A 50,926-nucleotide genomic window follows, 5' to 3' on the forward strand; every position below is an offset into this window, starting at 1 on the left:
AAGCGGCTGGACCAGCCGATACCGGAGACGAACACGGTGTTCTTCGGGTCCGCGCCGACCATCGGCAGGGTGCGCTGGACTGCCTTGAGGATCGCATAGTCGCCGCAGCCGGGGCACCAGCGCACTTCCTGATCGGTTTCCCAGTCCTTGAGTGTGGTCTGGATCGGGGTCATGTCATTCATGATCGGGGCTCCATGCTCAGGGCCGTTCGATTTCAGGGGCGGGAAGCTGGGTCGCGTTGACGAAGACCTCGCCGCCCTCGTTGCCGGGTACGCCGTCGAAGAATTTGGCGATGGCGGCCTCGATCTCGGCGATGGCGAAAGGTTGGCCACTGGTCTTGGCGAGCGGCACGGCGTCGATCAGGAACTGGTCGCGCAGCACGGTCTTGAACTGGCCGGTGTTCATCTCGGGCACGAGCACATGTGCGAAGCCGCCGAGCAGGTCGCCGAGGTTCGCCGGCAGCGGCCAGACGTGACGGACGTGGACGTGGCTGACCTCGAGCCCCTTGCGGCGGGCGCGGCGGACGGCCTGGTGGATCGGCCCGAAGGTAGAGCCCCAGCCCACTACCGCCAGCTTGCCGGAGGTTTCACCCAGTGCCACTTCCTGTGCCGGAATGGCGCGGGCGATCCCGTCGATCTTGGCCTTGCGCGCGTCGGTCTGGGCTTGGTGGACGTCGGGCGCGTAGTCGATATTGCCGGTGTCGATGGCCTTCTCGATGCCGCCGATGCGGTGCATCAGCCCGGGCGTACCCGGCTTGATCCATGGGCGGACGCCGCGCTCGTCGCGCCGGTAGGGCAGGACCTTGCCGTCCGGGTTGTTGCTCTCCTCGAGGAAACTTACCGGGAACGGCGTGAACGCAGCCGGGTCGGGCACTTTCCAGGGCTCGGAGGCATTGGCGATGTAGCCGTCCGTCAGCAGGATCACCGGCGTCATGTACTCCACCGCGAGGCGGCAGGCCTCGATCGCGCATGCGAAGGCGTCGGCGGGCGACCGCGCCGCGATCACCGGCAGCGGCGCGTCGCCGTTGCGGCCGTAGACCGCCTGGTAGAGGTCCGACTGCTCGGTCTTGGTGGGCAGCCCCGTCGAAGGACCGCCGCGCTGCGAATTGACGATGACCAGCGGCAGCTCGGTCATGATCGCCAGCCCCATCGCCTCGCCCTTGAGCGCGATGCCCGGGCCGGACGAGGAGGTGACGCCCAGTTGCCCGGCATATGACGCGCCGATCGCGGCGCAGATCGCGGCGATCTCGTCCTCGGCCTGGAAGGTGGTGACGCCGAACTCCTTCATCTTGACGAGATTGTGCAGGATCGCCGAGGCCGGGGTGATCGGATAGCCGCCGAAGAACATCTCCAGCCCCGCCAGCTGCGCCCCCGCGACGAGGCCGAGACTGACGGCCTCCGCGCCGGTGATCGTGCGGTAGAGGCCGGGCTCAGAGGCCACCGGCTCGACGTGGAGCTTCCTCAGCGGACCCGCCAGCTCGGCCGTCTCGCCATAGGCGTGGCCGGCGTTGAGCGCAGCGATGTTGGCCTGCGCCAGCACCGGGTTCTTCGCGAACTTGGCGTTGAGCCAGTCCACCAGCGGCTGGCGGTCGCGGTCGAACATCCAGAGAGCCAGGCCCAGCGTCCACATGTTCTTGCAGCGCAGCGCCTCCTTCATGCCGAGGGCGAAGGGCTTGACCGATTCCATCGTCAGTTCGGAGATATCGAAGGCCAGCACGTCCCACTTCGCGAGGCTCCCGTCGTCGATCGGACTGGCCTCGTACTTCGCCTTTTCGAGGTTGCGCTTGGTGAATTCGCCGGTGTCGACGATGACGAGGCCGCCCGGTTTCAGCGCCTGGACGTTGGTCTTGAGCGCCGCCGGGTTCATCGCCACCAGCACGTCGGGAGCGTCGCCCGCAGTGGTGATCTCGCTCGACCCGAAGTTGATCTGGAACGCCGAGACCCCGAACAGCGTCCCCTGCGGCGCGCGGATCTCGGCAGGGAAGTCGGGGAAAGTGGCAAGGTCGTTGCCGGCCAGCGCGGTGGAGAGGGTGAACTGGCCGCCGGTCAGCTGCATGCCGTCGCCCGAGTCCCCGGCGAAGCGGACCACCACGGTTTCGGGCCCGGCTTCCGACCAGGTTTCGCGGATCTCGTGCTTGGCAGTCGAAGTCGCCATGGCCAGTCCTCTCTCCGGTCTGTGCCGGAATTCCCTTGCCCGCAGAAGGTGCGCAGTTCAGTTCGTGACTACAAATTAGTTTTCCCTTGGGCGAACAAACATTGCATTTGCCGAGCCTCACTGTGGACCGCAAAACTTGCTAGTCAAGCGCGCGAGCATGGGCCATTCTGAGCGCCATGGTCCGCACATTCGGCAACCCAACCGACTCTCGTGCGCGCCTTCACCATTCAATCTGGAAATGTCTTTCGCAATGACCGATCCCTCGTCCCTGCCCTACCGTCCCTGCGTGGGTGTCATGCTCGTCAACTCGGACGGCAAGGTCTTCGTCGGCAAGCGAATCGACACGCGCGAGGGCGACTGGTGGCAGATGCCCCAAGGCGGCGTGGACAAGGGCGAGGACCTCAAGGCCGCTGCCTTCCGTGAACTATGGGAGGAAACCGGCGTTACGGAGGACAAGGTGAAGCTGCTCTCGCAGACGCGCGAGGAACTGCTCTACGACCTGCCAGAGGAGCTTGTCGGCAAGCTGTGGAAGGGCAAGTACCGCGGCCAGCGCCAGACCTGGTTCCTCGCCCGCTTCGAAGGCGACGACGACGGTGTGGACCTCAACGCGCACCAGCCACCGGAATTCTGCGACTGGAAGTGGGTCGAGGCGGAACTGCTGCCCGACCTCATCGTGCCGTTCAAGAAACGCGTCTATCGCGCGGTGCTGGAAGAATTCCGCGCACTGATCTGACAGCCTGATCGCCCCGGATCAGGTCCGGGACGCGTTTATCTCAGTTCTCCGAAACCACCGGCTTGGGAGCGGCGGCATCCGCCGTGACCATGCGCGGGGCCGGGCCCTTGGCGATGGCGGCGGCGAGCTTTTCCGTTTCATTGCAGGATTTCCCGCAGAGCGTCTGCAGCCGCGCGAGGTTGCGGTTGGCCTTCTCGGTCGCGCCCTTTTCGGCGAGCGCCATGCCCTCGCCCGCGATCGCAGTGACGTTGCGCGGATCGCTGTTCAGCGCGATGCGATAGTAATGCAGCGCCTTGCCCTGCATGCCCTGACGGCGCGTGGCTTCGGCCAGCGAGAGCAGGACGGCGACGCTGCTGGGCTCCACCGTCAGCGCCGATTCGTAAGCGTCGATCGCACCGTCGACATTGCCGCCCGCCAGCGCGGCACGGCCTTCCGCGAGCAGCGACACCGCACGCGGGTCGAGCGGCTCGGGCGACTGGCTGTGCGTGACGCTGGATGAAACGGCGGCGAGAAGGGTGAGAGCAACAGCAGCGGGCGTATAGCGCATCAGCAGGTCCTTGGCCGAGGTCTTCGTCCTCATCATGGGACGGGACGCTATCACAGGCGGATGAAGCGTGCGACGAAAAAGCCGTCGGTGCCGTCATGATACGGTGACAATCTGAGGCCCGGCCCGCGCGGAGTGCCGGCCGGCAGCACCGGAACCTCACCGCGCCAGCCGGGATGGCGGTCGAGGAAGTCCTGTGCCTGCTCGGCCCCTTCGAGGTCGAGCAGGGAGCACGTTACGAAGATCAGCCGCCCGCCGGGGCGCACCAATTCTGCGCCGATATCGAGCAGGCGCGACTGGATCGCCATGTAGCGCTCCAGCTGCTTTTCAGTTAGCCGCCAGCGCGCCTCGGGGTTGCGCCGCCAGGTTCCGGTCCCCGAACAAGGCGCATCGACCAGCACCGCGTCCGCTTTGCCGACATGGGGGGCGAGCGCCTCCATCTCGCGGTTGGCGTCAAGCAGCAGAGTCTCGATCATGGTCGCCCCTGCCCGCTCCGCGCGGGGGGCGAGGCGCGCCAGGCGAGCGCGGTCGGCATCGCTGGCGATCAGCGTGCCGGAGTTTTCCATCGCCGCCGCCAGGGCGAGGGTCTTGCCCCCTGCCCCGGCGCAGAGGTCGATCACGATCTCGCCGGGCCGCGCGGCTAAGGCATCACAGGTCAGCTGCGAGCCGGTGTCCTGCACCTCGATTCCGCCCTCAAGATAGGCGGCCGACTGTTCGATCCGGGTCTCGGGGGGATAGCGCCAGCCGTTCGCCGCCACCGTCCGCTCACCGCCCTCGGGCAGTTCGAGCGCGCCGGCCTTCAGCGTGTTGACGCGGATGTCGAGTGGTGCCCGGCCAAGCAACGCCTCGCCCTCCGGTTCCCCGATATCGCTTTCGGCCAGCCGCTGCATCAGCCATGCCGGTGCCACGCCAGGATTGGCGACGGGCTCATTCGGCCTGATCGGTGCCGGTGCGTGGTTCGAGCCGTCGAACAGCGCGGCCAGTTGCGGATCGTGCGCCGCAACCAGCAGCGTTGCCGCCCGGCCGCTCTCGGGCACTTCGCCGCAGGCGCGGATTGCGCGGTAGGCGAGTTCGCGCACCGCGCGCCGGTCGCCGCTGCCGGCGAAGCGGCGGCTGCGAAACCAGTCGGCGATCAGGCGATCGGCAGGCGCACCATTCGAGCGCGCCGCCTCGATCACGAGATCGAGCACTTCGATCGCAGCCTGTACGCGGGCGGGGGGGGTCATCGCCCGTCCCTCGCCTCAGCCCCGCGTCGGGTAGTTCGGCGCCTCGCGAGTGATCGTCACGTCGTGGACGTGGCTCTCGCGCAGGCCTGCATTGGTGATGCGGATGAACTTCGAGTTGCGGCGCATATCGTCGATGGTGGCCGAGCCGGTGTAGCCCATCGCCGCCTTGATGCCGCCGACGAGCTGATGGATCACGTCCTTGGCCGGGCCCTTGTAGGCGACCTGGCCTTCGATGCCCTCGGGCACCAGCTTCATCTGGTCCTTGATGTCGCCCTGGAAGTAGCGGTCGGCCGAACCCCTGCCCATCGCGCCGACCGAGCCCATGCCGCGGTACGACTTGTAGGCGCGTCCCTGGTACAGGAACGTCTCGCCCGGTGCTTCTTCGGTGCCGGCCAGCATCGAGCCGACCATGATGGTCGAGGCACCGGCGGCCAGCGCCTTGGCGGCGTCACCGGAGGTGCGCAGGCCGCCGTCGGCGATGACGGGCACGCCCGCCTTGTCCGCTTCCTCGGCGGCTTCCATGACCGCGGTGAGCTGCGGTACGCCGACGCCTGCGACGATGCGCGTGGTGCAGATCGAGCCGGGGCCGATGCCCACCTTGACGCAGTCCGCGCCCGCGTCGATCAGCGCCTTGGCGGCCTCGGCGGTGGCGATGTTGCCCGCGATGACCTGCGCCGAGTTCGACAGGCGCTTCACCCGTTCGACCGCGAGCGCGACGTCGCGATTGTGGCCGTGCGCGGTGTCGATGACGACCACGTCGCACTCGGCGGCGAGCAGCGCCTCGGTCCGCGCGAAGCCCTTGTCGCCCACGGTGGTGGCGGCGGCGACGCGCAGGCGGCCGGCGCCGTCCTTGGTGGCGTCGGGGTAGGTGACGGCCTTCTCGATGTCCTTGACGGTGATCAGGCCGACGCAGTGGAAGCCTTCATCCACCACCAGCAACTTCTCGATCCGGCGCTGATGGAGCAAGCGGCGCGCCTCTTCCTTCCCGACGCCGATGCCCACGGTGGCGAGGTTCTCGTGCGTCATCAGTTCGCGGACGGGCTGCATGGGATTGTCGGCGAAACGCACGTCGCGGTTGGTGAGGATGCCGACGAGGCGGCCCGAAGCTTCGACCACGGGGATGCCGCTGATGCGGTTTGCGGTCATCAGCGCCTGCGCCTCGCCCAGCGTGGCATTGGGGTCGATGGTGATGGGATTCACCACCATGCCGCTCTCGAAGCGTTTCACCTGACGGACGGCGGCGACCTGTTCCTCGATCGTGAGGTTGCGGTGGAGCACGCCGATGCCGCCCATCTGCGCCATCGCGATCGCCATGTCGGCCTCGGTCACGGTGTCCATGGCGGAGGAGATGACGGGGATATTGAGCCCGATCGTGCGGGTCAGCATGGTGCGCGTATCGGCCTGGGTGGGGACGATGTCGGACTTGGCGGGACGCAGCAGTACGTCGTCGAAAGTGAGTCCGAGCTGGATATCCATGTGCGCCACCAATGCCTTTGCGGGGGGAGAATCGTGGCGGCCCATGTAATCAAAGGGGGCGGCAAGGGCTAGAGCCTGATCGCCATCAATTTTATCGCGGCCGTTTGGGGGACACTCCTCGCTCCAAAGCGGAAGGCGTCATGCGCTGGTGCGGCGGGACGCGGGGCATAAGGCCAAGCGCTGCTGCCGCCGCACGAACGACGTTATTTTGCGGAGGGCAATTTCCCCGCTGCGCCGCCCAACGGCACTTTCCGGGTATCGCCGAACCAGCGGCCGAGCGCGGTCAGCATCTTCACATCGTCCACCGCGCCTTCGAGCTTGAGCGGGTGCGAGAGGTCGTCGCTGGGGCGGTGGTAGTCGCCGTCGAAAAAGGCGCGCATGCGGTCGATGTCGCCGTAGGAGGTGGTGACCATGACGGCGGGAATGTCGTGCTGGAGCAGCGCCCAGCCGTCCTGCCGCTTGACGAATTCGTTGGCCTCGTCGTTTTGGCGTAGCTTGTAACCCTCGGCCTTGGCGACTCGGGCAATGTCCTTGTCGAGGTCGGTCATGCCGCGTCCGACGATGGCGAAGGGCGTCTTGCCCGGCGCGATGGCGATAGAATCGATGTTGAAAGCGGCGACGATCTTTTCGAGTGGCAGCGGCGGATTTTCGGCGAAGGCATGGGCGCCGAGCAGCCCCACTTCCTCCGCCGTGGTGGCGAGAAAGTAGATGTCACGGTCCATCTGCGGGGTCCGCGCGAGCCGGCGTGCCACTTCGGTCAGCGCCGCGACGCCGCTGGCGTTGTCTATCGCGCCGTTGCAGATCAGGTCCTCGGCCGGCGCCTCGCCGCATTCTCCGAAATGGTCCCAATGGGCGACGTAAAGCACCGCACCCGCCAGCCTGCTCCGGCCCGGCAGCTTGCCGATGAGGTTGTGCGTGCGGATCGTGGTCTCGTTGGTGGTCGCCTCCAGGGTGGCCGTGACGTCGAGCATGATCGGCACGAAGTCGGGCGCCAGGGCGGCCTCCTCGAGCGAGGCGAGCGTGTGCGCAGTGCCTTTGAGCAGCGTCGTCATGGTAGCACGGTCGACGAAGGCCTCGAGATCGCCCCCGAGCGAATCCTCGGACAGGGCGTACCCCGAACGCTGGCGCCGCGCCGCAACGGCATCGAGCCCACGCTCGCCGTCGAGCACGGTCAACACCGCCGATGCTCCCAGCGCGAGCAGAGCGTTCTGCCGCTTGCTGTCGGGCGTTTCGCCATCGAGCACGACGGCGATGCGGCCCGCCAGTTCGGTGCGCGAAAAGTCCTGGCTGCGCGCCTGCCCCACGAACAGGAGCGGCGCATTGCGCACGAGGCTGCGCTTGCCCGAGGTCAGGACCAGCACGTCTTTCGGCGAGATGACGGTGCGAAAGCCGCGGCGCAGGAACTGCGCGGTGCCCGTCGCCGGCTCGCGGGCGACGAGCGTGACCGGGGCGAACCACTCGTTGCCCGGATCGTTGGTGCCCGAGACCATGCCGATGTCGAACCACTGCTTGGCGAGATAGCGGAGCGTCTTGGCCTCGCCTTCGGTCCCGGGTTCTCGGCCGTCGAACGAATCGCTGGCAAGCGTCTCGATGTGCGAGCGGAGCCGTGCTTCGAGCTCGCGGTCGGCCCGGCTGGGACCGGCGGCCAGAACCGGCGAAGACGTGGCAAAGGCCAGCGCGAACGCAACGAGTGCGCGAAACGCAGCCGTCCTAACCGTCAAAGTCCCTGTGCCCAAATTGCCCGCCTTCATCGTCCCTCACCTATACGACACAATTTCCCGGGCGCTTGGAAAATCTAAGCCGCGATGGGCCTTTCGTTTCATTTTGCACGCAGCCCCCCGTCACGTGGCGCGCGAGTGCAACACTGTAACGCCGAGAAGGATGCGGGGAACGTCGGCGCGTCTTGCGAATTGATCAGCGCACGGCGACAAGGCATTGGTTTGCGCCCCCAGGGAAGGACTACTCGGCGATGCGGCTCAACAGGTTCGATCCCTCCAACATCCGCGTGACGAGCGGCGGCGGCGGCGGTTTTCCAGGTGGAGGCGGCGGCAAGCTGGGCTGCGGTTCGCTGGTGATCGTGCTGATCGGCGCACTGGTATTCGGCGTCGATCCCGGACAGATGCTCGGCACGCTGGAAGGCGTCCAGCAGCAGACCTCCGCCCCCTCGGCGCTGACCGGTCCGCAGGACACCACGGCGACGTGCGAGAAAAATGCCTATTCACTCGAATCCTGCAATGCGCTGGATTCGCTCAACCGCACCTGGCAGCCGCTGTTCAAGCAGGCGAACGTATCGTTCGAGCAGCCCACCCTCAACTTCTACGTCGGCGGCACCCGCAGCGGCTGCGGCGCGGCGCAAAGCGCCATGGGGCCGTTCTACTGCCCAGCCGACCAGGGTATATACATCGACACGAGCTTCTACGACCAGCTCGACAGGCAACTCGGCGCCAAGGGTGATTTCGCGCGCTACTACGTGATCGCTCATGAATACGGCCATCATGTCCAGCACATGCTCGGCCTCAACGCGCAGGTTCGCAAGGAGCAGCAGCGAAGTCCCTCGCAGGCCAACGCGCTGCAGGTGAAGATGGAGCTTCAGGCGGACTGCTATGCCGGGGTCTGGGCGGGCAAGAACCGTGACTTGATCGAGCCGGGCGACATGGAGGAGGGCCTCACCGCCGCCAGCGCCATCGGCGACGACACGCTCATGAAGAACGCCGGACAGGACGTGAATCCCGAAAGCTTTACCCACGGCTCCAGTGCCGAACGCATGAAATGGCTGAAACGCGGACTCGATACCGGGAACGAGGAGGCCTGTGACACGTTCACTGCGGCATAGTGACATTATTGAGGCAGCGGCTCGATTTGGCGGTCGCCGCGCCGGAGCGGACAGGAGTGACGGGGATGCGTAAATACTGGGTCAGTGCGGTCATGATAACGGCCATGGTGGCAACACCGGCGATGGCCGGGCAGGAGGAGAAGGCGATCACCAATCGCGATCCGAACGCCATGGACGTAGCCAAGACCCCTATCGACGACCTCAACGTCGGCCGTGACCGCGAAATTCCCTCGCTGCTCATCGCGGCCACAGGCGAGCCCTACACGCTGAAGGGCCTCGGCAAGTGCCGCCAACTGGCCGGCGCCATCCAGGAACTGGACGAAGTGCTCGGCCCCGACATCGACCTGCCTGCCAGCGAGCGTGAGCGCATCAGCGCGGGGCGCGTCGGCAAGTGGGTGGTCGCCTCGTTCATTCCCTTCCGCGGCCTGATCCGAGAAGTCTCCGGCGCCAACGCGCAGGACCGCAAGGTCAACGCGGCAATTCAGGCCGGGCTGACCCGCCGCGGGTTCCTGAAGGGCGTCGGCGCGTCGAAGGGATGCCGCTACCCCGCCTCGCCCGCCCCCGCCAGCGTCGTCCAGGCGCACCTCGAGAAGATGGATTCGGGCAAGAAGGACAAGGACGGCAACGCGCTCGCGTTCAAGTCCGAGCCAGAGGTGAAGCAGCCTTCGCCCAAGAACTGATCTCCACCACAACGGTAAACACAGGGCTGCGGGTCGAAAGACCGGCGGCCCTTTTTGCGTCCAACCGATTTTTCAGGCACTTGCGTCGACGCGATACAGAACATAATAGGAACTTATGTCCGGTTCCACTGTAATGGAGCGGCTGGCGATTCTCGCCGATGCCGCCAAGTACGACGCTTCCTGCGCCTCTTCCGGTACGTCGAAGCGCGACAGCCGCGACGGCAAGGGGCTGGGCTCCACCGAGGGCATGGGCATCTGCCACGCCTACGCACCGGACGGGCGGTGCATCTCTCTCCTGAAGTTGCTGCTGACCAACCACTGCATCTTCGACTGCCACTACTGCATTAACCGCAAGAGCTCGAATGTGGTTCGCGCGCGCTTCACACCGCAGGAGGTGGTGGACCTCACGCTGTCCTTCTACCGGCGCAACTATATCGAGGGGCTGTTCCTCTCCTCCGGCATCATCAAGTCCTCCAATCACACGATGGAGCAATTGATAGAAGTCGCGCGGATCCTGCGCGAGGAGCACAGCTTCCGCGGTTACATCCACCTCAAGACCATCCCCGAAGCCGATCCCGAACTCGTCGCTCAGGCGGGCCTGTGGGCAGACCGCGTCTCGATCAACGTCGAACTGCCCACGGATGCCGGCCTCGCCCGCCTCGCGCCCGACAAGAATGGCGCGACGATCGAAGGCGCGATGGGCAACCTCTCCGATTCGATCGTCGAGGCGAAGGACGCGCAGAAGCATTTCCGCAACGCCCCGCGTTTCGCGCCCGCCGGACAATCGACCCAGATGATCGTCGGCGCCGACGGGGCGAGCGACGCGCAGATCGTCGGCAAGGCCAGCACACTCTACGACAGGTTTTCGCTGCGCCGCGTCTACTACTCTGCGTTCAGCCCGATCCCGGAGGCCAGCGCGGTGCTGCCGCTCAAGCGCCCGCCGCTGATGCGCGAACATCGCCTGTACCAGTCCGACTGGCTGATGCGCTTCTATGGGTTTGCCCCGCATGAAGTACAGCAGGCGGCGGATGCTGACGGGATGCTGCCGCTCGACATCGACCCAAAGCTGGCGTGGGCGCTCAAGTTCCGCGACCGTTTTCCAGTGGACGTCAACCGCGCCCCGCGAGAAGACCTGCTGCGCGTCCCCGGCCTCGGCACCAAGGCGATCGCGGCGCTGCTCACCGCGCGCCGGTATCGCACGATCCGCCTGGAGGACGTGGCGCGCCTGACGACTTCGGTGAAGAAGCTGCGCCCCTTCATCGTCACCGCCGACTGGCGCCCCACTCTGCTCACCGACCGCGCCGACCTGCGCGCGCGGCTGGCCCCACCCGCCCGGCAGATGGAACTGTTCGGATGATTGCCGTCGACCTTTCAGAGCCCGACGACTTCGAGGCATGGCGGTCCGAGGCACGGCGGCTGGTCGCACAAGGGGCCGCGCCCGACGCGGTGGCCTGGACGGACGGTGACGGTTCGGCCGATCTCTTCGCCGTACCTGCCGCTGTGTCCCGGAGCGAGCCGCGCGAAGTCCGCGCCAGCCGCGCCTTCATGGACCTTGCCCGCAGCGCCATCCTGCATGCCGATGCGGGACGGCTGGCGCTGCTCTACCGCGTGTTATGGCGGCTGCAGGACCAGCCCCGCTTGCTGGACGACGCCGCCGACCGCGATGTGGCCGCGCTGGAGCGGCTGGCGAAGCAAGTTCGCCGCGACATCCACAAGATGCGCGCCTTCGTGCGCTTCCGCTCGGTTACGGACGAGGACGGCGAACGCTTCGTCGCCTGGTTCGAGCCCGAGCACCGGATCGAGCGGTACAACGCCGACTTCTTCGTCAATCGCTTCGCCAGCCAGCGCTGGTCGATCCTGACGCCGCGCCTCTCGCTGCATTGGGACGGCATGGCGCTGTTGGAAGGACCGGCCGCAGCGCGCGGCGATGCGCCGTCAGAAGATGCGACCGAGGAACTCTGGCTCGAGTACTATCGTTCGACCTTCAATCCGGCGCGGCTCAAGGTGGGCATGATGGTCAAGGAGATGCCGCGCCGGTACTGGAAGAACCTGCCCGAGGCGCGCCAGATCCCCGATCTGATCGCCGGGGCCCACAAGCGGGAGGCCGCGATGATCGCCACCGGCGCCAGCCTGTTCGAGGATGCACCGCCCACCAGCCTCAAAGCCATCGCTGAGGGCATCGCGCAGTGCCGCCGCTGCGCCATCGGCTGCAACGGCACCAATGCCGTGATGGGCGAAGGCTCGCGCCACGCCGGCCTGATGATCGTGGGCGAACAGCCGGGCGACACCGAGGAGCGAGAGGCCCGCCCCTTCGTCGGCCCGGCGGGCCAGCTCCTCGATCGCGCGTTGGGCGAGGCCGGGGTCGACCGCGAGGCGGCCTACGTCACCAACGCCGTCAAGCACTTCAAATTCGTGCCGCGCGGCAAGCGCCGCCTCCACCAGACACCCACGGCGGGGGAGATCGACATCTGCCGCTGGTGGCTCGACGGCGAACGCGCGCTGGTGAAGCCAAAGGTCATCCTCGCCCTCGGCGCCAGCGGCGCGCGCGGCCTGCTCGGCCGCACTCCGTCGATCAACAAGGAGCGCGGTCATGCGCTGGCGCAGGCCGACGGCACCACGGTCTGGCTGACCGCGCACCCGAGCTACCTCTTGCGCCTCGACGGCGAGGCCCGCGAGCGCGAACACGCGCGGTTCGCGGACGATCTGGCCGGGCTGGCGCGGATGCTCAGCAACACCTGACAAAAGCCGGCATCCCGGCGAAAACTGGGATCGCTGGGCACCCTTGAGGCGCGCCCCTTCCGACAGCCTACCGCCAGCAGCCGCTCGGTCGAAAACTCGCGCCGCATTGCCGGCGGCCCCCGCCTTCGATGGGACGACGGCCTGCGGGAACCACCGCGCCCTTCCACCGCTTGTGAGAGCGGAAGGAACGCCCATGCCCGCACGCGCCTACTGGAAAGGCCAGATTCGTCTGGCTCTCGTCTCGATCCCCATCGAGGTTTACCCGGCGACCCGCTCGGGCGCGGCGATCGCATTCCACCAGATTCACGAGCCCAGCGGCAAGCGTATCCGATATGAGAAGGTGGCGCCCGGCGTCGGCCCGGTGGACCGCGACGATATCATCAAGGGCTTCGAAGTCTCCAAGGGCAGCTATGTCCTGCTCGACGAGGAGGAGATCGAGGCCGTCAAGATCGACAGCCGCAAGACCCTCGAACTCGTCCAGTTCGTCGATTCCGACGAGATCGACGTGCTCTATTACGAGAAGCCCTACTTCGTCGTCCCCGCCGACGATCTTGCGGAAGAGGCGTACATCGTCCTGCGCGAGGCGCTGCGCGCCAGCCGTAAGGTCGGGCTCGGCCAGCTGGCGGTGCGCGGGCGTGAACAGCTGGTGTCGATCAAACCTTGCGGCCGGGGGCTGGTCATGGAAGTGCTGCGCTACGCCGACGAGGTCCACAAGGCGCAAGGCTATTTCCGCGACATCGAGGACGCCAAGCCTGACGCCGACCTGCTCGACCTCGCCACCACGCTGATCGACAAGAAGACCGCGCCGTTCAAGCCCGCCGAATTCCACGACCGTTACGTCGACGCACTCCACCGCCTGATCGACAAGAAGGTCAAGTCCAAGACCAACAAGCGCATCCTCGAGGACGTGGAGGAGCCTGCCTCGGGCAAGAGCAACGTCATCGACCTGATGGCCGCTCTCAAGAAGTCCGTCGGCGAAGGCGGGGCCAAGACCGCGGCGCGCAAGGCGCCTGCGAGCAAGGCTGCGGACAAGGAGCCCGCCAAGAAGCCCGCCGTGAAGAAGCCGGCCACCCGCACCCGCAAGAGCGCCTGACCCATGGAGCTGAACGCCGGCGTCCCCATCCACAGCATCGACACTGAAGTGCTGTTGCGTATCGGCGTGGCCGCTCTGCTCGGCCCGCTGCTGGGGCTCGACCGCGAAATGCGCGGCCATGTAGCGGGGCTGCGCACGCGTGGACTGATCTGCGTATCGGCGGCGGCGATGGCAGTCTCGGTGATCGCGCTCTATCTTCAGTTCGGCCAGGGCGGTGAGAGCAGGATGATTGGCATCGCCTGCGGGGCGGGGCAGTGGCCGCTCGTGGCGATCTGCGCACTCGTCAGCGTGGTGATGCTGACCCTCCTCCACTTCGTCGAGGGCGACTGGAGCGGTGACCGGACTATCGGCCGCCACGCGGCCATGCGGGAGCGCAGCGAATGAGCAAGGCCGCCGACCCCGGCGAGGACGTGCTCGCCGAATACAATCGCAAGCGCGACTTCAAGAAGACCGCCGAGCCTTCGGGCAAGCGCGCTACAGGCAAGGGCGGCAACAGCTTCGTGGTACAGAAGCACGCCGCGCGGCGGCTGCACTGGGACTTCCGGCTTGAGGTCAATGGCGTGCTCAAGTCCTGGGCAGTCACCAAGGGTCCCAGTGCCGACCCAGCCGACAGGCGCCTCGCGGTGCGCACCGAGGACCACCCGCTGACTTACGGCGGGTTCGAGGGACTGATCCCCCAGGGGGAATACGGCGGCGGCACCGTGATGCTCTGGGACCGGGGAACATGGGCGCCGATCCCAGGCAAAAGTACCAAGGACATTGAGGACGGCCACCTGCACTTCACTCTCGACGGCGAGCGGATGAAGGGCGAATGGCTCCTCGTGCGCATGAAGGGTCGCCCCGGCGAGAAGCGCGAGAACTGGCTGCTGCGCAAGGTCAGCGATGCGCACGATACCGACGGCGATACGCTCGTGGAACAGGGCCTCACCAGCGTCCTCACCGGACGCACCATGGCCGAGATCGAGATCGACAAGGCCGGCACCCAGTCGCTGAAGGGCAAGAAGGGCGACGCCTTCACCATGGCGATGCAGGCGGCCTCCTCGCATAACGAGGCGAAGTCGAAGGCCCCACCGCGCCGCAAGTCTACGGGCAAGCCGCCGAAGTTCCGCCCCCTCCAACTCGCCACGCTGGTCGATGCGGTTCCCACCGGCAACCTGTGGATGCACGAGATCAAGTTCGACGGTTACCGCGCCCTCATCGCGGCGGCCGGTGAGCAGGTGCAGGTCTATACTCGCAGCGGCCTCGACTGGACCGAAAAGTTCGGGCCCCTTGCCGCGCACATGGCCGCGCTCGCCCTGCCGCCCTGCCTGATCGACGGCGAGGTGATCTCGCGCAACGCCGAGGGCAACCCGGACTTCTCCAGCCTGCAAGCCGTCCTCAAACGCGGCCATGGCAGCCAGACGCAGGACGACAAGCTCGAATTCCACGCCTTCGACTTGCTCGAAATCGATGGCGAGGACATTGCCCCCCTGCCCCAGGTCGAGCGCAAGGAGCGGCTCGAAGCGCTGCTCGCCGACGCACAGCCGCCGATCTTCGTCGCCGACCACGTAATCGGGGCGGGCGAGAACCTCTACAAGGCGATGTGCGGCGCCGGGCAGGAAGGCATCATCGCCAAGCGCGTGGACGCAGCCTATTCGGGGAAACGCAGCCGCAACTGGGTCAAGGTCAAATGCACGCGGCGGCAGGAATTCGTCATCGTCGGCTGGTCGAAATCCAATGCCAAGGGCCGTCCGTTCTCCTCGCTGCTGCTGGGCCAATACGAAGGCGATACGCTGGTCTATCGCGGTAAGGTCGGCACCGGCTTCGACGGCGACAGTCTCGCCGACATGGCAGTTCGCCTTGAAAGACTAGCGCGCAAAACAGCCCCGCTGGAGGTCGAGCGAGTTGAGGCGCGGGGGGCCAGCTGGGTCACGCCCAAGCTTGTCGCCGAGATCGCCTTTGCGGAACTGACAGCCGAAGGCCGCGTGCGCCACGGGAGCTTCCTTGGGCTAAGGTCGGACAAGGAGGCCAAATCCGTGACGCCCGAAAAACCGCAGGCCACGCCGGTCGCCGCGATCGACGTCAAGGTCACCAATCGCGATCGCGAAATCTTCGAAGGTGGCCAGACCAAAGGCGACCTTGCCGACTATTACGCCGCCATCGCGCCGCTCATGCTGCCCTTTGCCGCAAACCGGCCGATCAGCCTGGTGCGCTGTCCTCAGGGACGCGCCAAGAAATGCTTCTTCCAGAAGCACGACAGCGGCTCGTTCGGCCCGCATGTGTCGCATGTGCCGATCACCGAGAAGGATGGCGGCGCGGAGGATTACCTCTACCTTGCCGATGCCGACGGGCTGGTCGCCTGCGTGCAGATGGGCACGATCGAGTTCCACGGCTGGGCCGCCAAGGTGGAGGACGTCGAGCAGCCCGACCGCATGATCTTCGACCTCGACCCCGACGAGGGGCTCGATTTCAAGGAATGCGTTAGCGCCGCTCAGGACATTCGCGCGCACCTGTCTGACATCGGCCTCGTCAGCTTCGCGATGCTATCCGGCGGCAAGGGGGTGCATGTCGTGGTCCCCTTGAAGCGCGGACACGACTGGGACACGCACAAGGACTTCTCACGCCGTTTCGCAGAGGCCCTCAGCATGGCCGAGCCCGACCGATTCGTCGCCACCATGAGCAAGGCCAAGCGCAAGGGCCACATCTTCATCGACTGGCTGCGCAACCAGCGCGGCGCCACCGCCGTCCTCCCCTACTCCGCCCGCGCTCGCGCCGGGGCGCCGGTGGCGGTGCCGATCGCGTGGGATGAACTGGGCGCCGCGAAGGACGCCCATCCGTTCTCCATCGGCGACGCGGATACGCTCATAGAACGCGCAAGGGGCCTGCGGGGCTGGGGATTCGCGGACCAAGGGCTGCCGGAATTCTGACAGAGGCTGGGTCGAACCCTCAAATCGTTACTGTTTTCAATTGACGGTATCTGGTTCCATTCGGGAAGCTTGAGCCGGGCACTTCCCCGCAGTCGCGCGAACGTCTATCTGCGCTGGCGACCAAAGCGAACCCATCATCCAGTGACAGCAGAACCCTCCAGTGCCGGACTTGAAGCAGCTTTTCTCGAGAACCGGGAAAAGCTGGTCCGATTCCTGCGCGCCCGCGGCGCCGGGGATGCGGCGGAGGACCTCGTGCAGGAGGTCTGGCTCAAGATCACCGCCAGCAGCCCGGGCCCGGTCGCCTCACCGCTGTCCTACCTGTTTCGCACCGCCGACCGGTTGATGATCGACCGTTTCCGCTCAGTCAGGCAGGCGGGCTTGCGCGACCGGGACTGGACGCAGGTCCATGCCGGCGATCCGCCCGGTATCTCGGCGGAGCCCTCGCCGGAGCGCCGCATCGCCGCCGCACAGGAGGCCGCGAGCATATTGGCCCTGCTCGACGGGCTGGGCGCGCGCGTGGCCGCGATCTTCCGCCGCCACCGCATTGAAGGAGCACCGCAGAAGACCGTCGCAGCGGAGATGGGCCTCAGCCTCAGCACCGTGGAGGCCGAACTTCGCGTCGCTTACAGGGCACTCGCCGAATGGAAGGAACGCGAGAAATGAGGCTCGCTATAAGGCTGGGGACGAACGACTCCGTCATCGCCGCAGAAGGAGCGCGCAATGGCGAGTGACGGTGCAATTCGGGAACAGGCCCTCGGCTGGGCGGTGCGTGCGGGCGACCCCACATTCGCCGACTGGGAGGCGTTCATGCTCTGGCTGGAAGCCGACCCCGCCCATTCTCGCGCCTACGACGAAGTGACCGCCGCCGTGGGCGAGGTGGCCGACCTCGTTGCCGTGGCGGGCCCGGCCAACGACGATGTGGTAGATGGCCGCCGACCCACCCGCCGCCTCTGGCTCGGCGGCGCGATCACTGCATCGCTCGCCCTCGTCGGCGCGCTGTGGCTGTTCCAGGGCCAGAGCCGCGACCTTTACACGGTACAGACCGCACTTGGCGAAACGCGCTCGATCACGCTCGATCCGGGCACGCGCGTCGACGTGGCCGGCGGCACTAAGCTGGTGCTCGACCGCAAGGACGTCCGCTTCGCCAAGCTCGACGAGGGACAGGCGCTGTTTACCGTGCGGCATGATGCCGCCCACCCCTTCGAGGTTGCCGTGGGTGACGAGAAGCTGGTCGACATCGGCACCGTCTTCGACGTTCGCCACGATGCTCGCGGTGCGCTCAGCGTCGCAGTCTCCGAAGGCGCGGTACAGTTCGATCCCGGCGGCGCCGACGTGCGCGTCTCGCCCGGCGAAGTGCTGCGGCGCGAGGCCGGCGGCTCGGATTTCACCCTGTCCAGGGTCGCGGCCGACCAGGTCGGCGAATGGCGCAAGGGACGGCTGACGTTCGAAGCGGCCTCGCTCGATGATGTGGCCGCGCAGCTCAAGCGCGCGACTGGGATTGACTATGCCGCCGCGCCCGGCGGCGCGGGAACCGTCTCCGGCTCGATCCTGGTCGCGCCGCTGCGCAAGGACCCTGCCGCCATCGGACCGCTGCTCGGGTTGTCGGTTCGCGCCCAAGGCAGTCTCTGGGTGATCGGCTCGCACTGAGGCATGCGCCGGGGCTCCCTGATCGCGGTGGCCGTGATGGCCCTGCCCCTGGCGCTGCCGGGAACCGCGCTCGCACGGGAGAGCGCGGTTTCGACGCGTGCGGGCATGGCAGGCGATGTCGCGATCGAACTGGCTCGCCAGACCGGGTCGAGCATCGTCGTCGCCGACGCCAGGGTGGCAAGCCGCGTAATCCCCGCCCTGCGCGGCCGGATGGAGCCCGCCGAGGCCGTCCGCCGCCTGGCACAATCGGCCGGTGGACGCGCTATCGCGGTGGCGCCCGGAGCTTGGCGCATCGAGGCCGCCCCGAGCCGCGCCTACACGCCCCAGCCCTCTGCCTCGCGCCCCGCCTCCGCCACGCCGCCTCCGCAGGAACCGGCCGAGCCGATCGTGGTCATCGCTTCCAAGCGTAACCTGCGCATCGGGCAGCTGCCGGGCCAGGTCTCGATCCTCGACGGAGCCTCGCTGGAGGCGGGCGGTATCGGCGGGACCGAGAAAATCACCCAGCGCATCGCCACTGTCACCTCGACGCACCTGGGATCAGGCCGCAACAAGCTGTTTATCCGCGGCATCGCCGACAGCAGTTTCACCGGGCCGACACAGGCGACGGTGGGCCAGTACCTCGGCGACCTGCGCCTGACCTACAATGCTCCCGACCCCGACCTGCGCCTGTCCGACATGGCCCGCGTCGAGGTGCTGGAGGGGCCGCAGGGGACCCTATACGGCGCCGGGTCGCTGGGCGGCATCATCCGGCTCGTACCCAACCCGCCGGTGCTCGGCGAGAACAGCGGCTCGATCATGCTGGGCGGCTCGCTGACGCAGGACGGCTCGCCCGGCGGCGACGCGGCGGCGACGATCAACCTGCCGGTGACGCCGGCCATCGCCTTGCGCGCCAATATCGATGCGGCGAGCCTCGGCGGATATATCGACAAGCCCCTGCTCAAGCGCGACGACGTAAACCGCACCCGCATCCTCGGCGGCCGGGTGAGCCTGCGTGCCGAGATCGCGCCGGACTGGACGGTGGACCTCATCGCGCTGGGCCAGTCCACAGACGCGCGCGACAGCCAGTACGCAACGCGCGACGGGGAACCTCCGCTCAGCAGCGACGCGAGCGTGCGCGAGGGCTCAAAGGCGGACTACGCGATGGGGCAGCTGGTGATCTCCGGCCGCATCGGCGAGATGCAGGTCCGCTCGACCACCGGCGCGGTGCGCCAGCATCTCGAGGAGCGCTACGACGCCAGCCTCGACGCCGACAACCCGCGCCTGTTCGCGCAAGAGAACCGCACTCGCATGATCGCGCACGAAACGCGCCTGTGGCAGCCCGAGCGCGGCGGTTTCGGGTGGCTGATCGGTGCCAGCTACACGCACAATTCCACAGTGCTCTCGCGCGGGTTCGAAACCGAGTTCACCACCGCCAGTGCCACCGGTGTGCGCAACACTATCGACGAGTTCACGCTCTATGCCGAGGGCAGCCTGCGCATCCGCCCAGGCCTCACCGCGACAGCGGGCGGGCGGCTGACCTATTCGCAGCTCGGTGGTTCGGCCGAGGACGTCTCCGCCGCCGTCGCCTTCGCGCGCGCCGCAGTGACCGCCGACCGCTCTTCCACCACATTCCTGCCCTCGATCGCGCTCAATGCCGAGCTGCTGGAAAAAACCGCGCTCTACATGCGCTACCAGGAAGGCTTCCGGCCCGGCGGCTTCGCGATCGAGAGCGATTTCGTCCGCCGCTTCCAGGGCGACCGCACCGGCACATGGGAGTTCGGCGTGCGGCATGGACGTCCGGGCGCGGGCACGTTCGATCTTGCCGCCAGCGTCTCCTACACCCGCTGGCGAGACATCCAGGCAGACTTCATCGACAATTCGGGCCTGCCCAGCACCGCCAACATCGGCGACGGCCGCGTCTGGTCGGCCAGTCTGACCGGCGGCATCCAGCTCGCCACCGGCCTGCGCGTCGAGGCGGGCGCGACCTGGAACCAGAGCAAGGTCGACAAGCCGCCCGCCGAACTGATCGCGCTGGTCGCGCGCGCGATCCCGGTGACGCAGCTCGCGAGCACCAACCTGCTCGACGCCACGCTGGCGCGGTCGATGCAGGTGCCCAACATCGCGCAGTTCTCAGGCCGCATCGGCCTCGGCTGGAACCACCCACTGACCGAGGAGCTGCACCTCACCGCGAATGGCTGGGCCAGCTACGTCGGCAAGTCGCGGCTCGGGATCGGGCCCGAACTCGGCCAATCGCAGGGCGACTACTTCGACAGCGGTGCGGACCTACGCGTGGGCACGCTGCGCTACGGGGTGACGCTGTCGATGGACAACGTCACCAACTCGCGCGGAAACCGCTTCTCGCTGGGCACACCCTTCGGCACCGGCCGCGACCAGGTGACCCCGCTAAGGCCGCGCACCGTAAGGCTGGGGCTGGACGCGCGGTTCTAAGCCCGCCAACCGCCCGTCGTCCCAGCGAAGGCTGGGACCGCTGGGTGCTCTTGCGGCGATAGCCCGGCGCCAGCCAACCGCCAGCAAACGCCCAGCCTGACAAATCGGCCGGCCCTGCCGGCAGTCCGTGCCTTCGCAGGGACGAAGACTTCGGTTCGGTTCCCACTCCGCAAAATTTTTTCAAGGCTGTCCCCGCAGGTCTCCGTCTCAGGGTCATTACCGACCTGAAGGGACGACGATGCCTCGCTACCTGTCTGCCAAGACCCTTTCCAAGACCCTGCTGACCACCACCGCTCTGTTCGCGATCACCGCCGCCGCCCATGCCGAGGACGTGACCACCAAGCGGACCACCCCGCTCAAGACCTCGACCGTCAAGAACGGCGCGGCCGATGCCATCAACGTCACCAAGGACGGCGGCGTCACCCTGACCACCGGCACCGCGATCACGCAGGACAGCAACCACGCCGTCGCCAATGCCGGCGCTCTGACCGTCACCAACGCCAACGGCGCGGTCGGCATCGACGCCCTCGCGGGCACCAGCGGCGACATCGTCAACACCGGCACGATCACCATCGACGAGCCCTACACCGCCACCGACACCGACAAGGACGGCGATCTCGACGGCCCCCTCGCGCTGGGCTCGAACCGCTTCGGCATCCGCACCCAGGGCGACCACGTCGGCAAGATTACCCAGGGCGGCACCATCACCGTCGAGGGCAACGATTCGGCCGGCATCGCGCTCGGCGGCAAGCTCACCGGCGCCTTCACCCACGACGGCACCACCACCGTGGTGGGCGACCGCACCGTGGGCGTCTCGGCTCAGCAGATCGACGGCAACGTGCGGCTCGCCGGCTCGGTCGGCGCGCAGGGACTGGACGCCATCGGCGCGCGCTTCGCAGGTGACGTCAATGGCACGATGGTCGTGCAGGGCAACATCGCCGCGACCGGCTACCGTTACGCGACCGCCCCGGCGGACCCCTCCAAGGTCGATGCAGACGACTTGCTGCAAGGCGGCTCCGCTCTCATCATCGAGGGTAACGTGACCGGCGGCATCGTCCTTGCCGTCGCACCCAAGGCCGATGCCGCCAAACCGGACTCGGACGCCGACGGCATCGAGGACGCCAAGGAAGGCAACGCCAAGGTCGTCTCCTACGGCTCCGCCGCCGCCATGCAGATCGGCGCGGTCGACCACGCCGTGACCATCGGTCCCGTCACCAGCACCGCCAGCAAGTTTGGCCTGATCATCGACGGGTCGGTCGAGGGCCAGGGCGTCTATAAGGGCGTAGGCGCCAGCGGCCTCGTCATCGGCGGACGCGGCGGCGCCGTGAACATCGCCAACGGCATCGGCGTGTCAGGCAACGTCAGCGCGGCCTCGATCGATGCCAGCGCGACTGCACTGCGCATCGGCGCGGGCGCAACGACGCCGCTCCTGCAGAACACCGGCACGATCGCCGCAGGCACCGGCACCGCGGCACCGGCGGGCGCAGTGGCCACCGCCGTGCGCATCGATGCGGGCGGCAACCTCTTCACGCTCAAGAACAGCGGTACGATCAAGGCGTCCGCCGGCGAGAAGGGATCGGCCATCGCCATCGTCGACGCCAGCGGCACGCTGGACCTCGTCGAGAACGCCGGGACCATTTCCGCCACCGGCACCAAGGCCGGCGAAGGCCGTAATATCGCCATCGACCTCTCCAACGCGATCGGCGGCGCGACGATCCGCCAGACCGCCGTCGCCTCGGGCGTGACCGCGCCCTCCATCGTCGGCGACGTGCGGCTGGGCGCGGGCAACGACGTGCTCGACCTTGCCGATGGCACGCTGGCGGGCAACGTCAGCTTCGGCGGCGGCGCCAACACGCTCACCCTTTCGGGTGACGCGGCGCAGACCGGCGCGGTGAGCTTCGGCGCGGGCAACGACACGATGTCGCTCGCCGGGACCAGCGTCTATGCTGGCGCGGTCGACTTCGGGGGCGGCGTGGATGCGCTGAACCTGGCCGGCAGCGCGCGCTTCAGCGGCTCGCTCGCCAATGCCGGAAACCTCGCGGTCAAGGTCGCAGGCGGCACACTCGACATCAACAAACCTGCCTCGATCGCCTCGCTCGACGTGGGCGCCACCGGCGTGGTCCTCGTCACGCTGGACAAGACGGCGGGCGCAGGCTCGTCCTACAACGTCGCGGGCAACGCCAGCTTCGCCGAAGGCGCCAAGCTCTCGATCCGCCTCGCCGATGTCTCTACCGCGGAGGGCAGCTACCAGGTGCTCACCGCCGGCAACCTGACCGGCCGCGACAAGCTGGCGACTTCGACCGACCTCGTGCCCTTCATGTTCAAGGCCGAGCTCGACAAGGAGGCCGCCGCCAACACCATCGTCGTCGACGTCTCGCGCCGCACGGTGAAGGAACTGGGCCTCAACCGCTCGGGCGCGGCGGCCTACGACGCGGTGTTCCAGATGCTGGGCAAGGACGAGAAGGTGGAGGACGTGTTCCTGGGCATCACGAATGGCGACGCTTTCCGCGCAGCCGTGGGCCAGTTGCTGCCCGACCATGCGGGCGGCGCTTTCGAGGGCATCAGCCTGGGCACCCGCGCCCTTGCCCGCCAGATGCAGGACCCGCAAGGACCGATCGCCCGCAGCGGCCGCTTCACCACCACGCTCAACATGGCGGTCTGGGGCAGCGACCGGAAGACCGGTGAGAGCGCGGCCTACAAGCTCAACGGCTACGCCTGGTCGGCGACCGGCGAGTACGAGACCAAGCTGGGCCGCTTCGGCGGAACCTTCGCGTACCTGTGGAACAACCACAAGAACGGCGACGTCTCCAAGGTCGATTCGACCGCCTTCGAACTCGCCGCGCACTGGCGGGCCAAGTTCGGTCCGCTCACCGCCTTCGCGCGCGGATCGTACGGCAAGGCCGATTTCGACGGCGAGCGCAAGTTCGCGGGCGTGATCGGCACCGAACCGGTGAGCCGCACCATGGACGCCAAGTGGAACGGCACCTTCACGACGGCAGCGGGCGGCTTCGCCTATGAAGGCGGATCGCAGTTCTTCTTCTTCCGGCCCGGCGTCACTGCCGACTACGTGCGCCTGAAGGAGGATGGCTACACCGAAACCGGCGGCGAGAAGCTGAACCTCATCGTCGATGCGCGCACCAGCGACGAACTGGCGGTGAACCCCAGCATGACCGTCGGCGTCGATTTCCTCGGCATGCGCTCGGAGGACCAGAACTGGTTCCGCGTCGAAACCGAGGGTGGCTGGCGCGAGATCGTCAAGGGCGGCCTGGGCGCGACCACCGCGCACTTCGACGGCGGCCAGGACTTCACCCTCACCGCCGACGACGCCTCGAGCGGCTGGTTCGCGCGCCTGCGTGCGATCGGTGGGTCGTCGGGCTTCACGATGGGCGGGGAAGTCTCCGCTGAGGACCGTTACGGGCGGGTCGACCTGGCCCTGCGCGGATCGGTCTCCATCGGCTGGTAAGGGCGGTGCGCGGATTGACCCTCTCCGCCATCGTTCTGGGCACCGGGCTGCTACTCTGCTGCACCCCCCGCATGCAGCCCGGTGTCCTCAAGCCATCCGCATCCCCGAGCGAGGAGATACGCATCTCGCGCAGGGCCTGCTTCGGCTTCTGTCCAGTCTACACCCTCGCGGTAACGCCGGCCGGAAGGGTCGATTTCGAGGGCGAGCGGCACACCGCCGTCCTCGGACCGCGCTCACACTCGGTAGGGCGCGGGGTATACGAGAACGTGCGCCGAGCGCTCGCCCCGGTGCGCCCGGCAACGGGCAGCGAGCGAGAGGTCCCCTGCCCGGCGGCGACGACCGACATGCCGCGCCTCACCGTCGAATGGATCAGGGCGGACGGCACCCGCACCGCGCTGACCCAGCGTATGGGCTGCCGCGATCCCGATGTCGCCAGGATCGAGCGCACCGTCGAGGAGCAACTTCGCCGGCTCGAAGTGGACGAGTGGGCCGCGCAGAAGACCTGGCCCGGAGACCCCCGGGGCTAGGTGGACCCGGCGCGGCGTCCGGCTGTGCTAAAGTCTCGCCGCCAGCGGATGCTGCGGCGAGAGACCGTCGCCGAAGGTCATCGGCCCGCCCCGGTCGTCCGCCTGGCGCTCGGTGCGGTCGAACAGGTTCAGCACGTAAGTGAGGCCCGCCAGCCGCCATTCGCCTCCGCGCCGCTCGGCGGTGAAGAGGTAGCGGCCCCAGAACACGTCGTCGATCCCCGGCGCCGGATCGTCGGTGCGGCACACGATCACGCAGCCCACGTCCACCCTGGCCCGGTCGCCCGAGAGCGTTATCGACGGCATTCCGAACATGTGCAGGCGGCGCGCGTAGCCCTCTCCCAGCTCGGCCACGAACTTTCGGTACGCGGCGAAGTCGCCCTTGAACATGCCGAAGTCGAAGGTCGCCTCAGGCCAGAACACGCCGTCCAGCCGGCCCCAGTCGAGCCAGTCGATGAGGTTGGCGTATTCGGCGACCAGTTCGCCCAGCCGCGCCTTGGCAACGAGCGCCTCGATCGCCGCGTCAGACATGCTCGGCCACGTTCCAGTCGGCAAGGGTCGAGACGGTGTCATCGAGGCGCACCAGCGTCTTGCCGGTGGTTTCGCCCGACATGAGGCGGATGAAGGCGTCCGGCGTGGCCTCGAGCCCGGTCGCGACGTTCTCGGTGGCGATGAGCTCGCCCGAGCGCACCCAGCCGGTCAGCGCGTCCTCCGCCTCGTGCACCATGTCCGCCGCCTCGTAGGCGAGGAAGCCGCGCATGGTGATGCGGTTGACCAGCACCTGCCACATGTTGCGCAACGCATAGGGCTCGGTCTGGTGGTTGTAGTTGGCGATCATGCCGCAGACCGGGATGCGCCCGAACGCCTTCATGCGCGGCAGCACCGTGTCGAGCGTGACGCCGCCGACATTGTCGAAATAGAGGTCGATGCCGTCCGGGAAGGCCCGCGCGATCTCGGCGTCGAGGTCGTCGCACTCGCGGTAGTTGATCGCGCTGTGCATGCCGAGGTCCTCGGTGATGTGGCGCGCCTTGTCGTCCGAGCCGACGGAGCCAACCACCCGGCACCCCGAAAGCCGCGCGATCTGCCCGCCGACCGAGCCTACTGCGCCCGCCGCCGCGCTCATCAGCACTTCGTCGCCGCCCCGCATCTCGCCGTAGCGCTTGAGGCCGACGTAGGCGGTGATGCCCGACCAGCCGCAGGCGCCCATGTACGCGGTTAGTGGTAGGTCGTCCGCCACGCGCACGTTCTCGAACCCCACGCTGCCGGGCGAGATCACCGAATGCGTTTCCCAGCCGATGAAGGCGCGGCCGTAGTCGCCCTCGCGGAAGTCCGGGTTGCGCGATTTCACGACGCGGCCCAGCACCATGGTCGGGATCAGCCCGCCAATCTGCACCGGCGGCATGTAGCTCTTCACGTCATCGAGCATACCGCGCACCGCCGGGTCGATGGCGAAGACGCGGTTTTCAAGCAGGACCTGCCCCTCCCCGATGTCGAGCAGTTCGGCTTCCTCGATGCGGAAGTTATCGCGCGACGGCACGCCCGTGGGACGCGATTCCAGTACGATGCGGCGGTTTATCATTGTGCTCTCCCGGTATCCTGTGTGCGTGTCGTATGCGATCAGTCGGCGAAGCCCCGTTCGTTGAGGGCGTCGAACTTGCGCACGCCGGAGGTGTCGATGCGCTCCGCCCAGGCGCCCAGCACGGCGAGCACCGATGGCTGGCCCAGATGAGCCGCCAGCGCAGCCTCGTCGCGCCAGCGCTCGTAGGCGAGCACGGTGCCCTCCTCGCGGCTGTCGAGGGCGAAGTGATAGTTGAGGCAGCCGTCCTCCTTCAGCGTCGGCTCGACCAGCGCACCCAACGTGGCGGCGAGGTCCTCGACCAGATCGGGGGCGGTTTTCAGGTGTCCGGCCAGTACGATCATGTCGCTCACCACGCCGGCGCGTCGCCGGCGGGCACGGCCGGGCCGGCCAGCCAGTCGCCGGTGATGCCGATCCTGATCTCGGAACCCTTGGGCACTTCGGTGCCGGCATCGGGGGTCACGAACATGATGCGGTTCGGCGCCCAGACCGAACCGATGATCTCCTCCTCGTCGGCCGCCAGCGTCACCCCCGCCGCCGCGCACATTTCGAGAGCGCGCTCGCGGGTCTGGCCGCGCACTTCGGGTACGTAGGCCTTGGCGGGATCCTCGTGGACCTTGAGTACGCGGGCCTTCTCACGCTCCGCTTCCTCGGCCGCCAGGCCCTCGTCGAAGGCGGGGCCGTGGTAGTCGATCTCCCAGTCGAAGGACATCATGTTCTCGAGGATGTCCGGCAGGAACGGCGTCATCCGCAGATGCGACCAGTGCGACATGTAGCGCTCCATCGCCTCGTAGCTGTCGATGTCGCAGCAGTTGGCGAAGTCGAAGTCGCCCGAATGGAAACGGGTATGGACGACCTTGCCGTGGCTGTAGTCGCGCACCTCGCGGTTAAGGTGCGAGAGCTTCTTCACCTCCTCGATGAAAAGGTCGATCTTGGCGGGGTCCGCATCCGCCTTGAACTTCAGCATCACGACGTGCCGGATCATCAGTCTCTCCCGTGGCGGCGCCTTGTTCCCGGTCGTCGATTCGGTCGGGGTGGGCGCTGATTGTGGCGGGAGACTACCCCAGCGATTTCCGGCCGGTGCCTGTCAGATTAAACAGGCCCCGAAAGACGCAGCGTTGCGCGGGCGCCATAATGCATGTCAAATCGTTGCTGGCCCCGTCGCTTGTGTTGACGCCGCCCGGCCCGGGTGGGACCGCAACCTCAAGCGCACCGGCATCGAGCCACCGAGCGGGCGCGCGATGAAGAGAGGATCAAAGAGGTGGCCCGACAGTTCGCGCCGCGCTTCGCGGTCTATGTTGCGTTGGTATTCATGCTGCTCGGCGTGATGCAGTTGGCTGCGAGCCTGCTGTTCTACCAGTCGATCGACCGGCAGACGCTGAGCGAGGACCACGCGCGCCGTGTCGCCGAGTTGCTGGTGGTGAGCGACCGCATCCACGCGCTCGACCCGCAGTTGACCGCGCCGACCATGAGCACGCGCCACCTCGCGGCCGCCGTCGCCGCCGCGCCCAGCGTTGCCAAGGCAGACGACAGCGGCACGCTCGACGACATCGCACGGCGCATCGTCGAGTGGGAGCCTTCGCTCGCCGGGCGGTCGCTGCGGCTGGCGGTGCGGCAGGTCCACCACAACAAGCGCGACCTCATCGGCTCGATCCGGCTGACCGACGGCCATTGGCTGAACTTCCGTTCGCGCGACATGAACGCGGCATGGCCTGTCGCCCTGCGCGCCACGGTCCTGACTTTAGCGACCACGCTGGCCTGCCTCGCGATCGGCCTCGCCGCGCTCCACATCCTGACCCGGCCGCTGCGGCGTATGAGCGACGCCGCCGACGCCATCGGCCAGGGCCGGCAGGTCATCGTGCGCGAGACCGGCTCGCCGGACCTGCGCAAACTGGCCCACTCGATGAACGTCATGCAGGAGCGCATCGCCAGGCTGCTGCAGGACCAGGCCAAGTCGTTCGAGGCGATCAGCCACGACCTGCGCACGCCGCTCTCGCGCCAGAAGGTCGCCGCCGAACTGATCGACGATGCGGAACTGGGCGGGGTCATCCTTGCCAGCGTGGACGAGATGGAGGCGCTACTCGCCTCGCTCCAGCGCTTCCTGCGCGCCCAGCACCTCGCCGCGGAGCCCGAGACGCTGGAACTGGGCCAGACCGTGCGCGAAGTGCTCTCCCCCTATGGCGACCTCGCGCGGATCTGCGTCGAGGAACCGGCGGTGGTGGGTACTTTCCGTGAGCCGCTCGCGCTGGCGCTGCAGGCGCTGGTGGAGAACGCCATCCAGTTCGGCGCCGAGGCCCGCATCGCCATCCGCCGGGTCGACGGGCGCTGGTGCATCGAGGTTGCGGACTCCGGGCCGGGCATCCCGTCCTGCTATTTCGACGCGATCCTCGACCCGTTCTTCCGTCTCGACGCCGCCCGCGCGCGCGACACCAAGGGCTTCGGCCTCGGCATCCCGACCGCGCACCGGCTGATGATGCGCTTCGACGGCAAGCTGTCCTTCGCGGCTTCTCCGGACGGCGGGCTTATCGCTCGCCTGCAGGTTCCCGAACCGCAGGACGGACATGGCCCATGGGACCAGGCGCTCGGGTAGGCACCGGCGGACCGTCACCCGCCGTGGAAACGCGGGCGCCCGCCGCAGCGGCCGGAACATCAGCGGGACGGCGGTCGTTTCCGTGGCAGACGCCTGGCGCACTGCGCATGGGGCATAAGCTGCGAGGATAGCCCGATGATTTCGCCATACCGCCGCGCCTTGCCGCTCGTAGGCGCGCTCGCGCTGCTCGCCGGATGCGGCGGCGGCGACACCGATCCGTCCTCGCAAGCCTCGGGCACGGCCCCGGCGGACAGCGAAATCGCCGCGAGCGAGGCCGCTTCCGGCGCCCCGCTGGCGGCCGCCGACGACGCGCCGCTGGCGACGCCCGCACCCGCCTCACCCGCGGCGCCGATCTCCTGCTCGGCCGACGTCGGCGAAGCGGCCGCAGCCAGGCTGGCGGAACAATGCCGCGCCGTCTCCCCGGCCACGCGGCCCCCATGCAACGCCGCGAACTCCTGCGCGATGATCCGCAACGAGATCGCGCGCGGCTGCGCTATCCTCGGCGAGGACGCGGCCAAGACCCCGCAATGCAAGATCGAGCCGATCAGCCGGGAGGCCGCCGCCGACCTGGTCTCGCGCTTCTACGCGGCGATCAATGCACGCGACTATGCCGCCGCGTGGTCGCTGTGGGGACCGTACGGCAACCCGGAGCAGACGCTGGACGAGTTCGCAAAGGGGTACGCCAACACACGCCGCACCCACGTGGAGATCGGCAAGGTCTCCGGTGTCGAGGGCGGCGCGGGATCGCTCTACGTGACGGTGCCGGTGACGATCGATGCCGAACTGGACAACGGACGCCGCCAGCGCTTCACCGGCAGCTACGATCTGCGTCAGATCAACCGAGGCATGGGCATCTCGCAGGGATGGCACATCATGTCCGCCAAGCTCAAGCCCGCCTGATTCACCCTGGCACGGGCGCCCCGCGCGGGCGCCCGACCGAACCCCAGTCGACGGTGCGCGTCGCGTACATCACCCCCGCCAGCGCCACAAACAGCAGCACCGATCCGATCAGCAGCGACCACGCCTCGAGGTTGAGCAGCACGAACAGCAGCGCGTAGAGCCCGACCAGCAACACCCCGATGAACCGCGCCCGCTTCCAGCTTTTCAGCACGGCGGCGCTGTACGCGGTCAGCAATCCGATCACGGCCGCACTCGCCAGCAGGTAAGCGAGCGTGAAACCGACGACCTCGGCGAAAGCCAGCAGCAGCGCGAAGAACAGCACGAGGCCAGCGCCCGTCAGCAGGTATTCCACCGGAGCCACCCGGGCGCCGCCGACCACGTCGAACAGCAGGAAGGCGAGGAAGGTGAAGCCGATGAACAGGAACCCGTATTTCACGGAGCGGTCGACCTTGGAATAGAGGTTCACCGGCTCGATCAGGTCGACGGTGAGGGCGTGACCGGGCTGGCCGACCACTTCGTCGGCGCCGCCGGCCGAGACGTTGCCCGACGAGGCCGCGCGGATGACGGGCGTTTCAGTGGCATAGTTCGCTCCGGTCGCTGAACTGGGCGCGCCCACGTCTTCCATCGCCACCGGAGGCTGGCCGAGCGCCAGCTTGTCGACCGTATAGCGTGCGAAGAAGCCCTTGTCCGAGACTTGCGGCTTGTCCGGCAGGAACGAACCCGAGAAGCTCGGGTTGGCCCAGCTGGAAGTGACTTCCCAGCGCGTCTGACCGCCGCGCGGCACCAGGCTGATCCCGCCGCTGCCGCGCACGTCGAGTGCATAGGCGATGCGCAGCGTGCCCTGCCCGTCCCACGGCAGGAACGCGAAGAAGCCCTGCCCGCCCGACGCCGCCGGTCCCTTCCCCGGCTGCACTTCCAGCGGTTTTCCGCCCGCGAGAATCGAGCCGCCCGCAGTCAGCCCGCGCGCATCCGAGGTGCCGACGCGCACTTCCGCGCGGTCCCACATCAGCCGCTCGCGCGTGACGCCGAAGCGCTCGAGGTCGGCGGGCAGTGCGAAGGTCGCAGCGCCCTTGACCTGCGCGGTGAACAGGACCGAGCGGTAGATCGACTTGCGGCGCTCCTGCGGGTCGATCCGCGTAGTGACGCGGTTTTCGACCGGCGAGATATAGAACAGCTTCTCCACCTCGACCACGCGGCTGACCTGCTTGCCGTCGACCGTCTCGTTCTGTGTCTGGGTAGTGCGGAAGGGCACGACCACGACCGGGCCGGACAGCACCTGTGCCCCGCCCCAGCCAGCGTTGATCGCCGCCTGAGCGGTCTGCGACTGGTCCTGCCGGTCGTAGACGAGCGCGTAGACGAGCAGCAGCGGCGCGATCAGCACCAAGGCGATCAGGCCCACGAACAGCAGCTTGATGCCGGGCGAACGCTCGCGCCGTGGCGTGTCGTCGTGCTCCATGGGCCTTCCTTCTCGTTGGGCCCGAACATGCACGAGCCTCCCGCGATCCGCCACACCCATTCCAACGGCTCGCGACAAATACGAAAACGCGGGCCGCTGCTGGTACAACGGCCCGCGTTCTCAGGGCTTCACAATGAGGCGAGCGCCGTCAGGTGCCGTGAAGCTCGCTCTGCGCGTCAGCCATCTCGCGGTCGAGGTCGGCGAGGATTTCGGCCCGGACGTGCGTGTCGAGAGCCCCGTTGGCGGCGATCGAGGCACGGGCGGCGCGGATCGCGTTCACCGCTGCCTGCTTCGCGGCCTTGGGTTCACCGGTGCATATAACGACGGCCGCCTTGGAGCCTTTGCCTTCGGCCCGCGCTTCGCGGCGCTGATCGGCTGGGCAATCCTCGTCGATGACCATATGCTGCAGGACCACAGTGCCATTCGCGCCGTCCTTACGAGTGATGCGGATGGTCCGGCGCCTGCCGTCGGCCGAGACCGTTTCCTCGACCTTGGGAGCGCGGGCGAGCGCATCAGCGGCCATGCGCTCGGCGTCGGCGGCGCGGCGGCTGGCATCTGCGGCCCGGCGCGATGCATCTGCGGCACGAAGGTCGGCGTCACGCTGGGCTTCCTGCATGCGTTCGTCGGCATCACGGGCCACGGTCTCCTGCATCGGGCCGGCTTCCGGAGCGGGAGGGGCCTGAGGGGCGATCGGCGCCGTGTCTTCACTCTCTTCGGGTGCGTCCGGTGCCTCGGGAGCTTCAGACGCCCCGGGAAGTTCGGCTTCAGCGGCAGGAACCGGCGGCGCCGGCAGCACCGGCGTTTCGGCGTCCGCTGCATCAGCCTCGTCCATCGCAGCATAGCTGACGGTGGCGGTGGCCGGCACGGTGACGATCGCCATCGCGAACAGGCTGCGCGCGAGCAGGCGGCGAGCGGGCGTCACGTCCTTGCGGGCCAGCGCCTTGAGGCGGTGGATGATCGGCTTGTCGCCCGAAAGCGGGCCCGCCATCGGCGCTGCGAGGCCCAGGCGAGTCCCGCCCGCCAGCGAGGCGATGAGCCTGCCGTAGCTCGCCCGTTCGGCCCGGCTGCGCCCGGCCATGACCCGCGCATCGCAGGCCGCTTCCTGATCGCCGCGCACGGCGCGCCAGCCGGCCCATCCGATCGGGTTGAACCAGTGCAGCGCGAACAGCGGCTGCATCGCGATAAGCGCCAGCAGATCGCCGCCCGCGTGGTGCTCCATCTCATGCGCGATGGCGAAGTCGGAGGTTTCGGAATCGACGTCGGCGAGGAAGCCCATCGGCAAGGCAATAACCTTGTCGCGCACCCCGAACGCCAGCGGAGCGTTGATCGCCGGGGTCTCGACGATGCGCACCGTGCCGGAGTGCGCGACGAGGCGCGAGCCTGCCAGCAGGTCGCGGCGCATCCAGCGATAGGTCACGGTGCGCCAGACGAGGAACAGGACGGCCCCGCCCAACCATGCGGCCAGCGCCACGGTGGTCCAGGGCACCTGCTCGAGCAGGCCCGGTTCCAGCGGCAGGGCGGCGGGCAGTTCGGCCGCGGGGATTGCCGTGAAGTCAGCCGCTGCGGTGGCGGAAGCCGCCATCTCGGCCGGCGCTGCGATCTGCGAACCGGCAGCCGCCGCGGTGAGCGGCTCCACGGCGAACTCGATCTTTGGCAGAAGCCCGCGCGGCAGGGCCAGCGGCGGCAGCACCAGGCGGATCATCGGCAACAACCAGAGTGCATAAGCGGCGCCCGGCCCGAACCAGCGGGCCACGGGTCGGCGAAGAACGAGCACCAGCGCCATCAGCGCGCCGGTGGCGAAAAGCGTGTCGGTCAGCCACTCGATCATGACTTGAGCTCCTTGAGAAGGGCCTCGATCTCGACGATGTCATCTTCGGTCAATGCCTCGCTCTGCGCAAGATGCGCGAAGAGCGGCGCCGCACGGCCGCCGAACAGGCGATCGACCAGGCGGCGGCTTTCGGTGCCGACATAATCGGACCGTTCCATGAGCGGGCTGTAGAGGAAGCGCTTGCCGTCGGGCTCGGTCTCGACCGCCTGCTTGACCACGAGGCGCGAGAGCAGGGTCTTCACCGTGGCGAGGCTCCAGCCGCGCGGGCCGCAGACTTCCTCGCAGACCTCCTGTGCGGTGAGCGGGCTGCGCTGCCACAGCGCCTCCATCACCGCATGTTCGGCCCCGGATATTTCCGGCGCGGCCCGATCGGACCCGTCATCGTCAGGATTGACCGACACTCATTCCTCCACCGTCTACACACGTAATCGACTACGTCTGTAAACATGAACGGTGGGTGAATGTCAATTCTCCTCAGGCGGCGGGGCCGGCCTTCTTGAGCGCCTGTGCCAGCAGGATCAGGAACACACCGCGCACGGTCAGGCTGACGGCGACGATCACCGCGAGAAAGGCGAGCCCCGCTGCCGGACCGGCGAAGATGAGGATAAGCCCAAGCACCACGTCGAGCGCGCCGAGGAACAGGCGCCAACCCTTGTCGTGGCGGGCCTTGAGCGCGAAGGAAATCTGCAAAGCCCCCGCGATCACCAGCCACACGCCAATGGCCCAGACCAGCGACAGCGCTCCCGCCACCGGGTCGACGACGGCGAAGATGCCCGCCAGCAGCGCCAGCGCGCCGAGCAGGATTTCGGTCCAGCGCGCGCGGGCGGACAGCGTCGTCCAGCCCGCCGCAATGGCGGCGACACCGTAGACGATGAGCACGACGCCGAGGATCAGCCCGGTCGCAACGCCTGCCACCAGCGGATTGACGAGCACCACCAGCGCCACCAGCAGCAGCAGGATGCCGTAGCCCATGATCCAGCCCCAGGGATTGCCCGGCGCGCGGTTCATCGAGCGCACGAGCGGATCGTGCTCGACGTGCGGCTCGAGCAGCGGGTCCAGTTTGGTGGTTTCCATGGGCGGGTTCCTTGTCGGCGTGGAGGCGTCCTGCCGACAGGAATGCACGGAATGGCACAGGGTTGCGGGATGGCCGTGCGCCACGAAAAAGGGCGGCGCATCTTTCGACGCGCCGCCCTCCTCTCGTATTGCAGGTGCCGAACCGGCGTATCAGTACACGCGGGCCTTGGGCTTGATGTACTGGATGTCGTCGGTGAGCGTGTATTCGTGGACCGGGCGGTAGTCGATGCGGACCTCGCCGCCCTTGCCGCCCCAGCCGTTGAACCAGGCTGCGGTATGCTTCATCCAGTTCGCGTCGTCGCGGTTGGGGAAGTCCTCGTGCGCATGGGCGCCGCGGCTTTCCTTGCGGTTCTGAGCGCCGTGCAGGGTGACGGTCGCCTGCGAGATCAGGTTGTCCAGTTCCATCGTCTCGACGAGGTCGGAGTTCCAGATCAGCCCGCGATCGGTGATGCCCACGTCCTGGAACTTCTCGTAAGTCGCGGCGAGCTTCTGCTTGCCCTCGACCATGAGTTCGTCGGTACGGAACACCGCCGCGTGCAGCGACATGGTGCGCTGCATCTCGGTGCGGATCTCGGCCGTGGGCGTGCCGCCCTTGGCATTGCGGAAGTGGTCGAGTCGCGTGAGCGACAGGTCGGCCGAATCCTTGGGCAGCTCGGCCTGAGCGGCGCCCGGCTTGACCAGGTCGCGCAGGCGGTGACCGGTGGCGCGGCCGAAGACCACGAGGTCGATCAGCGAGTTCGAGCCGAGGCGGTTGGCACCGTGGACCGAGACGCAGGCAGCTTCGCCCACCGCGAACAGGCCGGGGACGACCGTCTCGGGGTTGCCGTCAGGACCGATGGTCATGACTTCGCCGTGGTAGTTCGTCGGAATGCCGCCCATGTTGTAATGGACGGTCGGGACGACCGGCAGCGGCTGGCGGGTCAGGTCGACGCCCGCGAAGATCTTGCCGCTCTCGGTGATGCCCGGCAGACGTTCGCCCAGCACCTTTGGATCGATGTGATCGAGGTGCAGGTAGATGTGGTCCTTGTGCGGGCCGACGCCGCGGCCTTCACGGATTTCCAGCGCCATCGAGCGCGAGACGACGTCGCGGCTGGCGAGGTCCTTGGCCGAGGGAGCGTAACGCTCCATGAAGCGCTCGCCCTCGGAGTTGGTCAGGTAGCCGCCCTCGCCGCGCGCGCCCTCGGTGATGAGGACGCCGGCGCCGTAGATGCCGGTCGGGTGGAACTGCACGAATTCCATGTCCTGCAGCGGCAGGCCGGCGCGCAGCACCATGCCGCCGCCGTCGCCAGTGCAGGTATGGGCCGAAGTGGCGGTGAAGTACGAGCGGCCGTAGCCGCCGGTCGCCAGCACGACGGCCTGCGCGCGGAAGCGGTGGATCGAGCCGTCGTCCATGCACAGCGCGATGACGCCGCGGCAGACGCCGTCTTCCATGATCAGGTCGATGGCGAAGTATTCGATGAAGAAGTCCGACTGGTACTTCAGCGACTGCTGGTACAGCGCGTGCAGCATGGCGTGGCCGGTACGGTCGGCCGCGGCGCAGGTGCGCTGGACCGGCGGGCCTTCACCCATGTTCTGCATGTGGCCGCCGAACGGGCGCTGGTAGATCGTGCCGTCGGCGTTGCGGCTGAAGGGCACGCCGGCGTGCTCCAGCTCGTAGACCGCCTGCGGGGCTTCGCGCACCATGTACTCGATGGCGTCCTGGTCGCCCAGCCAGTCCGAACCCTTGACGGTGTCGAACATGTGCCAGGTCCAGTGGTCCGGCGAGTTGTTCTGCAGCGAGGCGGCGATGCCGCCCTGCGCCGCAACGGTGTGCGAGCGAGTGGGGAAGACCTTGGTGATGCAAGCGGTCTTCAGTCCGGCCTCGGCCGAACCCATCGTGGCGCGCAGGCCCGAGCCGCCCGCTCCGACGACGACGGTGTCGTAGAGGTGGTCGATGATCTTGTAGGCAGGTGCGGACATCAGGCGTGGGCTCCGAGCGCGAGGCGGACGATGCTGAACACGCCGAAGGCGGCGCCGGCGAAAGCGGCGAGGTTCAGCGCGGCGATGCAGGCGAACTTGTTGGCGTGCTCGTGGACGTAGTCCTCGACCAGGACCTGCAAGCCCAGGCGCGCATGCCAGAAGGTGGTGACCACCAGCAGGGCCATGATGGTCGCAGGCACCGGCCGCGAGATCCACTCGACCACGGTGACGTAGCTGTAGTCCGGCAGCAGCACCAGCGAGACCAGCAGGAACAGCACCGTCAGCAGGTTGCCGATGGCGGTGAAGCGCTGCAGCAGCCAGTGGTGGACGACGCCGCCCTTGGCCGAGCCGAGGCCGCGCACGCGGCCGATGGAAGTTCCGTTACCCATGTTTCCGTTCCCTCAGCGAAGCAGCAGGAGCGCCCAGAAGGCAGCTGTGAGCACCACGCCCAGGATCGGGCAGACGATCGACCAGGTCTTGTTGGTGTTCAGCTCGTACCCGGCGCCCGCGTCCATCACGAAGTGGCGCAGGCCGCTCGACATGTGGCTGAAGAACGCCCAGGAAATGCCCACGAGCACGATGTAGCCGATCGGAGTGGTCATCGCCCACTGGAAGGTCGCGTAGGACGCGGGCCCTCCGGCGAGCGCGCCGAGCCACCACAGCAGCACGCCGAGGCCGGCGAAGGCCATGCCGTCTCCGGTGACGCGATGCAGGATCGACACGAACATGTGCGGGCCCCACTTCCAGATCTGGAGGTGCGGCGACAGCGGACGGTTTTTGGTCCCGGCGTTTGCCATGGCTCTCACGAATCCCTTGCCTGCGGCAGCGCAACAACGCCGCCCTCGACCATGCCCCTTAGACAAATTGAGCCTCGGTGCAAGTTCCCTAGGCGTATGAATAGCCTGCCGCGCTGGCCTATCGCACGGGTGAAGCCTAGAGCGGGGGCCATGAGTCGCATCCGCACACTGATCGCGCTGGCCATTGCCGTGGGCGCAACCCCGGTTTTTGCCTCCGTCCCCGCCAGCGCCAAGGCCCCCGCCGTCAGCACGCCGTTGACGCCCGCCAAGTTCGCGGCCGCCTGTGCGCGCCGTGACGGCTGGCTCGATCCGGCGCCGCCTGCCCGCATTTTCGCCAACACCTGGGACGTGGGCACCTGCGGCATCACGGTGATGTTCATCACGAGCGACCAGGGCCATGTCCTCGTCGACGCGGGCGCGATCGGCGCCGCCCCGCTGGTGCTGGCCAACATCCGCCGCGCCGGGTTCGACCCCAAGGACGTGCGTTGGATCGTCGCCACTCACGAGCACCACGACCACGTCGGCGCGCTCGCAGCGCTGCAGCGCGCGACAGGGGCCAAGGTCGCGGCACTCGCTCCACAGAAGGCCGTGCTCGAAACAGGCAAGCCCAATCCCAACGACCCGCAGTTCAACGGCATGAAGCCGATCGAGCCCGTCCGCGTCGACCGCACGCTTGCCGATGGCGACAGCGTGGTCGTCGGCAAGATCGCCCTCACCGCGCATGCGACACCGCTCCACGCGCCGGGGTCGACCAGTTGGACATGGCAGTCCTGCACCACCGGGCTCGAGTGCCAGATGATCGCCTATGCGGACAGTTCCTCGACGATCTCCTCTGACGGCTACCGTTTCAGTGACCATCCCGACCGTATCGCCGGCGTGCGTGCGGGCATCAAGGCGATCAGCGCGCTTCCCTGCGACATCCTGCTAACGCCGCACCCATCAGCCAGTGCCATGATGGAACGGTTTGCGGGCACCAAGCCCCTTGCCGATGCCAGTGCCTGCCGCAACTATGCTGCGGGTGCGCAGGGCAAGTTCGCCGCGCGACTCGCCGAAGAAGCCGGCAGCAAGACCACGGGAATTCGCAAGTGAGCTGGAAAGTCACCGCCTTCGCCCCTCGGCCCGTCATCGAGGGCGCGCTCGTTGCGCACGAGGACGCGCTGGACTGGGACCACGACATCGTCCTCTCCGGCCGGGAGATCGCCGAGGACAAGCCCGAGGACTGGCAGCTTGAAGCCTGGCTGGACCGTAAGCCGACGCGCGGCGACCGGATCGCGATCGCCGCACTTTTCGAAGGCGCCAAGCCGAAGCTCTCCGTCGAGGAACTGGCCGACACCGACTGGCTCGTGGTCAGCCAGCAGGGGCTCGAGCCGATCCGCGCCGGCCGCTTCCACGTCCACACCCCGGATCACCCCGAGGCGAACGAGCCGGGCGTCGTCGATTTCGTGATCCCCGCCAGCCAGGCGTTCGGCACCGGCCAGCACGCCACCACCGCCGGCTGCCTCGCGATGCTGACCCACATGAAGGCGCAGGGCCTCGTCGTGCGCAACTGCGCGGACATCGGCACCGGCACTGGCCTCCTCGCCTTCGCGGCGCTCTCGCTGTGGCCGCGCGCCCTGGCGACCGCGAGCGACATCGACGCGGTCTGCATCGACGTGGTGCAGGACAACGCGCGCGCCAACGGCGTGACGATGGGAGCGGGCCGGGGCGAACTGGTGATGACGGTGGCAGACGGCATGGCCCATCCGGTGCTCGACGCGCGCGGTCCCTACGACCTCATCCTCGCGAACATCCTTGCCGGGCCGCTGGTGTCGCTGGCGCCCGACTTCGGCAAGGCGCTCGTGCCCGGCGGCCACCTGCTGCTTGCCGGTTTGCTGGAGACGCAGGAAGCCTCGGTGCGCGCCGCCTGCCGCAAGGCGGGGCTGCGGCTCGCCGCGCGACTGGTCAACGGCGACTGGTCGATCCTCTGGCTGCGCAAGCGCCGCGGGTAAGCCTCAGGACAGGTAGAGGTCGAGGCCCTGCACGATACGGCATCGTTGCAGCATGGCCTTCTGCGCGTCTCGCGAGATCGGGCGGTCGAACGCAAAGCCGATGCGATCGCTCACCACCCAGCGCACGGTGCCCCGCACCGGCGGATGACCATCGAGGGCGAAGCTGAAGCGTTGCCCTTCGGCGATGTCGTCCTGCTCGACCACGAACTGGCACCCCTCCGAAGAGATGTGCCGCGCCACAACCGAAGCATAGGCGGAATGTTGGCGCTGGGTTTTCACTCCAACCTCGTCCGATTGCCTTAATACTCTCATGACCGAGGGTAATTAACGCAGGTGAAGCATGTGTAAACATGACAGCAACTTTTGATGCGAATTTTTACACAGATTTCACAACAACTTACGCAAACATGCCTAAAATCCCGTTAACTATTCACAGTGGTTTCAAATTAACGATTCTAGGTGATATTCCCTAACCACAGGGGGTTGGCAACCATCATCCGAGGGCCCAACCAATGATTGATACTGAATCCGCCCGTCCAAAGGTGGTAACCGGCCCGCTTGGCGAGCCGTTGAGCAAGGACACGCTTCCGCCTCCCAACACGTCTCGTTGGGTTGTGCGGCGCAAGGCCGAAGTGGTTGCAGCAGTCAATGGCGGACTGCTGACGATCGCCGAGGCGTGCGAGCGTTACGACCTCACGCTGGAGGAACTGGCTTCGTGGCAGCGCTCGATCGAGCGTGAAGGCATGGCTGGTCTTCGTGCAACGCGCGTCCAGCACTACCGCCAGGTTCACGAGCGCAAGGCTCGTAACAGCTAGGTTCGTCGTCCCCGCCCCTCGTGGGGACGACGCCCTGCCCTACCCCGCGTCCTGCACGATCTGCGCCCAGGCGGCCTCGTCGATCACCTCGATCCCGAGTTCTGCGGCCTTCTTGAGCTTCGATCCGGCGCCCGGTCCGGCGACGATCAGGTCTGTCTTGGCCGAGACCGTTCCCGCCGCCTTCGCCCCCAGCCGCTCGGCCTGTGCCTTGGCCTCGTCGCGGCTCATCGTCTCCAGCTTGCCGGTGAAGACCACGGTCTTGCCCGCTACCGCGCTGTCCTTGGTTTCGACCACGTAGGGCGGCGGCGAGACTTCACTCAGCAGGTCGTCCCAGACCGCGCGGTTGTGGTCCTCGTGGAAGAAGTCGCCCAGCGCCTCGACCACCACCGGGCCTACGCCGTCGATCGAGACCAGTTCCGAGTACGCCTCGCTCGCCGCGACCACTGCGTCCTCGCCTTCCTTCACATGCGCCTGCTCGGCCAGCGCGCGCAGTTCCGGCAGCGTGGTGAAGCGCTTGAGCAGATCGCGCGCGGTGACGGCGCCGACGTGGCGGATGCCGAGCCCGAACAGCAGCCGCGCGGCGTCAGGCGAGCGCTTGTTTTCCACCGCTGCCAACAGGTTGTCCACAGACTTGTCCTTCCACCCCTCGAGGCTCAAGATCTCGTCGCGCCGCTTCCGCAGGCGGAAGATGTCGGCCGGACTTTCCAGCCAGCCCTTGGCGAAGAACTCGTCGATGGTCTTCTCGCCCAGCCCCTCGATGTCGAGCGCGGCGCGGCTGACGAAGTGTTTGAGCCGCTCGGTCCGCTGCGCCGGGCAGACAAGCCCGCCGGTGCAGCGCACGTCCACCTCGCCCTCCGCCGCCACCGCTTCGGAGTGGCACTCCGGGCAGTGGTCGGGGAACAGGTAGGGCTCGCGCTCAACCTCGCGGGTGAGATTGTCGACCACCTGCGGGATCACGTCGCCCGCGCGCTGGAGCACCACCCGGTCGCCGGGCCGCACGCCGAGGCGCGCGATCTCGTCGCGGTTGTGGAGCGTGACGTTGGTGACGGTGACGCCGCCCACCAGCACCGGCTTCAAGCGCCCGACCGGCGTCAGCTTCCCGGTGCGGCCGACCTGGATATCGATCGATTCGAGCACGGTCTCGGCGCGCTCGGCGGGGAACTTGTGCGCCAGCGCCCAGCGCGGCGCCTTGGCAACGAAGCCGAGCCGCGCCTGCCAGTCGAGCCGGTCGACCTTGTAGACCACCCCGTCGATCTCGAACGGTAGCGCAGCGCGCCCCTCGCGGGTGGCGCGGTAGGCGGCGAGCATTGCGTCGAGGTTCTCGCAAAGCCGGAACTGCGGCGAGACCGGCAGCCCCCACGATTCGATGCGGCGGACGACCTCGTGCTGGCTTGTCCCCGGAACATGGCTCGCCGCGCCCCAGCCGTGCGCCCAGAAGCGCAAGGGACGTTTCGCGGTGACCGAGGCATCCTTCTGCCGCAGCGAACCGGCGGCCGCATTGCGCGGGTTGGCGAACTGCCGGACGGTCGTGTCGTCGAACGCCTCGCCCTTCGCTTCGGCGGCGGCGCGGGCCTCGTCCATCAGCTGTGCGTTGAGCGCGAGGAAGGCGGCCTTCTCCATGTAGACCTCGCCGCGCACTTCGAAGACCTCGGGGATGTCCTCGCCCTTCAGCTCCTGCACGATGTCCGGGATGTGGGCGACGTTGGGCGTGACGTCCTCGCCGACCTGCCCGTCGCCGCGCGTGGCGGCGCGCACCAGCCTGCCCTTCTCGTAACGCAGCGAGCACGAGAGGCCGTCGATCTTGTCCTCCGCCGTCAGCAGCACCGGCTCGTCGGCGGTCAGCGACAGGAAGCGGCGCACGCGAGTGACGAATTCGGCCACTTCCTCGTCGGTGAAGGCGTTGTCGAGGCTCATCATGCGAACCTCATGCGGCACCTTGCCCAGCGGCGAGGCGGCGATCTCGTGACCGACCTTGTTGCTGGGGCTGTCCGGCCGCATGAGATGCGGGAATGCGGCCTCCAGCGCGGCATTGCGGCGCACCAGCGCGTCGTACTCGGCGTCGGTGATCTCCGGCGCGTCCTCGGCATGGTACTTGCGGTTCGCCCGGTTGATCTGCCGCGCCAGGCGCATCAGCTCATTGGCGGCTTCGGGTTCGGTGGGGAAGGAATCGACGGTCATAAGGCAAGCTATGCAACAACTCGCAGCGACGGGGTAGGCCTCCCACGTCGTCCCCGACTGGATCGGGGGCCGATGTCAAATCTTCAGGCGCCGCCTCGCCGTGGGTCCGCGCGACCTGACCAGCGGTCCCGCATCAGGTCCGGGACGACGTGGGAATCAATCCGAAGGACTGGGTACACTCGCGATGCCGAACGGTGAAGCGCTGTGGCTCCATCCCCTGTGTCACGTAGCCGACTCTGCAATGTGCCAAAGTCCCGTCAGGGTAGCGAATGTCGATACGCCCACTCGCGTCCGAGCCGTTCCACTTGCCCCAGTAGGCTCCATCCACGTTGTGTAACAGCGCAGCCGATTTACCGTTCAAAATGAGAGTTCCGCCCTCGATCTTTTCGTCGACGTCCACCGCGAACATGGGGGGCTGTGAACACCCTCCCAACACTGCGAACAAGATGACGGCTGCACGTCTTCTTGCCATCAAACCCTCACCAGCAACCTGTCCGCCTGAGCCCTGGCCTCATCCGTAACTTCGGCGCCGGAGAGCATGCGGGCGATCTCTTCCTTGCGTTCGGCGGCGGTGAGCGGGGTGACGGACGTGCGCGTCACCGTGCCCTGGCTCGACTTGGCGATCATGTAGTGCCGGTCCCCGCGCGCGGCGACCTGCGGGGAGTGGGTGACCGCCAGCAACTGCCCGCCGGACGCCAGTCGCGCCAGCCGTTCGCCGATGGCGTCCGCCACCGCGCCGCCGACACCGCGGTCGATCTCGTCGAAGATCACCGTCGCCGCGCCGCCCTCTTCCGCCAGTGCGACCTTGAGCGCGAGGATGAAGCGCGAGAGTTCGCCGCCGCTGGCGATCTTGGCGAGCGGAGCGAAGTCGGCGCCGGGGTTGGTGCTGATCAGGAATTCGACCGCGTCCATGCCGTGCGCGCCCCAGCGCTCCTCGACCTGGCGGATCACCGAGGTCTGGAAGCGCGCGGCGTCGAGCTTGAGCGGCGCGAGTTCGGCGGCCACCGCCGCGTCGAGGCGCTTCGCGGCGGCGCGGCGCAGGTCGTGCAGCGCGCCGGCCTTTTCGCGGTAGACCAGGGCGGCCTTCTGCGCGGCCTGTTCCAGCGCGGCGATGTGTTCGTTCCCGCCCTCGATCGCGTCGAGCGCAGCGCGCATCTCGATCATTTTTGCGGGCAGGTCGTCTGGCTGGCAGGAGTGCTTGCGGCCGGCGGCGCGCAGTTCGAACAGGCGGGTCTCGATGCGGTCGAGTTCGTCGGGGTCGAACGCCAGAGCGTCGGCGGCGCGGTTCAGCGCGTCCTCGGCCTCGCTCGCCTCGATCACCGCGCGGTCTAGCGCGGCGGCGGCTTCGGCCAGGAGTTCGTGTTCGCCCGCGATGTGGTCGAGCCGCCGCGAACCACCGCGCATTCGGGCCAGCGCCGAGTCGGAGCCCGTCCACAGGTGCTGGAGCGCGGCAAGGTCGTCTGCCAGCTTCTCGCCCTTCTGCATCTGTGCGCGGGCGGATGCGAGTTCGTCTTCCTCACCCGCCTCGGGCGCGATGGTGGTGAGTTCGGCGAGGTGCGCGAGCAGCAGATCCTGGTCCTCGGCCGCGCGATCGACCTGGGCGCGGGCGTTATCGAGCGCGTCACGCGCGGCGCGCCAGTCCTTCCACGCCGCCTCGACGCCTGCCACTTCGCCGCCTGCGAACCGGTCAAGCAGGGCGCGGTGGCCGCGCGCGTTGACGAGCCCGCGGTCATCGTGCTGGCCGTGGATCTCGACCAGCGCGGGCGCGATCTCGCGCAGCAGGGCAACGCCAACGGGCTGGTCGTTGAGGAAGGCCTTGGAGCCGCCGTCTGCCTTGAGCTGGCGCTTGAGGATCAGCGGCTCACCGGGTTCGAGTTCGAGACCGGCATCGTCGATCACGGCCAGCACCTGCGGCGGCAGCGCGGCAAAGTCGAAGCTGGCGGTGACGCCCGCCCTCGCCTCCCCGGCGCGGACGAGGCCGCTGTCCGCCCGGTTGCCGAGCACGAGGCCCAGCGCGTCGAGCAGGATCGACTTGCCCGCGCCCGTCTCGCCCGTGAGGACGCCGAGACCGCGTGCGAAATCCAGATCGAGGGCCTCGATCAGGACGATGTTGCGAATAGAGAGCCGGCTCAACATGTTCGCGAAGCGTTCTAGCCGATGGAAAGCCGCGCGTCACCCCGCTTCGCGCGTGCGGCGCTGCGGTTCAGCAGGTTTGCTTCATGACAGTCCGCCGGCCAGGAAATGCAACCCGAACACGATCCAGACCACCACGAATATGCCCACTATCGCGATGAGTTCCGGCTTCAAGTCGGGAAATGCCGGGTGCCGGTTCCGCCCCTTGCCACGGTCAAGGTCGGGACCGGACGTAAAATCGTGCTTCATATCCATCGCGCAAAAAAGCCCTTCACCCCTGAAGAACCCAAGCCGGCAGCCGGTACGTCGTCCGGCTGCCGTCATTGGTTTCCACCGCGTTAGCGAAACAGGGTTAAGGCTTTTCCGTAATATGAAGAAATTACTAAATTTTCATTCTGCAATCGATTTAGCCACCTAAACCGATCACCGTCCGTCGCATCAGAAGTTCGAGCTGATCGTGAAGCCCCAGGTGCGCGGATCGCCGGGAAGCCCTGCGATCAGGCCGGTGTTGCCGGGGCCGACGAAGAGCTGTTCGAAGTAGTTCTCGTCGAAGGCGTTGCGGACCCAGCCGTAGACGTTGAAGCCCTCGTCGGTGCGGAAGCCGGCACGGAAGTTGTGCAGGCTGTACCCGTCGACCCAGGTGTAGGCGGAAGGGCTGGGGTTGGACGAGAAGTTCGAGCGGACGCTGCCGTCATAGCCGATGTACGCCTCGCCATCCTTGCCGAGCAGCGAGACCGGGGTATTGGCCTCGGCGCCGAACGAGAACGACCACTTCGAGACGCCGGGCAGGCGCTGGCCGGAGATGTCGCAGTTGGCCGGGCTGAGCGCGCCGGGAACGCCGGGCGCTCCGGGGGTCTGCGTACCGGTGACGATGGTGCCGCCGGACAGTTCGGGCGGGCACGGCGCATCGACGAACTTCTTGTAGGTGGCGTCGGTGTAGGCGCCGTTGACGTAGGCGTTGAACCGCTCGCTCGGGCGGACCGAGAAGTCCGCTTCCACGCCCTGCGAACGCACTTCACCCGCATTCGCGAGGTAGCCGCGCAGCACGCCGTACTGGCCGTTGTTCACGTTGGCCTGGTAGTTGGTGATGTCGGAGCGGAAGATCGAGAGGTTGAAGGTCGCGCGGCGATCCCAGAACTGGGTCTTGATGCCTGCTTCGTAGTGGTGGACCGATTCCGGCTTTACCGTCGCGGAGGCGAGGATCGGGTTGTTCTGCGCATCGACCGGAACGCCGTTCTGGTTGATGCCGCCCGACTTGAAGCTCTTGGCATAAGTCGCATAGAGCAGGACGTCCGGCGCAACCTTGTAGCTCGCGGTGAAGTCGTAGCTGAAGTTCCAGTCGCTGAACTTGGGCGAGATTTCCTGCGGCGTGTAGATCGCGAGCTGCGCGGTTTCACGGGCGGTGTAGCTGCCATCGAGGATCAGCTCGGTGCCCTGGCCGTTGAAGACGCGGCGCTGGTAGAAGCCGTCCTTCTTGTCGTAGTTCAGGCGCACGCCCGGCTGCAGGGTCAGTTCGGGGGTCACGTGCCAGCTCAGCTGGCCGAACAGCGCGGCGCTGGTGTTCTTGAGGTACTGCGTGTTGTAGGCGACGAGGCCGTTGAGCACCGAGGGATCGTTCGACAGCGCATTGGACGGCGCGATGCTCCAGCGGCTGGCGGCGGCGCCCTGCGCCTCGGTGCCCTGCGTATCGATGCGCTGGTAGAAGCCGAAGGCGCCGACCACGAAGTCGATCTTGTCGCTGCTGTAGTTGTAGCGCAGTTCCTGGGTGTACTGGTCCTGCTGCGAGGGGTTCTGTGACAGGGCGACGATCGGCAGGCCGGTGAAGTCGCGGTCGTTCGAAGGGTCCCAGTCCCAGAAACGCCAGGCCGTGACCGAGGTCAGCGTGCCCTCGCCCAGTTCCCACTTCACGCGCAGCGAAGCGCCGCCGATCTTGTTCTTGGCCTTGAGCGGCGTGTCGAGATCGGTCAGGCGGTCGAACGGATTGGTGCTCGGCGGGGCGTAGTTCTGCGCAGCCGCCAGCGCGGCGAACTGGCGGTTGAGCGCGCGCTGGGTCAGGCCCGTGCGCACGTAGACCGAGCCGCAGCAGTCCGCGTCCTGGTTGCTGAAATCGCCCGCAAGCGTCACGTCGATCGTGTCGGTGGGCTTCCACAGCAGCTGGCCGCGGAGGCCCAGGTTGTCCTGGCTCTGGATGTGCTGGTCGGTGACGACGTTGTAGATGGTGCCCTTGCGGCTGGTCGACGAGACGGCGAGGCGCGCCGCCAGCGTCTCGGACAGCGGGCCGGAGATCGCGGCCTTGGCCTGCTTGAAGTTGTAGTTGCCGACCGAGACCTCGGCCTTGCCCTCGAAATCGAAGGTCGGCTGGTTGGTGGTGATGTTGATCGCGCCGGCGGTGGTGTTCTTGCCGTAGAGCGTGCCCTGGGGGCCGCGCAGCACTTCGACCTGCGCCACGTCGAGGAAGTCGAACGTCGCCGACGCCACGCGCGAATTGTAGACATCGTCGACGTAGATGCCGACGCCCTGCTCGATGCCGTCGTTGGTCAGGCCGAACGGAACGCCCAGGCCGCGGATGTTGACGGCGGTGTTGCGCGGGTTCGACGAGTAGTATTGCAGCGTCGGCGTCAGCTGCTGGAGGCGGCCGACGTTGAAGGAACCTGTGGAATCGATGTGGTCCCCGCCCACGACCGAAATCGCCAGCGGCACTTCCTGGCTCGATTCGTTGCGGCGGCGCGCGGTCACGACGATGTCGCTGCCGCGATCATGCGCCCCGGTGCCGACCGAAGTGGAGGACTGGTCGTCGTCCGCGGCTGCGGCAGGAGCGGCCGCAGCTTCCTCGGCATGAGCCGCGGGCAGTCCGGTGACCGCCGAGGCGAGCATGGTGGTGGCAAGGAGAGTGCGGCGGACGAACGATTGCATGGGATTCAAATCCTCGTGTCACGAAAATTGAATGCATCCGGTGATCCGGGCTGCACCTGCTGATGAACCTGCCCCCCTGGCAGGAATGGCTTGGACACGCCTCACCGCTTCGTGGACGAATGCAGTACGCGAAGACGCTTGGAATTCTGTTGTCTGGAGAAATATGCGGGCTGTGCCGGCCTGACCCAGCGTTGTGCCCCGGCTCAGCCTTGCCGCGCCGTTACCGCCCTCATATGAACTCCTCTTGGCTGTTGCCGCCTCTTGTTGAGCATCCCTAATCTCAACTGATTTAGTGGACAATAGACTTTGGCTATCAGGCGATAAAGCGAAACTCCTTCGCGACGAATGACCATCGTCTGGGCGAAGGGGATTCCGGCATCGGCGATCGGGGCGGCCCGATGGACAACGGTCTTCGTCATGTGGGTCCGGCTTTCGCCGGAATGACGGATAAAGGGGCGGGAGGCGCTCCCAAAGCGACTACCCGGCCATTGTGGCTCTGGCCTGCCGTTCCCTCGTCGAAACGGTTTCCCGGGAGTCCCCTCTGCCTGCGCCCGGTGCGAACCCGACGATTCAGGCGAAGCGACCGATCCTTGGAACACCCCCAGCCGGCCGGGCTGTACCTGCCGTTACCCGGCCATTCGCACGTGATGACAGGACAAGACCGCCTAGCGCCTCCCGGCAAGGACGCCCGGCGCCGACCCGAAGTTCCTTCGATTCATCTCTCCCGGCGTTGGGCGCGCAATCGCCAGAGGGTATTTCGGTATGTCCGCGATCTTCCCCGTCGGGGAGGTTTCACTCAGGCGGCGACGTTTTCCGGAGCGTGGCGGTTCATCAGCTTGTACGCGCGGGCATACCATTCGCTGCCGGGATAGTTGCGCTCGAGCACGGCGGCGGCCTTCTGCGCCTCTTCCGGCACGCCCAGCGAGAGATAACCCTCGACCAGGCGGAACAGCGCCTCGGGAGTGTGGCTGGTGGTCTGGAAGTTGTCGACCACGTTGCGGAAGCGCAGCGTCGCGGCGAGCCACTTGCCGCTGCTCTCGTAGGAGCGGCCGATGGTCATTTCCTTGCCGGCGAGGTGGTCGTTCACGAGGTCGATCTTGAGCTTGGCGTCGGACGCGTAGGGCGTGCCGGGGTAGCGACGCATCACGTCGGTCAGCGCCTGCTTCGCCTGCTCGGTGGTGCGCTGGTCGCGCGTCACGTCGCTGATCTGCTCGTAGTAGCAGATCGAGATCAGGTAGTACGCGTAAGGCGCGTCCTTGTTGCCCGGGTGGATCGACAGGAAGCGCTGCGCCGACTGGATTGCCTTGTTGTAATCGCGCGCGGCATAGTAGCTGAACGCGCTCATCAGCTGGGCCCGGCGGGCCCAGGGCGAATAGGGGTGCTGGCGCTCAACCTCGTCGAACAGCGCGGCGGCCTGCTTGGTGCGGCCCGTTTCCAGACGCTCCTGCGCGGCGGCATAAAGCGTGTCGACGTCGCGCGCGACATAGGCGGTGTCGCGATTCTTGCCCCCGCGACCCCCACAGCCGGCGGTCAGCACGATCGCGCCTGCGGCGGCGACAAGGAGGGCGGTCTTCAGGCGCGAGCGTTCGAACATGGGTGGGTCTATAGACAGCGCTTCGATGAACGCCAAGTGAAGTTGCGCCAGATTTCAGGGGCTATCCGCAGGCACCCTCATTTCCGACACTTCCGCGGTTCCATCAAGACACGCCGTGCCTTAGGGTCGATGAATGGCAGGCAGCAGCGATCTCTATTCTCCCGTGATGTCCGACGCCCTGGTGATCCTGGGCGCGGCGGGCATCGTCATCCCGGTGTTCAACCGCTTCCGCATCACCCCCGTCATTGGCTTCATCCTCGTCGGCCTGCTGGTGGGTCCGTTCGGCCTTGGCCGGCACGTCTTCGACCTGCCATGGCTGTCGTACCTCACCATTACCGATCCCGACGGGCTGGAGGTCTTCGCCGAGTTCGGGATCATCCTGCTGCTGTTCTCGATCGGGCTGGAGCTGTCGTTCGGGCGCCTGTGGCAGATGCGGCGCATGGTGTTCGGGCTGGGATCGCTGGAACTGCTGGTGATCGGCGGCTCGCTGACCTTCATCCTCGCCGCCATCGGGCAGAGCTTCGCCGGTGCCATGGCGCTGGGCCTGGCCCTCGCCCTGTCCTCGACCGCGCTGGTCCTCAAGATCACCGAGACGACCACCCCGGTCGGCCGCGCCGCGCTCGCCATGCTGCTGTTCGAGGATATCGCACTGGTGCCGATCATCTTCCTGCTCGGTGCGCTCGCCCCTCATGCGGGCAGCGACGGGGTGGGCGAATTGCTGCACACGCTGCTGTGGGGCACCGTCGCGATCGGCGGCCTGCTGATCCTCGGCCGCTACCTGCTGCCCCCCCTCTTCGCCCAGGCCGCCCGGACCAAAAGCCCCGAGCTGTTCCTCGCCGCCAGCCTGCTGGTGGTGATCCTCGCTTCGCTGGCGACGGCGGCGGCGGGCCTGTCGCCCATCGTCGGCGCGCTGGTCGCAGGCCTGCTCATCGCCGAGACCGAATACCACGCCGAGGTCGAGGAGATCATCGAGCCGTTCAAGGGCCTCGCGCTCGGCGTCTTCCTAATCACCATCGGCATGAGCATCGACCTTGCCGTGGTGTGGGAGAACCTCGGATCGATCCTGATCGCGACGGTGGTGGTGATCGTCCTCAAGGCCGTGGTGACCGGCCTCATGCTGCGCGTCATGGGCGCCCGGCGCGGCACCGCGACCGAGACCGGCATCCTCATGTCGAGCCCGTCCGAGACCACGCTGATCGTGCTGACGGCGGCCACCTCGGCGCAGCTGATCCAGCCGGGCACCGCGCAGTTCTGGCAGATCGTGACCGCGCTCGGCCTGACGATCACGCCGCTCCTCGCGCTCGGCGGCAAGATCATGGGCCGCCGGGTCGAGAGCGCCGACGTGCCGCATCAGCCGGCGGACGACGAGAGCAAGCCGCGCACCCTGATCGTCGGCTTCGGCCGCGTCGGCCACCTCGTCGCGGACATGCTGGCGCGTCACGGCCGCCCCTACCTCGCGGTCGACAGCAACACCGACCTCGTCGCCGACGGACGCCGGCGCGGCTACACCGTCGCCTTCGGGGACGCCGCGCGCGGCGACGCCCTGCTGCGCCTCGGCGCAGGCGAGGCCGCCGCGATCATCCTCACCATGGACGAGCCGGTCGCCGCCCAGCGCATCGTGCGCAAGCTGCGGCTGCAGTTCCCCGACCTCCCCATCCTCGCCCGCGCCCGCGACGCCGACCACGCCGCCCAGCTCTACCGCGCAGGCGCCAGCTACGCGGTGCCCGAGACGCTCGAAAGCTCGCTCCAGCTCAGCGAGGCGGCGCTGGTGGAAACCGGCGTGGCGGTCGGCCCGGTGATCGCCTCCATCCACGAGAAGCGCGACGAATTCCGCGAGATGATCATGGAGCGCGGCGGACTGTCGGAAAAGCCGACGCTGAAGTCGGGGCAGCTGGCGGAGTGACAGTGGTGAAAGGCTCTACATGGCAGCTAGCGCCCCGTTGCGGACATAGCTTGTCACGGGCATATCGCCTGAATGCTGCCGCGTTTTCTCGATTGGTTTAGCCGAAAGGCAAAGTCGCGCACCGCGTTGGATGTGCTGGAAGCTGGTCGTGGTGCCGAGCCTGCGGATCGTGATCTATCGCGCGTCGTGCCGATCATACTGCCTCTGGAATTGCTGCGTGCGGCATGGCCCGGTCCAATCGTCCAGATTGGTGATCTTCCTTTCTGCGCGGCTTGGGCAACATGCGGCGAAATGAACAGCTTCTTCTACGTAACTGAGCGTGAGGCGCAGTTTTGGGGCGATGCCGGTATTGATTGGCGAGCAGAGGCACTCGAAAATCTCTCAAGAATGTCGGCGAACCGCCCGGCTTCTGGTGAGAAGCTAGACGATGACGGCGTACCGTTCTTGAAGGTCATGCTACACGACGATGCCATCGGCCCATCACGTCTCCTTCTCCCGCATTTGTTCGAAGATTCCCTCGGCGCGGACTATGAAGTGGCAATACCAGAGCAGACATGTGCCATCGCCTACCGGAGAGACTTGTCACCCAGTCAAGCAGCCGACGTGAACGCTATGATCAACGGATGCTATGAGCATGGCACCGAACCAATGAGCCCGGAAGGATTCGAAGCACGTCGCTTCTGGCAGTTTGCTGAAGGATCAACTTCTCGATGAGCGGCGGCAATCCTTCGAGTTGATCCGAAAGCGGCCTGTCTGCTTTCCATCTGTGGACGCCCC

At 67.3% G+C, this 50,926-nt stretch carries 42 protein-coding genes and 1 pseudogene; 20 read left to right on the forward strand and 23 right to left on the reverse strand.

Annotated elements, in window-relative coordinates:
- Together PMI02_RS18765 and PMI02_RS18770 are read right to left on the reverse strand one after the other, a co-directional pair.
- A pseudogene (locus PMI02_RS18765) lies at positions 1-182 on the reverse strand (2-oxoacid:ferredoxin oxidoreductase subunit beta); the annotation flags it as partial.
- A 16-nt stretch (positions 183-198) separates the two neighbouring features.
- Entirely contained in the window at positions 199-2,154 is a 1,956-nt protein-coding gene (locus PMI02_RS18770) for a 2-oxoacid:acceptor oxidoreductase subunit alpha (protein ID WP_007685754.1), read from the reverse strand.
- Positions 2,155-2,404: 250 nt separating this feature from the next.
- Between PMI02_RS18770 and PMI02_RS18775 the strand changes: the two genes are divergently transcribed.
- The gene (locus PMI02_RS18775) at positions 2,405-2,887 is read left to right on the forward strand and encodes an RNA pyrophosphohydrolase (protein WP_007685756.1); all 483 of its coding nucleotides are present in this window, start codon (positions 2,405-2,407) and stop codon (positions 2,885-2,887) included.
- A 40-nt stretch (positions 2,888-2,927) separates the two neighbouring features.
- Here the strand turns inward: PMI02_RS18775 and PMI02_RS18780 are convergent, their stop codons facing one another.
- From PMI02_RS18780 to PMI02_RS18795, 4 genes are all read right to left on the reverse strand, one after another.
- Complete coding sequence (locus PMI02_RS18780; RefSeq protein ID WP_007685758.1) at positions 2,928-3,470, reverse strand: tetratricopeptide repeat protein; 543 nt, start codon at positions 3,468-3,470, stop codon at positions 2,928-2,930.
- 14 nt (positions 3,471-3,484) lie between these two features.
- Positions 3,485-4,657, reverse strand: coding sequence for an RsmB/NOP family class I SAM-dependent RNA methyltransferase (locus PMI02_RS18785; protein ID WP_007685760.1), 1,173 nt, complete (start codon positions 4,655-4,657; stop codon positions 3,485-3,487).
- A gap of 15 nt (positions 4,658-4,672) precedes the next feature.
- Positions 4,673-6,133, reverse strand: coding sequence for an IMP dehydrogenase (guaB, locus tag PMI02_RS18790; protein ID WP_007685762.1), 1,461 nt, complete (start codon positions 6,131-6,133; stop codon positions 4,673-4,675).
- Positions 6,134-6,336: 203 nt separating this feature from the next.
- The gene (locus PMI02_RS18795; protein ID WP_007685763.1) at positions 6,337-7,884 is read right to left on the reverse strand and encodes a M20/M25/M40 family metallo-hydrolase; all 1,548 of its coding nucleotides are present in this window, start codon (positions 7,882-7,884) and stop codon (positions 6,337-6,339) included.
- 218 nt (positions 7,885-8,102) lie between these two features.
- On the opposite strand from PMI02_RS18795, the gene PMI02_RS18800 reads away from it, so the two are divergent.
- From PMI02_RS18800 to PMI02_RS18855, 12 genes are all read left to right on the forward strand, one after another.
- Positions 8,103-8,966: a neutral zinc metallopeptidase gene (locus PMI02_RS18800; RefSeq protein ID WP_007685765.1), complete on the forward strand. Its 864-nt coding sequence runs from the start codon at positions 8,103-8,105 to the stop codon at positions 8,964-8,966.
- A gap of 65 nt (positions 8,967-9,031) precedes the next feature.
- Positions 9,032-9,646 (forward strand): hypothetical protein, encoded by a 615-nt coding sequence (locus PMI02_RS18805; protein WP_007685767.1) that lies wholly within the window; start codon positions 9,032-9,034, stop codon positions 9,644-9,646.
- A gap of 115 nt (positions 9,647-9,761) precedes the next feature.
- Complete coding sequence (locus tag PMI02_RS18810) at positions 9,762-11,003, forward strand: putative DNA modification/repair radical SAM protein (RefSeq protein WP_007685777.1); 1,242 nt, start codon at positions 9,762-9,764, stop codon at positions 11,001-11,003.
- A complete protein-coding gene (locus PMI02_RS18815) occupies positions 11,000-12,385 on the forward strand; it encodes a UdgX family uracil-DNA binding protein (RefSeq protein ID WP_007685779.1) in 1,386 nt (461 codons plus the stop codon). The genes PMI02_RS18810 and PMI02_RS18815 overlap by 4 nt, the downstream gene beginning before the upstream one ends.
- Positions 12,386-12,578: 193 nt before the next feature.
- A complete protein-coding gene (locus PMI02_RS18820) occupies positions 12,579-13,478 on the forward strand; it encodes a Ku protein (RefSeq protein ID WP_007685781.1) in 900 nt (299 codons plus the stop codon).
- Between the two features lie 3 nt (positions 13,479-13,481).
- A complete protein-coding gene (locus tag PMI02_RS18825) occupies positions 13,482-13,862 on the forward strand; it encodes an MgtC/SapB family protein (protein WP_007685782.1) in 381 nt (126 codons plus the stop codon).
- The gene (gene ligD / locus PMI02_RS18830; RefSeq protein ID WP_007685784.1) at positions 13,859-16,384 is read left to right on the forward strand and encodes a DNA ligase D; all 2,526 of its coding nucleotides are present in this window, start codon (positions 13,859-13,861) and stop codon (positions 16,382-16,384) included. The genes PMI02_RS18825 and ligD overlap by 4 nt, the downstream gene beginning before the upstream one ends.
- A gap of 141 nt (positions 16,385-16,525) precedes the next feature.
- The gene (locus PMI02_RS18835; RefSeq protein ID WP_036504535.1) at positions 16,526-17,047 is read left to right on the forward strand and encodes an RNA polymerase sigma factor; all 522 of its coding nucleotides are present in this window, start codon (positions 16,526-16,528) and stop codon (positions 17,045-17,047) included.
- 57 nt (positions 17,048-17,104) lie between these two features.
- On the forward strand, positions 17,105-18,031 hold the full coding sequence (locus tag PMI02_RS18840) for a FecR domain-containing protein (RefSeq protein WP_007685788.1): 927 nt from the start codon (positions 17,105-17,107) through the stop codon (positions 18,029-18,031).
- 3 nt (positions 18,032-18,034) lie between these two features.
- Positions 18,035-20,458 (forward strand): TonB-dependent receptor, encoded by a 2,424-nt coding sequence (locus PMI02_RS18845; RefSeq protein WP_007685791.1) that lies wholly within the window; start codon positions 18,035-18,037, stop codon positions 20,456-20,458.
- Positions 20,459-20,696: 238 nt separating this feature from the next.
- Positions 20,697-23,921, forward strand: a complete 3,225-nt coding sequence (locus PMI02_RS18850) for an autotransporter outer membrane beta-barrel domain-containing protein (protein ID WP_007685793.1) — start codon at positions 20,697-20,699, stop codon at positions 23,919-23,921.
- A gap of 5 nt (positions 23,922-23,926) precedes the next feature.
- On the forward strand, positions 23,927-24,448 hold the full coding sequence (locus PMI02_RS18855) for a DUF6438 domain-containing protein (RefSeq protein WP_369751241.1): 522 nt from the start codon (positions 23,927-23,929) through the stop codon (positions 24,446-24,448).
- A gap of 27 nt (positions 24,449-24,475) precedes the next feature.
- On the opposite strand, the gene PMI02_RS18860 is transcribed toward PMI02_RS18855, so the two are convergent.
- Genes PMI02_RS18860 through PMI02_RS18875 form a run of 4 tightly spaced genes read right to left on the reverse strand, consistent with a single transcriptional unit; the run spans position 24,476 to position 27,006 of the window.
- Positions 24,476-24,976, reverse strand: a complete 501-nt coding sequence (locus PMI02_RS18860) for a nuclear transport factor 2 family protein (RefSeq protein WP_007685796.1) — start codon at positions 24,974-24,976, stop codon at positions 24,476-24,478.
- Positions 24,969-26,024, reverse strand: coding sequence for an NADP-dependent oxidoreductase (locus PMI02_RS18865; RefSeq protein ID WP_007685798.1), 1,056 nt, complete (start codon positions 26,022-26,024; stop codon positions 24,969-24,971). The genes PMI02_RS18860 and PMI02_RS18865 overlap by 8 nt, the downstream gene beginning before the upstream one ends.
- Before the next feature lie 38 nt (positions 26,025-26,062).
- Positions 26,063-26,365 carry a putative quinol monooxygenase gene (locus tag PMI02_RS18870; RefSeq protein ID WP_007685800.1) on the reverse strand — a complete coding sequence of 101 codons (303 nt, stop codon included), beginning with the start codon at positions 26,363-26,365 and terminating at the stop codon, positions 26,063-26,065.
- A gap of 5 nt (positions 26,366-26,370) precedes the next feature.
- Positions 26,371-27,006 (reverse strand): Dabb family protein, encoded by a 636-nt coding sequence (locus tag PMI02_RS18875; RefSeq protein WP_007685802.1) that lies wholly within the window; start codon positions 27,004-27,006, stop codon positions 26,371-26,373.
- A gap of 276 nt (positions 27,007-27,282) precedes the next feature.
- Here PMI02_RS18875 and PMI02_RS18880 point away from each other — a divergent pair, with 276 nt between their 5' ends.
- Together PMI02_RS18880 and PMI02_RS18885 are read left to right on the forward strand one after the other, a co-directional pair.
- Positions 27,283-28,611, forward strand: a complete 1,329-nt coding sequence (locus PMI02_RS18880) for a HAMP domain-containing sensor histidine kinase (protein WP_007685804.1) — start codon at positions 27,283-27,285, stop codon at positions 28,609-28,611.
- Between the two features lie 135 nt (positions 28,612-28,746).
- Positions 28,747-29,511, forward strand: coding sequence for a hypothetical protein (locus PMI02_RS18885; RefSeq protein WP_007685807.1), 765 nt, complete (start codon positions 28,747-28,749; stop codon positions 29,509-29,511).
- Between the two features lies 1 nt (position 29,512).
- Here PMI02_RS18885 and creD read toward each other — a convergent pair whose 3' ends face one another.
- The 7 genes from creD to sdhC form a co-directional block, all read right to left on the reverse strand.
- A complete protein-coding gene (gene creD / locus PMI02_RS18890; protein ID WP_007685810.1) occupies positions 29,513-30,967 on the reverse strand; it encodes a cell envelope integrity protein CreD in 1,455 nt (484 codons plus the stop codon).
- A gap of 148 nt (positions 30,968-31,115) precedes the next feature.
- Positions 31,116-32,795: a M56 family metallopeptidase gene (locus PMI02_RS18895; RefSeq protein WP_007685812.1), complete on the reverse strand. Its 1,680-nt coding sequence runs from the start codon at positions 32,793-32,795 to the stop codon at positions 31,116-31,118.
- Positions 32,792-33,196, reverse strand: coding sequence for a BlaI/MecI/CopY family transcriptional regulator (locus PMI02_RS18900; protein ID WP_007685815.1), 405 nt, complete (start codon positions 33,194-33,196; stop codon positions 32,792-32,794). Before PMI02_RS18900 ends, PMI02_RS18895 begins: the two co-directional genes overlap by 4 nt.
- 73 nt (positions 33,197-33,269) lie before the next feature.
- The gene (locus PMI02_RS18905) at positions 33,270-33,869 is read right to left on the reverse strand and encodes an HdeD family acid-resistance protein (protein WP_007685817.1); all 600 of its coding nucleotides are present in this window, start codon (positions 33,867-33,869) and stop codon (positions 33,270-33,272) included.
- A 150-nt stretch (positions 33,870-34,019) separates the two neighbouring features.
- Entirely contained in the window at positions 34,020-35,828 is a 1,809-nt protein-coding gene (sdhA, locus tag PMI02_RS18910) for a succinate dehydrogenase flavoprotein subunit (RefSeq protein WP_007685819.1), read from the reverse strand.
- Positions 35,828-36,217: a succinate dehydrogenase, hydrophobic membrane anchor protein gene (sdhD, locus tag PMI02_RS18915; RefSeq protein WP_007685821.1), complete on the reverse strand. Its 390-nt coding sequence runs from the start codon at positions 36,215-36,217 to the stop codon at positions 35,828-35,830. The genes sdhA and sdhD overlap by 1 nt, the downstream gene beginning before the upstream one ends.
- Before the next feature lie 12 nt (positions 36,218-36,229).
- Positions 36,230-36,625 (reverse strand): succinate dehydrogenase, cytochrome b556 subunit, encoded by a 396-nt coding sequence (gene sdhC, locus PMI02_RS18920; protein ID WP_007685823.1) that lies wholly within the window; start codon positions 36,623-36,625, stop codon positions 36,230-36,232.
- 150 nt (positions 36,626-36,775) lie between these two features.
- Here sdhC and bla point away from each other — a divergent pair, with 150 nt between their 5' ends.
- Both bla and PMI02_RS18930 read left to right on the forward strand, forming a co-directional pair.
- On the forward strand, positions 36,776-37,714 hold the full coding sequence (gene bla / locus PMI02_RS18925; protein WP_007685826.1) for a subclass B3 metallo-beta-lactamase: 939 nt from the start codon (positions 36,776-36,778) through the stop codon (positions 37,712-37,714).
- Complete coding sequence (locus tag PMI02_RS18930; RefSeq protein WP_007685828.1) at positions 37,711-38,613, forward strand: 50S ribosomal protein L11 methyltransferase; 903 nt, start codon at positions 37,711-37,713, stop codon at positions 38,611-38,613. Before bla ends, PMI02_RS18930 begins: the two co-directional genes overlap by 4 nt.
- A gap of 3 nt (positions 38,614-38,616) precedes the next feature.
- On the opposite strand, the gene PMI02_RS18935 is transcribed toward PMI02_RS18930, so the two are convergent.
- Positions 38,617-38,892: a PilZ domain-containing protein gene (locus PMI02_RS18935; protein WP_007685830.1), complete on the reverse strand. Its 276-nt coding sequence runs from the start codon at positions 38,890-38,892 to the stop codon at positions 38,617-38,619.
- Between the two features lie 233 nt (positions 38,893-39,125).
- On the opposite strand from PMI02_RS18935, the gene PMI02_RS18940 reads away from it, so the two are divergent.
- The gene (locus PMI02_RS18940) at positions 39,126-39,428 is read left to right on the forward strand and encodes a DUF1153 domain-containing protein (RefSeq protein WP_007685832.1); all 303 of its coding nucleotides are present in this window, start codon (positions 39,126-39,128) and stop codon (positions 39,426-39,428) included.
- A gap of 39 nt (positions 39,429-39,467) precedes the next feature.
- Here PMI02_RS18940 and ligA read toward each other — a convergent pair whose 3' ends face one another.
- The 5 genes from ligA to PMI02_RS18970 form a co-directional block, all read right to left on the reverse strand.
- Positions 39,468-41,606, reverse strand: coding sequence for an NAD-dependent DNA ligase LigA (gene ligA, locus PMI02_RS18945; protein ID WP_007685834.1), 2,139 nt, complete (start codon positions 41,604-41,606; stop codon positions 39,468-39,470).
- Positions 41,607-42,077: 471 nt separating this feature from the next.
- Positions 42,078-43,742, reverse strand: a complete 1,665-nt coding sequence (gene recN, locus PMI02_RS18955) for a DNA repair protein RecN (protein ID WP_007685836.1) — start codon at positions 43,740-43,742, stop codon at positions 42,078-42,080.
- 81 nt (positions 43,743-43,823) lie between these two features.
- On the reverse strand, positions 43,824-44,063 hold the full coding sequence (locus tag PMI02_RS18960; protein ID WP_007685837.1) for a hypothetical protein: 240 nt from the start codon (positions 44,061-44,063) through the stop codon (positions 43,824-43,826).
- 114 nt (positions 44,064-44,177) lie between these two features.
- Entirely contained in the window at positions 44,178-46,652 is a 2,475-nt protein-coding gene (locus PMI02_RS18965; protein WP_007685840.1) for a TonB-dependent receptor, read from the reverse strand.
- Between the two features lie 796 nt (positions 46,653-47,448).
- Positions 47,449-48,246, reverse strand: coding sequence for an outer membrane protein assembly factor BamD (locus tag PMI02_RS18970; protein ID WP_007685841.1), 798 nt, complete (start codon positions 48,244-48,246; stop codon positions 47,449-47,451).
- A gap of 133 nt (positions 48,247-48,379) precedes the next feature.
- Here PMI02_RS18970 and PMI02_RS18975 point away from each other — a divergent pair, with 133 nt between their 5' ends.
- Together PMI02_RS18975 and PMI02_RS27305 are read left to right on the forward strand one after the other, a co-directional pair.
- Positions 48,380-50,149 carry a cation:proton antiporter gene (locus tag PMI02_RS18975; RefSeq protein WP_007685842.1) on the forward strand — a complete coding sequence of 590 codons (1,770 nt, stop codon included), beginning with the start codon at positions 48,380-48,382 and terminating at the stop codon, positions 50,147-50,149.
- Positions 50,150-50,221: 72 nt separating this feature from the next.
- Positions 50,222-50,863, forward strand: a complete 642-nt coding sequence (locus PMI02_RS27305; protein ID WP_007685843.1) for a hypothetical protein — start codon at positions 50,222-50,224, stop codon at positions 50,861-50,863.
- Positions 50,864-50,926 lie beyond the last annotated feature (63 nt).

The sequence above is a fragment of the Novosphingobium sp. AP12 genome (assembly GCF_000281975.1).
Taxonomy (GTDB): domain Bacteria; phylum Pseudomonadota; class Alphaproteobacteria; order Sphingomonadales; family Sphingomonadaceae; genus Novosphingobium.

What these genes read in the sequence shown, in the direction of transcription:
- PMI02_RS18965 (WP_007685840.1), bottom strand. Translation starts at nt 46,652, where the DNA reads ATGCAATCGTTCGTCCGCCGCACTCTCCTTGCCACCACCATGCTCGCC.
- PMI02_RS18940 (WP_007685832.1), top strand. Translation starts at nt 39,126, where the DNA reads ATGATTGATACTGAATCCGCCCGTCCAAAGGTGGTAACCGGCCCGCTT.
- PMI02_RS27305 (WP_007685843.1), top strand. Translation starts at nt 50,222, where the DNA reads ATGCTGCCGCGTTTTCTCGATTGGTTTAGCCGAAAGGCAAAGTCGCGC.
- PMI02_RS18770 (WP_007685754.1), bottom strand. Translation starts at nt 2,154, where the DNA reads ATGGCGACTTCGACTGCCAAGCACGAGATCCGCGAAACCTGGTCGGAA.
- sdhD (WP_007685821.1), bottom strand. Translation starts at nt 36,217, where the DNA reads ATGGGTAACGGAACTTCCATCGGCCGCGTGCGCGGCCTCGGCTCGGCC.
- ligA (WP_007685834.1), bottom strand. Translation starts at nt 41,606, where the DNA reads ATGACCGTCGATTCCTTCCCCACCGAACCCGAAGCCGCCAATGAGCTG.
- PMI02_RS18865 (WP_007685798.1), bottom strand. Translation starts at nt 26,024, where the DNA reads ATGATAAACCGCCGCATCGTACTGGAATCGCGTCCCACGGGCGTGCCG.
- PMI02_RS18970 (WP_007685841.1), bottom strand. Translation starts at nt 48,246, where the DNA reads ATGTTCGAACGCTCGCGCCTGAAGACCGCCCTCCTTGTCGCCGCCGCA.
- PMI02_RS18775 (WP_007685756.1), top strand. Translation starts at nt 2,405, where the DNA reads ATGACCGATCCCTCGTCCCTGCCCTACCGTCCCTGCGTGGGTGTCATG.
- PMI02_RS18800 (WP_007685765.1), top strand. Translation starts at nt 8,103, where the DNA reads ATGCGGCTCAACAGGTTCGATCCCTCCAACATCCGCGTGACGAGCGGC.
- PMI02_RS18885 (WP_007685807.1), top strand. Translation starts at nt 28,747, where the DNA reads ATGATTTCGCCATACCGCCGCGCCTTGCCGCTCGTAGGCGCGCTCGCG.
- PMI02_RS18805 (WP_007685767.1), top strand. Translation starts at nt 9,032, where the DNA reads ATGCGTAAATACTGGGTCAGTGCGGTCATGATAACGGCCATGGTGGCA.
- PMI02_RS18960 (WP_007685837.1), bottom strand. Translation starts at nt 44,063, where the DNA reads ATGACGGCAGCCGGACGACGTACCGGCTGCCGGCTTGGGTTCTTCAGG.
- guaB (WP_007685762.1), bottom strand. Translation starts at nt 6,133, where the DNA reads ATGGATATCCAGCTCGGACTCACTTTCGACGACGTACTGCTGCGTCCC.
- PMI02_RS18975 (WP_007685842.1), top strand. Translation starts at nt 48,380, where the DNA reads ATGGCAGGCAGCAGCGATCTCTATTCTCCCGTGATGTCCGACGCCCTG.
- PMI02_RS18895 (WP_007685812.1), bottom strand. Translation starts at nt 32,795, where the DNA reads ATGATCGAGTGGCTGACCGACACGCTTTTCGCCACCGGCGCGCTGATG.
- PMI02_RS18875 (WP_007685802.1), bottom strand. Translation starts at nt 27,006, where the DNA reads ATGATCCGGCACGTCGTGATGCTGAAGTTCAAGGCGGATGCGGACCCC.
- PMI02_RS18820 (WP_007685781.1), top strand. Translation starts at nt 12,579, where the DNA reads ATGCCCGCACGCGCCTACTGGAAAGGCCAGATTCGTCTGGCTCTCGTC.
- ligD (WP_007685784.1), top strand. Translation starts at nt 13,859, where the DNA reads ATGAGCAAGGCCGCCGACCCCGGCGAGGACGTGCTCGCCGAATACAAT.
- PMI02_RS18850 (WP_007685793.1), top strand. Translation starts at nt 20,697, where the DNA reads ATGCCTCGCTACCTGTCTGCCAAGACCCTTTCCAAGACCCTGCTGACC.
- sdhC (WP_007685823.1), bottom strand. Translation starts at nt 36,625, where the DNA reads ATGGCAAACGCCGGGACCAAAAACCGTCCGCTGTCGCCGCACCTCCAG.
- PMI02_RS18845 (WP_007685791.1), top strand. Translation starts at nt 18,035, where the DNA reads ATGCGCCGGGGCTCCCTGATCGCGGTGGCCGTGATGGCCCTGCCCCTG.
- recN (WP_007685836.1), bottom strand. Translation starts at nt 43,742, where the DNA reads ATGTTGAGCCGGCTCTCTATTCGCAACATCGTCCTGATCGAGGCCCTC.
- bla (WP_007685826.1), top strand. Translation starts at nt 36,776, where the DNA reads ATGAGTCGCATCCGCACACTGATCGCGCTGGCCATTGCCGTGGGCGCA.
- PMI02_RS18815 (WP_007685779.1), top strand. Translation starts at nt 11,000, where the DNA reads ATGATTGCCGTCGACCTTTCAGAGCCCGACGACTTCGAGGCATGGCGG.
- creD (WP_007685810.1), bottom strand. Translation starts at nt 30,967, where the DNA reads ATGGAGCACGACGACACGCCACGGCGCGAGCGTTCGCCCGGCATCAAG.
- PMI02_RS18825 (WP_007685782.1), top strand. Translation starts at nt 13,482, where the DNA reads ATGGAGCTGAACGCCGGCGTCCCCATCCACAGCATCGACACTGAAGTG.
- PMI02_RS18795 (WP_007685763.1), bottom strand. Translation starts at nt 7,884, where the DNA reads ATGAAGGCGGGCAATTTGGGCACAGGGACTTTGACGGTTAGGACGGCT.
- sdhA (WP_007685819.1), bottom strand. Translation starts at nt 35,828, where the DNA reads ATGTCCGCACCTGCCTACAAGATCATCGACCACCTCTACGACACCGTC.
- PMI02_RS18860 (WP_007685796.1), bottom strand. Translation starts at nt 24,976, where the DNA reads ATGTCTGACGCGGCGATCGAGGCGCTCGTTGCCAAGGCGCGGCTGGGC.
- PMI02_RS18840 (WP_007685788.1), top strand. Translation starts at nt 17,105, where the DNA reads ATGGCGAGTGACGGTGCAATTCGGGAACAGGCCCTCGGCTGGGCGGTG.
- PMI02_RS18785 (WP_007685760.1), bottom strand. Translation starts at nt 4,657, where the DNA reads ATGACCCCCCCCGCCCGCGTACAGGCTGCGATCGAAGTGCTCGATCTC.
- PMI02_RS18780 (WP_007685758.1), bottom strand. Translation starts at nt 3,470, where the DNA reads ATGATGAGGACGAAGACCTCGGCCAAGGACCTGCTGATGCGCTATACG.
- PMI02_RS18905 (WP_007685817.1), bottom strand. Translation starts at nt 33,869, where the DNA reads ATGGAAACCACCAAACTGGACCCGCTGCTCGAGCCGCACGTCGAGCAC.
- PMI02_RS18870 (WP_007685800.1), bottom strand. Translation starts at nt 26,365, where the DNA reads ATGATCGTACTGGCCGGACACCTGAAAACCGCCCCCGATCTGGTCGAG.
- PMI02_RS18810 (WP_007685777.1), top strand. Translation starts at nt 9,762, where the DNA reads ATGTCCGGTTCCACTGTAATGGAGCGGCTGGCGATTCTCGCCGATGCC.